This window comes from Staphylococcus argensis (assembly GCF_002902305.1).
GTDB classification, from domain to species: Bacteria; Bacillota; Bacilli; order Staphylococcales; family Staphylococcaceae; genus Staphylococcus; species Staphylococcus argensis.
Window position 1 is genome coordinate 163,421 of sequence record NZ_PPPX01000016.1, and the last position, 57,671, is coordinate 221,091.

A 57,671-nucleotide genomic window follows, 5' to 3' on the forward strand; every position below is an offset into this window, starting at 1 on the left:
AACTTCTGATCCTGGCTCAGCCTTACCTTTAATAGTGTCATCTTCACTATTCACATCATTCGCTGTTGGCGCATCTGGTGCTGTTTTATCTGCCACTGTTGTTGTTGCTTTATCTGAAGTATTACCTGCTTTATCTGTCGCAGTGACTTCAAGTTCTTCGCCACCTTGTAAGTTGACCTCGTCAGGAATTTTAACAGTGTAGTTTCCGTCCTCATCAGCAGTAGCTGTACCTGTTTTATCTCCTGGGAAGTGAACTTTAACTGTAGATCCTGGTTCTGCCTTACCAGTCACTTCTTTATCTGTGCTATTTACACCTTTAACTGATGGTTTGTCTGGCGCAGTTTTATCTGCAACTGGAAGTTTCGCTGGCGTAGACTCATTGTCATGCGCATCAGTAGCTGTAACTGTTAACTCTTCGCCACCTTTGAGATCTACTTTGCTAGGGATTTCAACTGTAAAGTTACCGTCTTTGTCTGTATCACCTGTTGCTGTCGTGCCATCTGGGAACGTGACTTTAATGTGAGAATTTGGCTCTGCTGTACCTGTAATGTGTTTATCAGCGCTTGTTACGCCATCTACTTTAGGTATTTCTGGAGCTGTTGTATCTGTTACAGTCTTAGTTTCTGCTTGAGAAGTATTACCTGCTTTATCTGTTGCTGTAACGTTTAACTCTTCCTCACCTTTAAGGTCAATGTTCTCAGGAATATCTACTGTATAACGACCGTTATCGTCTGTTTCACCTGTCGCAGTTGTACCGTCTGGGAACGTCACAGTTACCGTAGATTTCGGCTCAGCTTGACCTGTAATATGTTTGCTATCACTTGTTACATCATCCACAGATGGTTTGTCCGGCGCTGTTGTGTCAGTAACTGTTACTGTCTTCGCATCTGACGTATTACCGTCTTTGTCTGCGGCAGTCACACTGATTTCGTCGTCACCATTTAACTCGACACCTTCTGGAATGTCTACAGTATAGTTTCCGTCTTTATCTGCTGTTGCTGTGCCAGTTTTGTCGCCTGGGAAGTGAACTGTCACTGTTGAGTTTGGTTCAGCACTACCTGTCACTTTCTTACTATCTGTAGTTACGTCATTCACTTGTGGAACGTCTGGTGCTGTTTCATCTTTAACTGTAACTTCAGTTGTTTCAGAAGTATTACCATTCGCATCTTTAGCAGTAACTTGAAGTTCTTCGTCACCTTTAAGTGTCACACCTTTTGGTAAGCCTGCAGTGAAGTTACCATCTTTGTCTGCTGTCGCTTTCGTCTGTTGTCCACCTGGGAATGTAACCGTAACTTCTGAATTTGGCTCAGCAGTTCCTGTAACCTTGTCACTATTACTAGTTACTTTGTTGACTTCTGGTTTCTCTGGAGCCGTTTTATCTTCAACTGTTACATGAGTAGCTTCAGACTCGTTGTCATCTTTGTCTGTCGCTGTAACTGTGAGATCTTCGCCACCAGTTAATTCAACGTCATCTGGAATATCTACTGTGTATTTACCGTTATCATCGGCTGTTGCTGTACCAGTCTTGTTACCAGGGAATGAAACTTTCACTGTAGAACCTGGTTCCGCTTCACCTGTGACAGTCTTATCCGTACTGTTCACATCATCAACTGTTGGTGCGTCTGGTGCAGTCTTGTCTCCTACTGTGACAGAACTTGGCGCTGAAGTATTGTCGTTATCGTCCACAGCAATAACGTTCAGTTGTTCGCCACCTTTAAGATGAGCATCTTTAGGAATGTCTACACTGAAGTTACCTTGATCGTCTGCTTTACCTTCAGACTCTCCGCCATTAGGAAACGTCACTTTCACAGTTGAGCCTGGTTCAGCTGTACCAGTCACTTTATTGTCGTTACTATTCACATCTTTAACTTCAGGTGCATCTGGAGCTGTCTTATCTGATACTACAGTATGTGCTGGTTCAGAGACGTTATCTTTTTTATCTTTAGCGGTTACATCAAGATTCTCGCCGCCTTTGAGAGTAACATCGTCAGGAATCTTCACAGTGTAATTACCATTGTCGTCTGCTGTCGCTGTACCTGTTTTATTGTCAGGGAAGTGTACAGTTACTTCTGAGCCTGGTTCGGCTGTACCTGTTACTTCTTTATCTGTACTATTCACACCTACGACTGTTGGAACATCAGGTGCTGTCTTGTCTTCTACAGTAGTAGAACCTTCTTTAGATACGTTACCGTCAATGTCTTTTGCTGTAGCAGTGATTTTTTCTCCACCTTTGAGCTTCAAGTCGCTTGGGATTTCGGCGTTATAACGGCCGTCTTTGCCTGCATGTGATTCAACATCTGTACCATTTGGAAAATGCACGGTAACGATTGAGTTAGGTTCAGCTGTACCTTCTACAATTTTATCCTCACTACTCACATCGTTTACTGTAGGGGCATCAGGTGCTGTATCGTCCTTAACTACAGTTGTCGTAGCTGGTGAAGTATTACCATCTTCTGTTGCAGTGACTTTCAATGTTTCACGACCGTCTAGTTTCTTGTCACCTAGATCGATTGTGTAGTTACCTTGATCATCGGCTTGTGTATCTAGCGTTGAGCCATCTGGGAATTCAACTGTTACAGTTGTGTTGGCTTTCGCTGTACATGTAAGTGACTTATCTTCACTTGAAACGGGTTTGATTGTTGGTGCTTCAGGTGCACGTTTATTGATAACTTTCGTGCTATTTGACTCAGAAATATTACCTGCATCATCTTCAGAAGTGACTGTGATATTGTCGCCACCGTTGAGTTCAAGATCTTTTGGAAGATCTACAGAATATTCACCTTCATCATTAGCTTTTGCATTCACCGTGTCACCATTAGGTAATTTCACGTGAACAGTTGAGCCTGCTTCTGCCTTACCACTAATTGACGTGTTATTTGTAGTTACTTCGTCGATTGTTGGTTGGTTTGGCGCAGTCTTATCATCAACTGTCACTGTGTCTGAAGGATCACTTTCTTTTCCATTTTTACTAGCAGTAGAAGTCAATTCTGTACCTGCTTTCAATGGATTGTCTAAGTGAATCGTACCTGAACTTTGACCATCAGGAATATCAACTGTACCGACTGTATTACCATCTTTGTCTCTCACCGTTACAGTTGAACCACCTGTACCATTAACGATAACTTCATTGTCTTTATCGCTAACTGGATTGATTGTTGGTGCTGACACTTTAGAAGTGTCTACAATCTTGAATGTGTTTGTCTCGTCGTTATCGTAGTCAGGTGAATCAATCGCAATAGTGTACGTACCTTCTGGTGTTTTAGGAATATTTACGCTAAAGGAACCATCAGCGTTTACTGTACCTGTACCAACTGTTTCACCATCTGAATTGATAACTTTCGAAGTTTGAGTCGCTGCACCGTCTTTCAATGGCACAGAACCACTTACTACTGTGTCATCTGTAGTAATATCAGATGCTTTCGGTTGGCCTACGAGTGGAGATGTCTTGTAGTTCACTACTTCGTCGCCGTCATTCTTGCCGTCACCATCAGTGTCAGGGTTGAATGGATCAGAATGTGTATTTTGACGTTCATAGTTATCGAGTAAGCCATCTCTATCATAGTCTTGGATTGCAAGCGTTGATGTACCAAGCGTGTTATTGATGAGTTTACCTTTGTTATCAGTTAAGTAACCGTTGAAGTTGAAGAGTTCTTTTTGTTTCACGTTTCACGGATGAGATTTCCATCATCATCGTATTCTGCATCTTTAGTTAAAATGTTGTTAGGACTCTGATTGAATTTCAAGACGATACGAATACCGATTGGCTCAGGAGTTGAGTTGTTAAATTCAATCAACTTGTTCATATCTTTAGCTGTAATTGAACCTTTACCATCTTTATCTAATGAAAGATCTGCAACCTTATTTTTTGCATTGTAATCTTTATTGAAACCTGACAAACCTTCATAATCATGCAAATGGAGTTCAGCTCCTGAAATGTATGGTAAAAGGTCTTTATCAATTTGATAGTTGTATGTCCACTCTTTATTATCAGCATACAAGTTGTAGCTGAAAATGCTATTTTTCATAATGGTTTGATCTAGCAACAAACCACCATGTTCTCCAATATCTTGATTATATTGAACAGAACCTGAACTTCCTAGGAAAGATTTCTGGTTAGCATCAGATAAATCTTTTTCTTTATCAGTGAGCTCTTTATCAACATCTGTTAAGAAGTAACCACTATTTTCTGCTGTACGAATAATTTTATTTGTTTCATCATTTCGTACATAGATATGGTAGTTTAACTTATCGTTCTCTAGGTTTTCCTCTTTTAAAATATTTTCAACGGTATCATCAAGTTCAATTTTACCGTTCTCAGCTGTGTAAGTCGCTAAGATAGTCGCACCACCAAAGAGACCGCCTTCCGCACGAATATAGTTGACTTCCCAAGTGTCTGTCAATTCGCCATTTTCATTTTTAAGTCGTTTGAATTCAACGGGTGTACTTCTATTCATTGGATTAGCTGAGATTTTTGTAACGTGTTTGGCTAGACGTGGATCCAAGTTCAAATCAATTTTATATCTATCTAAAGAGTTAGATCCTGACATATAATTGTGAATCTTGAATGGAATCGTCGTTGATTTCTTAGCCTCATCACTATCTAAGCTATCTGGATCAAACATCATTTGCGCAAAAGTATAGTTATCTTCATAACCTAAAGATTTAGTGACTTTCGTATCTTTCGCTGCACGTGTCACAGCTTCCGTTGAATAAGCACTAAAGAATGCTGAACCTGGACGAATGGCTTGTGGTGAATCTTTATCTTTTTGATTTGCGAATTGGATTAAAGCAGATTTCAATACTTTATCTGAAATTGTCGCATTGGAATCTTTGTCATAATCAATGTCTGCATCTTAAAGCACAGATTTCGCTTGTTCGTCGCCAAGTTGGTCTTTCAAGTAATCATTAACTGTGTCTTCTTTACCTTTAGAATCTGTGTCGTCTAACTTAGATTGTAATTCGTCTTTTTTCTCGTCAGAATCTGAAGCTTTTGTATCTTTTGTGTCTTGGTTTTCGTTATCTGATTTGTCTTTTCCTTGTTCTACTGCTTCTGAGTCATCTTCATCTGATTCTGTTTCTTTATCAGATGATTTATCGTCAGACTTTTCGTCTGTCTGATCTTCATCTGATTTGTCATCAGCTTGCTTTTCTTCAGATTTATCTTCATCAGACTTATCTTCATTGGATTGAGATTCGCTATCAGACTCTGCTTTATCTGAACCTTTTTTAGATTGTTCTTCTTTTTGACTATTTTTATCCGAATTTTCATCAGCTGATTGTGAATCATCTTTAGCTTCATTATCAGATTTACCTTTATCATCGTCGCTAGATTGTTCTTTGTCAGACTCAGCAGCGTTGTCGTTTGAAACGTTATCGTCAGACGTGTCTTGTTTATCCGCGTCATCTTTAGTTGAATGATTGTCAGCTTGATCCTGTTTTTCAGTTTCGTTTACATGTGAATCATCATTACTTGTCTCGTCGTCAGAAGCATTTTTATCAGTTGCGTCTTCGTCAGTTGTAGCTTGTTTAGCGTCTGACTTATGTACGTCATCAGCATCTGAGGCTGGCTGATCTACGTCATCTTGTGAAGGATTACTTTGATCATCTGAAGCTTGTGATTGAGAGGAAGAAGGTTGTGAAGTTTCGTTAGAATCTTGTGATGACTGAGCAGTTTCTTCAGTATTTGATTCTTGTGGTGATTGATTATCTTGATTTGTGTCGTTATTTACTTGAGGATCATGTGCTGTCTCTTGTGATGATGTGTCGTGAGATGTAGTTGAATGATTAGAATCGTCACTCGAACTTTGGCTATCATTTGCACTCACACTACTTTGTGCATCGTTCGTTTCAGCCGCTTTCGCATCATTATTGATACCAAATACAAGTGTCGCACCAATTAAGATAGATGCTGTACCGACTGTGAAACGTCGTATAGAGTATTTGTTATTTCTGTTCGGAATGAAATCTAATTTTCCTTGTGGTTTTCTCTTTCTCAAATTAACTACCCCCGAAATTATTGGTAATGTAAAATGTTTATTCCCTAATGAAATAGAGACTATAATTTTATCTACCACAATGTACCACGAAACTAAACAGATATCTACACATTTATTTATGAATAGAATTACTTACATTTGTTAATGTTTTTCATAGTTAACTTTTTGTATAAAATCAGAAATGGTTTATGTAACTATTCTTATTTCATTTGAATTTGTTGATATGTGTAAATCAATATACTTAGGTTCACTAATTTTTCTGTCACTTAATTCAAACTCAGTAAAATTCAGGATTACGAGGAAATAAAGATTATTTTTTTACTCAAATCAATTAAATTTAACAGATTAGAGTCGTTTTGGATATGTAGACATTACTTAATTGAATACAATACAGTTTTGTAATATATAACGAAGAGACTCTTTTAAACGAACTTTGATAGCGGTCAACTACTTATCCATTTGCTTTCACTCTTACGAAAAAAAATTAAAAAAATTTATTTCGACCTTAGTTTGAGTGGGTCACTTTTCTAATTTGCGATACTGAATTGTGCATTGAAGTAAAAACTACATCTATAACAGAGCAGTCTGTTTTTTTCAAAAACGAAAAAAGAGCTACGATAATTCAACTATCGTAACTCAATAATTTAACTCGTTTCTTCTATCATTGGAAATTTCACCATCATCTTCGTCCCTTTTCCAAGTTCGCTTTCAACTTCTATACTTGCGCCAATCTGTTCAGCTAAAGATTGCGCAATATACAGGCCGAGGCCAGAACCTCCTGTTTGCAGATTTCGAGATTGTTCTACGCGATAAGTACGGTCATGTGCGATGTCATCTTCCGCAATACCTATCCCTTGATCAATGACAGAAACAGAAATTTGATGTGTATCATCTTCCTTAATTTCTACAATAATCGGTGTACCTGAATCTGAGAATTTCAATGCGTTGTCTATCAAATTTGAAATAATCCGTTCTAAAGCGACCTTGTCTTGTTGGAAACGAGGTATCTGCTTAGGCATTCTCAAATCTAACTGGCGGTGCTCTTCTTCGATACGTTGTTGGAAGGCATCAAAGATAGGAAGGAGTAACTGATCCATCTGAATGGCTGATTGGGGTCTTGAAGCATCACTTAGCGTCACCACGGCAGTTAAATCATCAAACATTTGACTCAATCGTTCGCTTTGGTCAATCAACACTTGATGTGCGTGCCTTTCCGGTTCTTCCCCTTGAATTACACCATCTTTCAACGCTTCGGAATAGGATTTAATACTAGCTAGCGGCGTCTTTAAATCATGCGCGAGATTCTGTATCATATGTACCTTTTCCGTTTGTTCCTCTTGAATTTGAGTCATCTGATCCTGTACGCGTTCGACCATATAATGAAAGGAATCGTTAAGTTCACTCAATTCTCGAGGCGTGTGAATATCAATTTTTTCTATATTAAAATACCCTTCAGACACTTTCTGAGTTTGTAGATTCAACTTTTCCAACCGATGAATCGTAGGTACAAGGAAAGTCATCGCTATCATTACAGTGATCAAACTGGATATAAGTGAAAATGCCGTTAATACAAGTGTTTGATGAACGTCGAACCACATCATTTTATAAAGCACAAGAAGAAAAAGTGTAGAAATGACGATGGAACTAATGAAAGATATGAATAACTGTTTGCGTATCGTCATCTAACCCCTCCTCTGGAACTTGTAACCCAGTCCCCAAACTGTACTAATTTCATAATCCTCATAATGATGCACATCCAATTTCTCACGAATTCTGTGAATATGGACGTTGAGAGTATTCATATCTTCATAATATTCATAGCCCCAAACTTGTTCGAGTAAATCTGTCTTTGATAGCGCCTCATCCACGTGTGTTGCGAAATACCATAACAATTCAAATTCTTTAACGCGAAAATTAATAACTTCACCATTAACCGTCGCCGTTTTCGTCACATTATTCAACGTCAGTGAACCCAACGCTAACGTTTCTTGAGAACGGGACGATTTGTTTACACGTGCCAAAAGATTTTTAGCACGAATTACAAGTTCACGGGGGCTAAATGGCTTTTTAATATAATCATCAGCCCCTAACATGAGACCATAAATCGTCTCAGATTCCGTCGTCTTGGCAGTGAGATAAATATATGGAATATCGAGCTGCATCGCTTTCATTTCTTGAACAACTGCATAGCCGTCCTTCTCCGGCATCATAATATCGAGAATGAGCAAATCGATTTCATTGGTCAACAACGCAATGGCCTCTTGACCATTCGCAGCTGTCGAAACCTGATAACCTTCAAACTCGAAGTATGTCTTACATATGTCGCGAATCGCCTCTTCATCATCAACGATTAGTATATGTTCCATCCTTATCAGTCCTTAGCTGTGATCTCTTAAAGAAGTGTGACAAACTCAGCGTCTGTAACGTCTCTTTATTCATTAACAATATTATAAAGAAAAATAGCTGTAATGGGTACGTAAATATCATATCTGCGAGAAGATAATTTAACATCACAAATACACCAAAGAAACTGGCAGAATATGATAAAATGCCCAAAATCAATCCAAGACCTATCGCAATTTCGCCCAGCGGAATCATCCAGTGAAATAGCTCTAATTGATGCGCGACGACATGACTAAAGAAGTATTTGTACCAGTCGGGTGAATCTTGGTTCGACTGAATAACAGGAACGAGTCCATCTACCGCAAATCCCCCGGTCAATTTCTCGAAACCTTGTTTTAGAATCACGATTCCAGAGCCTAAACGTATGAGTAAGACAACCACTTTCCAAATTAATTTCAACATTGATACCCTCGTCCTTTCTATTATTAAAAAATGAGATAGAACTGATTGTAGTGTCATCACATCCTATCTCATTCCTACCGCTTACTGAGGTCAAAGTTCAGTTTCTAAGAATTTAGCTGCTTTTGGGGAGCAATTTCTCATTCTTTATTTCAACATCGCATTACCAAATACGACATGTGCTTTATCGCAATAAATCGTTACGCTATCATAATCTTTCATATCGACGTCTTTAAGATCGAAAGTTTGTTCTTTCTTGTCATACATTACTTTGTCGATCTTCATACCATTTTTAACGTCGCCATTTTTCGTTAAATACACGTGTAAGTCGGGACCTTTTGAAGATTTGAAATCAGTGAGCATGAGTTTGTTGTCTTTAATCATCGCCTTACCTTCGACCATTTGTTTATTTTCGCCTTTAAACATGCCCTCTTTCATCATTTTGTTAGATTTTGAATCTTTCATGTTGTCTTTTTTATCCATTTTACTTTCCATCTTGTTGTCATCAGATTTCTTCATATCTTTGTCGTCGTCCATATTTCCGCATGCCCCAAGTAGTAGAGATGTTGCAACAGTTGTAGAGATAAGTAGTGATTTAATTTTCATTGTGAGTTCCTTCTTTCATTTAATTTTTACAATTCTTATCTTAATCTGGATGGTCACCGAATCCCATTAACTGTTTATTAATCATTCTTAACTAATTCTTAACTGTTCAATAACTCGATTTAAGCGGCTTGAAAGTGCGCTATTTCGCGTTTTAGTAAAATGATTTTAGCTATATTTAACACAGTACCTTGCAATGTATAATAGTAGGTGCTATATTAAATATGTCACTACTATACAATGTTTAATACTGAATGATGTGGAGGTCTAAATATTGAACATACAATTTAAGAAAGGTGCCTTGGAATTCATCGTCTTGTTGATTATTCAGGGCGAAGATCAATATGGATATTCCTTAGTGCAACGCATCACACCAAGAATTAGCATTTCAGAAGGCACAGTTTATCCATTATTGCGCCGCCTCGTTAAAGACGATTACCTCACAACGTATTTCAAAGCGTCTACTGAAGGTCCGGCGCGTAAATACTACAGTATTACCGAAAGCGGCCAGGCGCGTTTAGCTACGTTACTCGACGAATGGCGCAGTTTCACTGAAGCAATTGATTTATTTTTAGAGGAGAGTGAGATTAATGACTAAAAATGAATATTTGAAGCAGTTGGATAAGCATCTCAAGCACGTCACTAAAGAAGATCGCCAAGATGTGCTAGCTGAATATGAAACGCATTTCATTAGTGGTCAGAAAGACGGTAAATCTGAAGAAGAAATCGCACGCGAGCTCGGCAATCCGAAGCAACTTGCGCGCGAATTGAATGCGACGTTAGCTGTGGAAAGCGCGAAATCAGAGGGCGGTTCTAAGAACATTGGTAAAGCCATTCTTGCAGTCATGGGCTTAAGTTTACTCAACTTCTTTATTGTGCTCATTCCCGCATTCTTCTTACTAATGATTTTAATCGGACTCGTAGCAATCGGAATCACCCTACTCATGTTCCCAGTCTTTTTAATCGTCAAAGCAGTGAACCCTGAACACGGACCCGTAGAGCACGGCGACATATACATCACCATCGCAAGTATCGGCGTATTGATGATGCTCATCGTCGTATTGATTGTAGCTGTAAAATGGATTAGCAAACTATTTATCAAATATCTTAAATGGAACATTCATGTCGTGAAAGGAAGTGCTTCAGCATGAGAAAGATATTAGGTATCGTCTTTGTAGTTGGGTTTATCCTCGCTGTCGTGTTTGGATTTCTGGGACTAAAAGATATGAAAGAAGAAGCTAAGCATACTAAAAGTTCTACATTAGTAGATAAAAATATAGAAGGTGATGTTAAAAATTTAAATATCGAAAGTAGTTCCGGTGATGTGAAGATTAAAAAAGGCGAAAAGTTTCACGTGAAAATCGTCGGACCTAAAGACAAGGTAAATGCGAAAGCAGTTAACAATAAAGGTACTTTAAACATCTCAAATAGTATGAAGAAAAAAGTTATCTCTTTCAATATTTTTAATAATAACGAAAATACGATTGAAGTCACTGTGCCACATCAACTTAAAAATACAAAGTTAAACTCCTACTCCTTATACACATCAATTAATGAGTTAGATAGTGAGAATACTACACTTAATAATGATTCTGGATATATATCAGTTACAAATAGTAACTTAGGTAAACTTTCAGCAAATAACGATTCTGGAGATATAAATATAGAGAAGTCTAAGTTTAAGAAAGGTCATTTTGATAACGACTCTGGAGATATTAATGTTTCAAACACACCTATAGACATCCCAATGGATATTACAAATGATAGCGGCGATGTTAACTTTAGTTATGATAAAGCGCTCAAAGATACTAAAATAAACTCTAAAAATGATTCGGGAGATATGAATATAGAAAGAAATGAATTGAAAAATGGTAAAGTTGGAAATGGAACGCATGTCATTAATGTTGATAACGATTCTGGAGATGTTAATTTTAATTAGTTAGAAATAAGTGAGACGAATTCTAATTTTCGTCTCACTTGTTTGTTTCTATAAAGCCTAATTATGAATATCTCCGCATTAAATTATTTTTCTAAGCTTTTTTCTATATCTTCAATTTCTTTCTGTGATAAATTGATTGGTTTTTCTCCGTCTTTAGTATCCTTTTTCAACGCTTCTTGAGGCTCTTTAGAATGATATAACTTAATTAACTTTTTATATGTTTTATTATCTTTATCTTTGTCATTCAATGCCACAATATTAATATAAGGTTTTACTGAGTCTGAACTTGCTTTTTCTAAATAAATAGGGTCGTTTTTAGGATCTAATCCTGCTTTCGAAGCTACCCCATTATTTACTACAGCGAAGTCCACATCATCTAAAGCACGAGCAGTTTGTTGCGCATCAACCACTTTAATCTTTAAGTCTTTAATATTATTTTCAATATCTTTAGGAGAAGCCGTTAATCCTGCGTCTTTTTTTAATTTAATTAACCCTGCTTTTTCTAAAAGTTTTAATGAACGCGCTTGGTTAGAAACATCATTAGGGATTACTACTTCAGCACCATTTTTAACATCTTTAATATTTTTTATTTTCTTAGAGTATATACCTAATGGTGCTAAAACTGTTGTACTTGCTGCTGAAATCTTGGCATCTTTATGTGCTTTCTTGTATTCATTCAAAAATGCAAAATGTTGGAAAGCGTTCATATCAATATCTCCATCACTTAATGCTTTGTTAGGTACATTGTAATCAGAGAATTGTTTAATTTCTAAGTCAATTCCATCTTTTTTAGCTAATTCTTTAACTTTCTCCCATGCTTTAGTGTCATTTGAAGCGACACCCAATACTACTTTTTTATTATTACTACCACACGCTGAAAATACTAATAATGCTGCAATCAATAATATAATCAATTTTTTCATGTTGTTGAATCCTCCTATAATCGCTTTTAACCTTGTAACTAAAACCAGTTTATTAAACTAATTACGACGAATACGCTTAGAAAGAAAGTTCCCTAAAGATTGGATAATTTGAACTAATATCACTAGTACAATTACAGTAATGATAATGACAATCGTATCGAAACGTTGATAACCATATGCTAGAGCTAAATCACCAATACCACCGCCTCCGACTGCACCAGCCATAGCAGTTCCACCAATTAATCCAATTATCGCTGTAGTAATAGCTAATATAATTGAACCTAATGCTTCAGGTAATAAAAAATAACGAATGATTTGAATCGGGGATTCTCCCATCGCTTTCGCCGATTCAATAATACCTTCATCTACTTCTAACAATGAGTTTTCTACTAAACGCGCTATATATGGAGCTACATAAACTGTCAGTGGAACGATAGCAGCCGTTGTCCCTATAGAAGTACCAACGAGTAGCTTGGTAAAAGGAACAATAGCAATAAGTAGAATAATAAATGGTATTGACCTTAAAATATTAATAACTGGATTAAGCAAATGATATAAAAATACATTAGACCATATGCCATTTTTTCGAGTAATGACTAATAAAACACCTAAAGGAATACCAATGATTGCACCTATAATAAGTGAGACGGTAACCATGTATAATGTTTCGTATAAAGCTTGAATGAGTTGAGACGAATCAATACTTGAACCAAACATTAGGCAAGCACCTCCTCATACCGAATGTGCTGTTCATCGAAATAGCATTCAATATCTTCTATCTTAAAGTGAGGATTATGTTCAAATCTCAACCATAAATAGCACACTGTTTCTTTTTGTATCGTTGACATTGATGAAAATAATATATTGATATCCACCTGATACTTATCTGCTAATTCTCTAACTATTGGCAGTATTATCTGTTTAGAATCTAAAAATAATTTATAATCAGTATAATTACTTGATTCTACCGTATTGAACGCTTCACGTAATTCTTTCGGAGGTTCAGTGGTTATAACAGTTGAAACGAAATTTTTAGCTGTTTGTGTTTGAGGTATACTAAACACATCTTTTACAGAACCGATTTCGACTACCTCACCGTCTTCCATTACTGCTACTCGATTACATATTTCTTGAATCACACTCATTTCGTGAGTAATAAGTAATATAGTGACTCCAAATGTTTCGTTCACATTTCTTAGTAGTTTGAGAATTGAATCTGTTGTAGCAGGATCTAACGCACTTGTTGCCTCATCACATAATAGTATTTTAGGATTAGTAACTAGTGCACGTGCAATGGCTACGCGTTGCTTTTGACCTCCTGATAATTCATCTGGATATTGGTTTCTTTTATCAGATAATCCTACAAACTCCAACATCTCTATAACTTTTTCACTTATTTCTTTTTTCGATTTTTTGCTTAAAATTAACGGCACAGCTACATTCTTAAAAACTGTCGCAGAATTCAGCAAATTGAAATGTTGAAAAATCATTCCTATATCTTTTTTAACTCTTCTCAATTCTTTTTCTCTATATGTATCAAGTTCGTGTCCATCGACTGTCACTTGCCCCGATGAGACACGTTCGAGTTGATTAACCAAACGTATCAATGTACTTTTACCAGCACCACTGTATCCTATAACACCAAAGATGTCTCCCTCTTTCACAGTAAAAGATATATCCTTAAGTGCATGTATTTTTTCCTTCTTTTTATAAAAGATTTTATTTACATTCCTAAATTCAATCATCTTACCTCCTCCTTGCTGTAGTCGTAATATGTAGATAAGAGTAAGTTAATTTTATGTAAACTAAATTCATGAGTCAATAACAATTTCTAATTTTCTAAAAATTGTCTCGATTTACCTCTCTCTTTTCCCACAATTTTGCTATAACATTTCATTAAAGTTACTTATAGTTTATAAATTTAAAGTTCTTACCCCCTATAAAAAGGGAGCAAGAACTTAAATTCCTACTACACCCGCAGTCTTAAACTCCTAAAATTCACCGAGCACCTCTAATAATTCACCTGTTTCGGCACCGATTCTAGAAATTCTGTATAGTCTTCGATATTTAGACTGTCCTCAACGAAAACAATACGTCCACCTGCACGACTATTATCTTCTTTAACTTTATATAATCGATGATATCCTGAGCTTTTTGTCGCAAAGTAACCCGTAGTATAATGCAGGTCATCCGAAACGCATAGTTCTCCTTGGACGGCGTCGTGATGTGTCAGTATCGTTGCCAACGATAGAGAATCTTGAACGCGTTCTTTCAACTGAATATGTTTTTGAGTGTTTTTGAAACAAAAGCGAGTGGCACGCACGCCACGCTTACCAGTCTGATCTAAACGCTCTCCTGTTTGTGCCGATAGAATGAGCGCGCCTGTGTACCGTGTGTCGTCATGGATGTAATCCAAACCTCGTTCAAGAGCTTGCTTAGTTATGCCATTTTCTGCACATAATTTCATTAAATCCACATGTTTTTCATCAATAATTTGAAGAGCAGAAAGTTGAATTAAAGGCTCCGTCACCTGTTCAATCTTAAGATTCAGGAAATCACTTTTACCATTTTGATGATTGAACCCTTTTCTAAAAAAATGTTGTATCGCTGTCTCAATATCTTGTTCTTCGCATATCGTTTCCGCACCACTAATATGTTCATTGTCTTGGGTCGCGCGCATCTTCACACTAAACATCTGTTTCTTCATCTTCTTTCTGTTTTAAAATGATTTGAAATAATCGATCGACATCTGATTTTTGATGATAATAGGTTAACGAAAAACGTAAAGTCGGATGGCTGACAGTCGGATAGCGGAAATAACTCACCAAGATTCCAGCTCCCATTAAAGCTTGATAATAACTTTCCGCTTCATCATGATTATCAAATTCAATACTTTTAATCGGTGTCTCTAGTGCACACTTTTTACCTAAACAAGCAAATAACTGCTCATTAAAGTAACGACTCAAGTGCTTTAAATGTTGCCTTCTATTAGGTTCATCTATCATAGCTTGTATGTTTCTTAAGATAAAATATAGGTTCGTCGTAGGCATACTGCTAGAATAAATTAATGCACGGCCAGTGTTTACAAGAAGTTCTTTGAATAACTCGCTACACAGTATAACGCCACCGTGTGCACCTACACTTTTAGACAAACTGGCAGTAACTACATATATATTCTGATAATCGTCAAAGAAATCTAACCCGAGTCCATGCGAATCATCGACAATCAGCCAAGTATTCGGAAACTGACGCTTCAACTCAACCAAATATTCAATATCTGCTAAGTCACCGTTTGTTGAAAATACACTATCTGTCACGATCAATTTCGTACTATTTGGATGTGCTGCTAACCGTCGCTCTAAATCTTGATAATTCAAATGAGGATATATTTCCTTGGAAATACGGCTCAATTTCAGCCCGTCGATAATACTCGCATGATTCTCACTATCTGAGAATGCAATGACGTCTTCACCTTTAAAGGCATTGAACAGCGCCAAATTGGCATCATATCCACTATTCATAATTACCGCATCTTCGAAATTAAAGTGCTGACTCAATAATTCTTCAATTTTTGTATATAACGTTGAGTTGCCACTTACGAGGCGTGAACTCGCTAAATTATTACCAAATTCTTCTATATAAGAACTGAAATCTTTAATATTGAGCGGAAGTTGCGCTAAACCTAAGTAATCATTCGAAGTAAAGTTTATATAATCACGTTCTCCCAAACGAATCGTCTTACCTTCGATATGATGTACTTCTTTCAAGGTTCTATAGCGCTGTTGTTGCTTCAATTGACTCAACTTTTGAGTTATATCCATCCTATCAAGCTCACTTTTCTAAAATTCGTACTGCCCTAGTTCCTCAAGCAATACTTCAGTGAAGATATCCGCCATTTTCTTAACTTCTTTCTTGCTCATACTTAATATCGGAACGAAAGTAATAATATTTTCCAAATTACGGATCATTAAGCCACGCTTTTTACATTCGTGAATGATACGCTCAACAGTTGGAATATTGAGAGGTTCGCCAGTCTCTTTAGATTCCACAAGCTCTACGGCATACATTAAACCGCGGCCACGCACATCACCTACGTTAGGATGCGTACTCAATTTTCGTAATTTCTTACTCAAGATAGCTGAAGTTTGTTGAATTTGTTTTAACAGTTTTCGCTTCTCAAACAGACGAATATTCTCTAAAGCGACAGCACACACGATTTGATTTCCTGTATACGTATGGCCATGGAAAAATGTCTTTTCAGCATGTGAATTACTGAGGAAAGCATCGTAAATTTTTTGAGAAGTGAGCGTCGCAGCTAACGGTAGGTACCCTCCAGTAATCGTCTTACCTAGACACATGATATCTGGCTTCACATCTTCGTGATAGCACGCAAACATTTGTCCAGTACGACCGAAACCAACCGCGACTTCGTCTACAATTAATAAGATATTATGCTTACGACAAAGTTTCTCCACGCCTTTTAGAAAGCCAGCAGGATGAACAAACAGACCCGTCGCACCTTGAATCAACGGCTCCATCACGAACCCTACAATCTCATCTGCTCTTTCTTGGAGAATCGTATCAATATGCGTCAGAATCGATTCCACCATTTCCTCTTCGGATTCATAATCACTATGATAGAAAGATGGACAATCAACCTGGATATTTTCAAAAATCAAGTCATTGAAAATCTTATGAAATGCGTCGATACCACCCACACTTACTGAACCAATCGTGTCCCCGTGATAACCATTATGTAATGTGATGAACTTATTCTTTTTCGCATATTTGACTGGATCAAGATTTTTCCAATATTGATAAGCCATCTTAATCGCAATCTCAACAGCTGCACTTCCTGTATCTGAATAGAAGACCTTCTTCAGACTTTCCGGTGTAATTCGAACGAGTTGTTCCGCAAGCTCAATAGACGGGATATTTGAAGAACCCAACAAAGTAGAATGCGCAATATTGTCCAACTGCTTATGTATCGCTTTGTTCAATTTCTTATCATTGTGCCCGTGCACATTCACCCACAGCGAAGCATAGCCATCTAAATATTTATTCCCTTTCGTATCATAGAGGTAGCTACCTTTCCCTTTTTCAATAATGATTGGGTCGTGCTTGGAATACACCCCCATTTGCGTGAACGGATGCCACACATATTCTAAATTTTTATTCACCAAATCCTCATGCTTTTGAAGATTCATCATTTCTGACTCCTTTCAGTTGTTTTAGTATACATTTTGGAATTTCTGAGGCTGTCCCATTTTCTGGAAAAGTTTCAACGTCTTGATGCAATAAATCTTTTACTGTTAAAAGATTGTCCTGTTCTACATCAGTATTTGAATAACGATTCATGATAAGTGTGTTGGAAGGTAAATTCTGCGACTCTAAGTAACGCTGATGTACAACAATGTCACCAATTGCTCCTAGTTTAGAAGGCACGACACTAATAATGTGAGCAGCGCCAGTATCCTTAATGAGATCAGCCGTCATGTACCATTCTTTGTCACTGTTATGTATTGGAACTGCTATGCCACCCGCACCTTCGATTAGCACAATGTCATGTCTTGTGGCTAATTCTTCAGCACGGTCAATGATTACTTGTCTATCGAACATTTGATGCGGTTCTCTCTTAAATGCCAGATGTGGAGAGATTGGATCTTTAAATTTATACAGTGAGGTCGTTTCATAGCTCAATCCACACTCTGCCTTGTACATTTCCAAATCTGGATAGGTTCCATCAGGCATTTCTTCAGTTTGAAAAGGTTTGAATATCGTGACGTTGTATCCTTCATTTTTCAGAAAGTGATACAGATTCACTGTAACGTAGGTCTTACCAACATCCGTATTCGTACTTGTAATAAAAATATTCATTTTTCTCACCAGTTACTTTAAAAATTTAATAGGATATTTATATCTTAAATTGAAAATCGGCAATTGTAAACCTAGTAAAAATATAAGTTAACATTAAGGGTATAATTAATGTTAATTAGCGAGAACTCTTTAAGGACTATAAACACAGAAAAAGCGAGACAACACTCTGCCCCGCTTCTACTCAATGGCCTTTGCCACTTCTATTCAACTTCTCTGCTTTTATTTAAAAATTTTTGAAGTAATGCATTCTCATAACTTAAAATATCGATAGCCACAATCTCATCTTTATTGATAGATACCTCTGTTTGCGTGAAATCTTCAAAATTAATAGCATGCATAAAAATTTCTTTTTCAAAAACTGACTCTATATAACCAATATAAATCTCTTCATACGTATCTGTAACTATGGTGTAAATATCTTTAGAATCTCGCATCATATGAAATGCATTTTCTAAATTACTGTAGTTTTCATCATTTATTTCCAAACCTAAAGGATTATAGATGTCGTTTTCGATATGATTTCTTCTATTAAACTCCATCAATTCAAGATATTTCGATGAGCTAACGAATCCCCCTACGTTAGCTTTCGGGCGAAGTTGAATACTATCGAATTGTCCTTTCTCATCAAGCGTTTCAATAATAAATAACTCCTCAGTCTCAGCCAATATGCTTCCAAACGTAAAGTTTTCTTTATCATTTTCCAGATAAATTTCGTGTAACTTTGACATCAACATCACTTCTTTCTATTTTTCGAGCTTTGTTGTTAGTATCTAAACTTTCTTCGTTACTCACTCTTAATCTGATCTTCTGGGATTAAATCATAATCAAACATGACTTCAGAACGGTTATCCAATAAGAGTTCACGGTCAATTTCTTTAGAAGTGGTCGCATCTTCCGTAACTTTGTAGATTTTTGATTTACGATAGTATTTGCCATTTTCTTTCACGAACCGATGATTTTCTTCCTCTAAATGATATTTCCAAGGAAAGGCCGCTTCACTTCTCAATTCACCATACAATGTTTCATCAGCGACCCATAAGCAGATTTGTATTTTCTGCGAAGTTGGATTTTTAAAACGATAGTCCACGTAATTGTAAGAAACTGACGTCCCATTCTGAAATGGTTTACGCTCTCCTTGATCAGGCGCGAGCGCATCAGAATGTGCGTGGAATTCAGTGATTTGAAGTGGACTATGAATCACGAGCAAATGTAGATTATTTGCCAAGTTACAAATTCCGCCACCCATGCCGGCCTGAACTTGATTATTCACGATAACTCGGCCATCTTTATAGCCGTTTTTCTTATTAATTTTTCCTACGAGTTTCCAAAAAGAGAATTCTTCTCCAGGATTAATCACAATTCCATCAATTTTTGAAGCTGCTAAATCAATATTGTCAGCTTTATTCGTTTGTAGCACAGGGTCGATACCTGGACCTTTTTTAATCAAATATGAAGAAACGGTATGAACCACATTCGGTAATTTCAATTTTTGTCGATGTTGCGCAAACTTTTTACGCCCTTTCAAATCTTGAATATGGCGTTTCGCTGTTTCTTTTTTAACTGCTAAATCATAAAGTTTCGGATATCTTTCGCTTAAAGGCTTACGTTCTGTCATGTCTGTCTCCTTAATTTGATGTTGTAGTGGTGAGCGTTGTTGAATTTTAAATATTTTACCCACCTTTAGTAAAAGCTGTTCTACGCGACGTTTCTTACCAATCTTCGTCTCATCTTCGTGCATCAAAAATTTCACTAATATATTCGCTAAACCACATTTATTTGCGCCATCAATATCTGTAAATAATTGGTCGCCAATTACGTTGATTTGATCTTTAGGAAGGTCTAAACGCTCAACTGCTTTATGAAAATTTCTCACATCCGGCTTATCTGCCATCGGAATAAATTCTGTTTGGATATGACGGTTAAACTCACTAATACGCGCCTCACTATTATTTGATAATAATAATGTTTTAAAGCCTATATTATGTATTTCTGTGAACAAAGCATCTACTTTCTCTGTAGTGTCCGCTCCGTGTGGAACTAATGTGCCATCAATATCAAAGATGAGTCCTCTGTAACCCACATCATATAGATTTTTATAATTGATATCATAAACGCTCTCGCTCAAGGCGTCAGGCATATATCTTCGTAGTAAATTCATGTTTTTTATACCTCACTGAAAAAGATTTTTATAAAAAAATACAATAAAACTATTGTTATATTCACTCTATAAGTGTAAACTGTCCACATAAGAAAATCAATAGTCTATAAAGTGACACACAGCAAAGGGAGAGAGAAACGTGCATCACAGTAATTTAATCGTTATGCTTACATATCAAGACTTTACAGTTCAGAACGCATATCAAATCTTCGAGGAGTGCAAAGATACGGCAGCACAGTATTGGGGATTTAAAGATAAAGGCTTACCAGAAATTGAAATGAAAGAATTGTTTAATTACATGAAGTCATGTGGTAAAACCACAGTTTTGGAAGTCGTTGAATATGATGAAGCTAAAAGTTTAGAGGGCGCGGAACTTGCTAAAGCATGTGGCGCAGATATTCTCATGGGAACGACTTATTTCGACTCCGTCAACACGTTCTGTTTAGCCAATCACATCACTTATCTTCCATTCGCTGGAGAAGTTGTAGGTCGTCCATCGATACTCAAAGGTGACATCTCACAAATTGTTGAACAAGCTCAAAAGCTATCAGAGCGAGGTGTTAGTGGATTTGACCTATTAGGTTATCGACATGAGGAAACACCTGAAGCGTTAATTGAGGCTTTTGTAGAAGCAAACGATTTACCCGTATGCGTTGCGGGCAGCATCGATAGTTATGACAAACTCGATTTCATTAAACGCGTGAATCCATGGGCATTCACGATAGGGAGCGCCTTCTTCGATCACAAATTTGATGGTTCCTTTAGCGAACAAATTGATAAAGTGGTTCAGTATATCAGCCAAGAAGACGCCCTTCCTAGTTAATCAACGTTATGAGATAAAAAACGTACCCTAACCGTCTTAAACTTCAACTTTCGGTTAGGGTACATTCATATTATTCAACTTTAAGACATCCGTCCTACTGCATTTTCATAAATCCGTTACCTAAGACGTCTCGTACATCGTGGATGACTAAGAAAGCATTGGAATCGTGCGCGTTGACGATCTTTTTAATACGCGCCAGTTGGTTCTGAGGCACGACAACGTAAAGTACGTTCGTTTGTCGACGTTCGTAGCCTCCTACACCGTTAAGCAACGTAGATCCACGGCCTGTTTCATAATGAATTTGATCGCTAATTTCACCATTATACTCAGAAATGATGGTTATGGCCTTCTTAGGATTGAAACCTTCAATAACGAACGCCATGCATTTTTCCACAATAAAGAGCATAACAATGGTATAAAGTACATTCTCAATATCTATCGTAATTAAGAAAGAGAGGACAATGAGCGTATCTAGGACGAATAGCGCTTGCGCCGTCTTCACTTCCGTATATTTATCGATAATCTTCGCGATAACTGACGTACCACCGAGTGTACTGCGAGCTGAAATAACGAAACCTGTACCAATTCCGATAAACGCCCCACCGAAGATACTGTTAATAAAGTCTGACTGTAGATGCAAGTTGAAAGATTCCGTGAGCGCTAGCCAAACCGAACTCGCAATCACCGTGATCAGCGTATAAATCGCTGTCGTCTTGCTTAAGTACTTCCAACCTACTGCGATGAGGATGATGTTGATGATGAATGACGTGAGCGCTGGTGAGAGGCCGAGCGTATACTTGAGATTTAAGGAAATACCGACCGTACCGCCTTCACCGAGGTTTGCTGCGATGATAAAAGCATTGACGCCCACCGCAATGAGGAATGTACCTAGCAAGCAGAAAATAATATTTTTAGTGTGAATTTGAATAGCTTTCTTACTCATATTCACTTGTCCTCCCTTCCTACTATAGAATCAATCTCCTTTAGTAAAATTTTTATTTCTTGAATACTGGACAAAACAAAAAGAACCTTTTAGATTTTCGCTAAAAAGTCCTAAATATTCATTATTGCTATCGTTCTTGTCACACGCAATTTCTAATCATAATAAAGATTTCTTGCTTTTACAACACAAGCAGGTTAGGAAAATTTGACATTTCTATTAAGACAGATAAGGACGGGGTTGAAGATGGCTTCTACCTTAAATAAAAAGCCACCCAACTATCACTATTTCGATAATTGGGTGACATATCATTAACATTTATTAATACTTGTATGGATCGTCTTTGACTTCATCTGTGTGACGACGTGAATCATTGTCTATAAAATCTTGGTTGCTAGCGTGGATTTGTTGGTTATTATTATAATTTTGGTAATATCCGTGCTCCATCGCCTGCTTAGGCTTTCTCACTAACAGCATGATACCTGCAATAATCCAAAGTACTCCTGCTACAAAGTTAATAGAAAAGATGTTGATAATACCACAAACAAGAAGAATGATCCCCGCAGCTTTCGTCTTCTTACCAATCCAAATCGCAGCCATGATGCTTAGAATAAGAAAGATAATAGCTAAGATTAGTGACAGAATCGAAACAACTGACCAACCACTAATATAATTTTCTGCTTCGCTATTACTATAAAAACCTGTTTCAACTAACTTTTCTTTAGTACGACTAGCGAAAACAATGTAATTTAATATCCAATAGATAGTCACTAAGAAACTGAGAGCTGTAATTCCTACACCTATCCAAGAAAGCACGCGTTCTGCTGTACGTTTCATAATTATGTAATCTCCCTTCTTATTTTCTAGTGCATATTTTATCACAAAAATGCGTATAATTAATTAGTAATTTCGTGAAATTTACGTGAATTTGAATACTTTTATGATAAATTCTCGTTTTTTTAATAAAACCAGAGAATTAACACATAGAAAAAGTCACTCTCCCATCGCTTGTTTAGACTGCGGGTAGAGTGACCTATCATTACAAATTATTAATACTTGTATGGATCGTCTTTGACTTCTTTCGTATAACGACGAGCGTCATCTTCTAGAAAGTCAGAGTGTTTATCTTGCTCGTTAGTATAATCTTGTTGTCTATCATATGTACCTTGGTGGTGTCCTTGGCTAGGTTGCTCTTTACGACGTTTTCGGAAAAGATTAATACTAGCAATAATCCAAATCAGACCGATTGGCCAAAAGTTAAAGATTATTGATAGAATCCCAATAACCAATAGCATAATCGCTGCTGCTTTCGTCTTCTTGCCTATCCAAATCGAACCAATAATACCAAAAATAATTAAAATAATAGAAGAAATGAGGAATAGAACTGATACAGGTCCCCACAAACTAATAAAATTATCAGCTTCACTACTACTAAATTCACCTGAAGCTATAAGTCCTTCTTTCGTTTGATTACCCATAATTGCGAAAAAGATAGTTCCTAGAAAGCACCCTAATAATGCGAGTCCCATTAATCCGACAGCAATCCAAGATGCCACACGTTCAGATGTAAATTTCATGATTATGTAATCCCCCTAAGTCTTTTGCTAGTGCATAGTTTATCATGAAATAACGTTAATTTAATTACTTATTTAAAAAATTCTAAACATCTAAGTTGCTGTTACTAAAGATTTGTAAATTATGTGCTTCCCCTTTTTAATCAAGCCAAAAATTATATAGCAATTCCTTTAATAATAAATTAAAATATGACTATACATAAAAAACAAAGGTGGATGCTCATGCAATGTTCGAAATGTAATCAAAAAGTTAATCCCGAAGATAAATTCTGCATGTATTGCGGTAATAATTTAGAAACTGACGGTGCTACCTATTCTGAAGAAGCAAAAACCACTTCAGGCCCTCATTGTCCAAATTGTCATGCAGAAGTCAATCCAGACGATAAATTCTGTATGCAATGTGGATTCAACTTAGCAACCGCTTCAAATTCCAATTTCTCACATACTGAGTCTCTAGAAAATCAAACTAAAGAGAACGTGAGTCTCGCAGACGAAGCAAAACAGTTATTTAATAATACAACAAAATCTATCGGTAAAATGGCAGGAAATGAAGAAAGCCTGAATCTCAATTTACGCGACATGTTCTCAGAAGTATTTAAATCTCACTCACGAGAAGAAGCCGATCGCATCTTTATTGCAGGAACTAAAGAAACGACGCCTGCTCTCAAGGATGTTTCCAATGAATGGGGCCGACCGTGGCTGTTTTCTCGAGTATTTGCAGCAATGGCTATAACGTTTGTACTTTTATGGGTTATGGCTGCATCATTTGGAAATGAGAACGCAATCCCAGGTCTTATATTTATTGGAGCCTTAACTGTACCTTTATCAGGACTCTTCTTTTTCTATGAGACTAACGCTTTTAAAAATATCAGTATCTTCGAAGTTCTGAAATGGTTTTTTATTGGGGGCGTATTCTCACTTTTAGTTACACTCTTTCTCTATAACTTTGTTTCATTTAGTGAAGAGGAAGAAGTATTCGGGGGAATGACGCTCACTGATGCCATCTCAACAGGGATTGTAGAAGAACTTGGTAAAGCAATTATCATTATTATAATTGTGAATATCACTAAAACGAATAAAATTCTTAATGGATTGCTTATAGGTGCAGCGATTGGTGCTGGCTTTGCCGTCTTTGAATCAGCAGGTTATATTTTAAAATTTGCTATATATGCTCACGTTCCAGTGATGGATATGATTATCCTACGTGCTTGGACAGGCCTTGGAAGTCATCTTGTTTGGGCGGCAATTGTAGGTGCTGCAGTAGTTATTGCTAAAAGTGAAGTAAAATTCGAATTTAATAATATTGTAGATCCAAGATTTCTATTTTTCTTCTTCGCTTCTGTTATACTACACGCAATTTGGGACGTAGATATAACATTTTTAGGTAGTTATAACCTGAAAATCATTATTTTAATTGTTCTCGGTTGGCTATTAGTTTTCATCCTAATGAAAGCGGGATTAAATCAAGTTAATACACTGCAAAATACCGTTAATGAAGAAATTTATGAAAATGAGAAGTAAGTTAAATAGCGAGACTCACTATTACAGTGAATCTCGCTATTTTTTACGGTGTTAATTCTTCTCGTCGATTATTCTCATCATATTCTGGTTTTTGTCCCATTTTGTTATATAACAGAATTCCTACTATAAGTAAGAACATGCCTGCAATAATGTTAAATATTAAATTAGCACAACCAACGATAATAAATAAATTCGCTTTTAAGAAATTAACGCTTTTACTTTTAATTAAATAGATAATCAGCACTACTATCGCAATTACGGTAACTAATACTCCAGAGTATATGAAACTCGTATATAAAAATGATTTGTATATCATAGTTTGAGTATAACCATCTATGACACTTGGATCGCGATAGAATGTACGGGACGCCTCAGAATTTAGAATCATTGCAAAAGGGATAGTTGCTAACGCGTAAATGATTATACAAAGAATACTAATAGACAAACTTGCTATAAGTAATCCTAATTCAAACCCGTCCATTTTCTTAATTTTTGAAGTTTCATTCTCTCTCACTATTTCGCTTCTACCATTTCTTTTATATGTATTTATCGTTTTAATCCCAGCAATAATCCAAATTACGATAGCTGGCAAGCTTGTCACCAAACTTAGGAAAGCACAAATAAACATCAAAGTTATTGTGAGTTTTGGCCTATTTTTAAAATTTTTAGCAGCAATAAAAGCTAATATTATTGTAATAACACTCACTATCATTAGGATACATAACCAAAATAAAGTTTGATCCGATGATTCAATCGGATAACCAATCATTTGGTCAGCAACCCCTTCAAGTTTCTTATTAATATAAATATGCATGTGCGTCTTATATAACGCGTACGGCAATAATACCGATAAAGTCAACATCTGTAGTCCTATACCGATCATATTTAACATTTTCTCCGACTTATAAATCATGGTAGTCCTCCCAATTTTTTTCAATAATCTATTAATAACGTACCATAATCTAGAGTTGATTAGGAGATGAATTTTAAAATTTTAGAACTTAAAACACGAACTTTAAAGGAGTTTTGACAAAAATATCCTCTTACAAAATATGTACAGATTTCTTAATTTCGATCGATTATCGTGACAGTTTTTCATTTTCACCCTCCCACCAAAACTCAATAACCTTGACTCTGACATGTAATAACCTTACATTTAGAGTATAACTTCATACATACACTAGGGGTGTCACTGAACTGAGATGGGCCTGGCCCAAACCCTTTGAACCTGATCTAGTTTACGCTAGCGGAGGAAAGTGTAGTACCGATTTATAATAATTGATCAAACTTACTATGATTATTTATAGCTTCATTTATGTCGTTTACACAACTTTCCTCGTGAAGGTTGTGTATTTTTATTTATCAAAAAATTAAAAAAGGGAGTGTTACATATGACAAGAACAGTATTAGTAACAGGAAGCAGTAGAGGACTCGGCGCAACTATCGCCAAGACGCTACTCCAACAAGGATTCAACGTAGTAGTGAACTATCATCGAAGTAAAGAAGAGGCTGAAGCGCTGATTAAAGGGTACGAACACCAAGCCATCGCAATCCAAGCCGACGTTACTAAACGCGAAGAGGTTGAAGCAATGGTGAAACAAGCAACTGAGCATTTCGGACAAATCGACGTGGTCGTGAATAACGCACTTGTTGGTTTCAAATTCGACCCAACTACGCAGAAATCATTTAAAGACCTCACTTGGGAAGACTATCAACAACAAATTAACGGTACTTTGAAAGCTGCATTCAACGTTTCTCAAAGTGTTATTCCTCAATTTATGGAGCGTCAATCCGGCAGTATTATCAGTATTGGTACCAATTTATATCAGAATCCGGTGGTGCCTTACCACGAATACACGACTGCCAAAGCAGGTTTAATCGGCTTCACGCGCAATCTTGCTTCTGAATTGGGTCAACACGGCATTACTGCGAACGTCGTTTCTGGCGGCTTGTTGAAGACGACAGATGCAAGTGCAGCGACGACACCAGAAGTGTTTGATTTAATCGCTCAAACTACACCTACGAGACAGGTGACGACGCCTCAAGATGTGGCCAACATGGTTGCTCATTTAGCGTCAGAACATGCGACCAATATTACAGGCCAGAATATTACAGTTGATGGCGGTTTAACGATGAATTAATGAGAAATTGCTAAAGCTCGTTTCTTTAACTATAGCGGGCTTTAGCTTTTGCTTTTTTGTAAAATGGCTCCCTATGCAATTTTTAAAAATATCTAGTGAAGGCGGTTTCGTAAAATGCAAAACAAACATATACATATTGGTATCTTACTATTCGGTTGTGGTCACCATCAGGCTGCTTGGCTCATGAAGGACTCATCTATCGAACAAATCGGTTCAATTTCTTATTATCAACACCTTGCGCAACTTGCTGAAAAAGGCTATTTCGATGCAGTCTTCTTCGCTGACAACCAAGCATTCAATCCTAGTGACAATCGTTCGCTACCTGCATTCTGGTATGACCCACTCATCAATTTAACTGCAATTTCACAGGTTACCAAGCATGTAGGTCTTGTTTCAACGATTTCTAGCACGTTCAGTAATCCCTTTACCGTGGCACGTCAGCTCTTGAGTTTAGACCATATTACTGGAGGTCGCGTTGGATGGAATCTTGTTACCTCAATGACCGATCAAGAAGCGCAAAATCATAGTATGAGTCAACTTCCGGAGAGAGAAACGCGTTATGCGAAAGCAGATGAATTTGCGAAAGTAATGAATCAACTCCTCACTTCTTGGAATTCTGAGTCATTTTCACCTGATCGCAAAAACCAAGAAATTGTCGATAGTCAGAAAATCAATTCGTTCTCTCATCAAGGGAAACATTTTCAAATAAATGGACCATCCACTACACCGCAAAGTCCCCAAGGCAAGCCAGTCGCAATGCAAGCTGGAGCTTCTAAGCAAGGCATCGCATTAGCGGCGAAATATGCAGATGCAGTGTACTCCGTTTCTTGGAACTTGGATCAAGCTAAGACCTATCGTCGCAAGCTAGATCAGGCCATCGCAGAGAGTCATAGACCTGATGCCAAAATCAAAGTCTTCCCAGGCCTCGTTACATACGTCGCACCTACACATGAAGAGGCTGTAGCTAAAAAAGCTGCATTAGACGACCAATTGCCTATCGATTCGGCATTGAAACAACTAAGTTTCTTCGTCCAACAAGATTGTTCTGATTGGGAATTAGACGCGCCTGTTCCAGATCTGCCATCAGTTGAAGAATTCAAAGGTCCCGTGGGTAGATACGAAACGGTCTTAGAAATCATTAAAGATACGCAACCCACAGTGCGCGAACTCTTAGGTTATCTCAGTGCAGGTGGCGGGCATCTTACATTGATTGGTACACCTGAAGAAATTGTCGATACTATGGAAATGTGGGTTCATGAAGGCGTGGCCGACGGTTTCAACTTAATGCCACCCACACTTCCTGGCAGTTTAGAAGATTTCGTTGACCTTATCGTACCAGAAATGCAGAAACGTAATTTATACAGAAAATCATATTCTGATGAAACATTTAGAGAGATGTTGGGGGTGAACGAATAAAGACAAATTTATGAAACTTTGAATATATATTCTAAACATGAAACAATTTTTAAAAGAGTTAATTTCTAGAAAACAATTCGAATTATGATGAATTATTAAAAAGGATGCACACCTATCCTAAAATTTTGCTTTATTGTATTCGCTGCGCTTATCGGCTATTTTATAGCACTTAATGCGAAGAAAAAGAAGAAAAATTAACTAATTAAAGCTTAAGAAAAGAACTACTGAACTCCAAAAGTTGAACGCTCAAAGCTTCAATTTTTGGAGTTTTTTACTCCCATTAAATAAATCCACTATCCCTCCCCTTGATTTTCTTCGAATTTCTAGTACAATTTTAAATCGTAACTATTACGTTTTATCGAACCGAATCAAAACTAAACTTTTACCTACTACGGAGGGAATAATATGTCGAAAATACCTGTTACAGTTCTGAGTGGTTATCTAGGCTCTGGAAAGACGACGTTATTGAACCATATTTTGAATAATCGTGATGGACGCAGAATTGCAGTAATTGTAAATGATATGAGTGAAGTCAATATCGATAAAGATCTCGTGGCGGATGGCGGTGGTATTTCTCGTACCGATGAGAAGCTGGTAGAGCTTTCCAACGGCTGTATTTGCTGTACTTTGCGCGACGATTTGCTTCAAGAAGTCGAGCGCCTCGTTCAGAAAGGCAACATCGATTACATAGTCATTGAATCTACAGGGATTTCGGAGCCTGTGCCGGTTGCTCAAACTTTCTCCTACGTGGATGAGGAGCTAGGCATTGACCTCACATCAATATGTAGGCTAGACACCATGATCACAGTCGTTGATGCGAACCGCTTCACACACGACATTCATTCTGAAGATTTGCTGACGGATCGTGGTCAAGGTGCTGACGCTACAGATGAGCGCACGATTGCAGATTTGTTGATCGATCAGGTAGAATTTTGTGATGTGTTAGTTATTAATAAAATTGACCTCGTTACCCCTGAAGAATTAGAAAAACTTGAACGCGTATTGAAACAACTGCAACCTGAAGCTAAAATCATCAAAACGGTTAATGCTGAAGTTGAATTATCCGAAGTTCTGAACACGCAACGTTTCGATTTTGAGAAAGCAAGTAATTCTGCAGGTTGGATTAAAGAATTAACTGAAGGTGGACATGAAACACATACGCCAGAAACTGAAGAATATGGTATTTCTTCTTTCGTTTATTCAAGAAGACTCCCCTTCCATGCTGAAAGATTTCATAAATGGTTAGAACAGCTTGATGATACCATCGTTCGTTCTAAAGGCATCGTGTGGCTCGCCCAATATAATCATGTCGCTTGCCTATTATCTCAAGCCGGTTCTTCATGTAACATCCACCCCGTCACGTACTGGGTAGCAGGATTAGCACCAGAGAAACGGGAAGCTATCCTAGCGCAACGCCCAGACGTAGCTGAAGATTGGGACATCGAATACGGTGATCGCAAGACGCAATTTGTCATTATCGGTCAAAATCTCGATGCTAAACAAATTGAACAGGAACTCGATACTTGCTTAGTGAATAGTGATGAGCTCGAAGCTGATTGGACTGCGCTTTCTGATCCATATGGCTGGGTAATCTCTGAAGCTTAGACGAGCAAAAAAGACCTGCGTCCAACGCAGGCCTTTCTATCATAATAATGGTTAGCTAAAATTCACTTTATGTCATCACTGATGGCACAGATTTTCATTTTAAAATTGGCGCAGAAACTCACTTTCTGTCATGAATTGAGGTTGAGCTATTTTTGAAAAATGGTTAGCCGAGTCTTGATTCTCAGTAATAATATAATCTATCTTGCTCAAATTCATTTTATTCAAAATCGACTTACTTTGAACTTGAGATAAGTGAGCGCTAAGCCATACCGCAGTCTTACCTCTATCTTTTACAGCTGGAAGCAACGTCGAGCTTTCAGAAGCTACATAAGTAACCAAATAATCTATAGCTATATCTCCAAATATACGTGTTTGTTCTTCATTATTTAGACGTCGCATCTTATTTTTCATAACTTTTTTCAACTGTGATTTCTTCATAACTAAACGATCTAAGAAATTACCATTCATATTTCCTAAAGTTGGATAGAACGTCACGTTGTCCGGCATACTCATCAATTGCGGGAATTGTTCAACAGAAATCGTTTCTCTATCGAAATAAAGTATAAATTGGGCACTCGCACTTTCCAACAACTGCATTTTGCCCAGTACTTCCTCAACGTTATTGGAATCTAAATGTATGGCAATATTTGGTTTTTTGTCCTCAAGACGATAACTTTTGATATTTTTTGTAGTACTACCATCTATCATTAATTGCGCAATTTCTTTCGCACCTTCTCGATTATCGTAAGGAACCATTTTCTCCTTAATGTCAGTGTAATGCACCTCAGAATCTATATTTCTGATCGCTTCTGCTAACTCTGATAACGAATAAGCTGTAGTGAATGGATAGTCTGATGGAGACTGATATAACCCGCGCTCACGTTGATATTCCGCTAGGTCATACAAATATAGAATAATAGGCTTATCCATATTCAAATAATCAAACATCACTGAAGAATAGTCAGTAATTAAGCCATCTGTAGCAGTGAGAAACTCATAAATTTCATACGTATCCGGCACAAATTTAATATTACTGTAATTCATTTTTAGCTGACGCTTAACGAGATGATGCAATTTCACATATAGCACTGTATCTGCATCTAAATGTTGATTTAAGTACAACAACATCGTTTCCAACTGACGCGCATCACTCACATCACCAATTTGTCCACGCCACGTAGGCATGTAGCACAGCACTTTCTTATCCTCTATATCAAGGTCGCGACGTATACTTTCACGCAGCTGCTTTTCGTAAAAGACACTATTTCGTGGCATTGGTCCGACAATCATGTCACCGTTATACACGTGATTAAGATTATAGGCGCCAGCCATAATTTCTTTCGAGTAGTCGTTGCTGACGATAACCTGATCTGCCATGTAAAAGTTCCGTTGCACATTCGCCAAATCAAAAATATGAGCCGTATCTTTGCCCATTTTCTTTAAAGGCGTTCCATGCCAAATAATGAAATATTGTTGCCCCTCTCTTTTATTAAAAAATGGATAAAACGTCGTGTCATTAATGAGATATTGGGCAGTTGCTAGTAATTCGAAATATTGTAAGGACATATGCTTCACAATCTTAAAATGAGACAGTCCTCTTTTTTTCAAAAACTGTGCATCTTCTTCTGGATTTTGTGAAACCACAAATACCTTACTATTGCGAAGGATATCTTGAATTTCTGGAATTAAATAATATATCTGTCCTGTAACAGCACCCCCGTGCATCGATTCTAGGAGTACATAATCTTTCTTAATTCGTTTATGCCGACGCATATTGACATATTTATATAAACCTCGATTATTACGATAATTGGTAATCTTGCTTTTAATACTCAAAGTGAGACTCCTTTAAACTTTCTAGATTTGTAGTACATTATATCAAATAATATGAGGTCTATCGCAGTGAGATAGTTATAGTGATGAAACGCTATTTTCGAAAAATTGAGTGAGACACATACCAAAAAGTACATTATAGTTATTGTAATTTCAGAAGAAAAAATGAGGAAAGTTTGTTAAAAATCTATAAAGACGGAATGAGACGGCAAAACGCTAACGCTTTACGTCCCACTCCTTGGGGATAGTTAATTAAACACCAAACTACACTAAGTAGCTTGTAACTATATTATATTTATATCCATTGTATATGTAAAGATAAGCATTTTAATTTAAGTTACGCTTAACTAAGTTATGCACACATTAGAAAAAGTCTATTATTTATCGTTAGTCCAATATGTATTCGGGTAAAACTTAAAAAGGTCACTACATTTATAACAATACTGTGATTTACAAATGTAATTAAAATTGATTTTACAATCATTCATTTGGAAATCATATTATCTATAGTGGCCGCACATCTAGGGTGGTACATAATATTTAAGAAAGGGGCTTTGATTATGAGAAAAAACTCATCACAATTTATGAATAAAAAGCATAACTATTCCATACGTAAATTCACATTTGGAACAGCAAGCATCGTTGTAGGCGCAACGTTATTCTTTGGTGCAGGACAAGCGCATGCCGCAGAAAAAGGACAGCAGTCTGACGATACAACTGCGACAACAGAACAAGCATCACAAGATAACGAAAATCAAGATTCTGAAGATACTACAAATAGCGCAGATCAAGGTAATCAAACAGAACAAGACGCTTCAGATCAAACTTCTCAAGAATCCCCTGACGCATCAGAAACAGAAAGTCCAAATGCGCAAAATACAAATTCTGACGAGACTCAAAGTGAAGACACTCATGACAATCAAGATGCTGAAGCGCAAAGTGAAGACAATACGCAGCATAATGAAACACAAAATGAAGACAACAATCAAACATCTGACAACGCACAAGCCACTGACGCTTCTACAACTTCAGACGACAAAACTCCTTCTAACCAATCATCAAATCAAAATAATACAGACAATGACAAAGCAGCACAAGAACAACCACAACAAGCTGAAGACAACCAAAACTCAGGAAACAAATCTTCTAATTCTGAACAAACTTCTAACAATAAAGCAGCGGACACTAACGATTCTGCTAACTCAAATGCAGGAAACAATAATGACCAAAATGCAAATTCTGACTCATCTCAACCACAATCCGCTAATGACACAACATCTACAAACTCAAACATGAAACAATCTACTTCAAAAAATGACGAAAACAATTCAAATTCTACTCACAATAAAGCTGACTCATCAGCTCAACAAGCACCACAATCCTCTCACGAACAGTCACCTAAACAAACGAAAGATACCTTCGCTTCATCATCTCAAGACACAAATCAATTTACACAAGACTCAAACTCACAACAAACTTCAAAAGACGATGACGACGCTCAATCATCTCTAGACTCAGGTTTTTCTATGCCAGAAGCAAATGACGTCGCAAATTCTAAAGAAAACACTACAAAGACCAAACAGGCAACCGAATGTCAGAATCTGATCTGAACGAAATCGCGGAGAACTCCAACATTGATTTCGATAAAGACGACCAAGCCACAATCCAACAGAAATTTTTAAAAAGCGCAGCAAAAGACTACTCAGATAAGAAAAATGCGACAACATTGTTTGCCACACCAGCAAGTACAACATCTGCGTCAACTCAAAACGAATCTACAAGCTTTAGAGATGCCGAATCAACTACAGAAGAAGCTGGAAATAGTGACGGTTCTGACGTAAGTGATAACGTGCACTTCTCAAATCTCAACCTTTCTGGCGTGAACCCTAACAATCCTGACAATAAAGATACTGTAGAAATCGGTAACAACGGTTATCTCAGATTCAAAGGTAATTACAAGCTCGACAATAATGTGAAATCTGGCGACTACTTCTACGTAGATTACGGCGATTACGTACGCCCTACTGGTTTGGAAGACCCTATCGTTCCTGAAGATTTGAAATCTTATAATGACAATGGTTCACAAACTGTCGCAACTGCGAAATACGATCCAGATAACAATAAAGTGAAGTACACTTTCACAGATTTCGTTGATCAACATAAAGATGTGAAAGGTAGCTTTGACTTCGTTGCTTATCCAAATCGTAGAAATGCGACGGATTCTTTCAAAGATTATCCAATCGACATCGATGTGGCTGGTGAAAAATATTCTACAAATCTTCAATTTGATTACGTACATCAATCCGATTATGTATCTTCATTCTGGGATTCACGTAGTCAAGATCATAAGCATCAATCACGCACAACATATCTCAACGAAGGTTATCATCCAATGAATCATTCTATCGTAACCATCTCTACACAAGGTTCTAACCTTAGTAACCTTCAAATTTATAAACCTTCATCAAAAGATCAAATGGTAGACAGTTATGTGCCTAATTATGAAGATTTAGAAGATGTTACAGATCAATACGATATTCAATATAATGACGATGGTACTGAAGCAACTATTGATTTCGGTTACGATCTCGATGGACAAGGCTTTATCATCAATACGAAGAGTGATGCTTACGAAGATGCGGACAATATTACTGAAACAACAGCTATTGAGAATCAGTTAGGTAACGGCTTATCAGACTTTTACGATTATCACAACTACCTCAGTCGTTTCATGCAAGGTTCAGGTGCTGAGCCAGATGTGCCAACGAACCCTGATCAACCGGGTGAGCCGACTAACCCAGGTACACCGACAGATCCGAACCCAGGGGAACCTACGAACCCTGGCACGCCGACAGATCCAACACAACCAGTGAATCCAGGTGAGCCTACTAACCCTGGCACACCAACTGATCCAACGCAACCAGTTAACCCTGGTGAACCTACGAACCCAGGTACACCAACTGATCCAACGCAACCAGTTAACCCTGGTGAACCGACTAATCCAGGCGAACCAACAAATCCTGGCACACCAACAGATCCAACACAACCTGGTCAACCAACAGATCCTGGCACACCAGTAAATCCTAACAATCCTAACGAACCGGTTAACCCAAATAACCCTAACAATCCAGAGAATCCACAGAATCCTAATAATCCAACAAATCCAAACACCCCTCAGAATCCGCAAAATCCTAACAATCCAAATCAACCTACACCAGGAACACCTACGACACCTGAAACAACACATGGCACTCCTGGTACGCCAACGAATCCTAACAGCCCAGAGTCACCAAACAATCCAAACACGCCTAACACACCAACAGTTAATCCAGTGACGCATCACGATAATGGCGTGACAGGTCAGCACGGTACGCCGGGCAACACAATCACGGTCACTTACTCGGACGGTACGACAACTCATGCGACTGTGAACCCAGATGGCACTTGGAACGCGCCAACGCCAGAGCATGTAAACTTGAAATCAGGCGACACTATCACAGTGGTTGAGCAAGACGCTCAAGGTCATACGACGCAAGTGACAGAAGTTGCAGTAGATCAGACGCAACAGCCAGTTCGTGGTACTGCGCAAGGCCTTCCTGAGTCTGGTCAGCACGAGTCCAATAACGCTAGTATCTCAATCATGGCTGCGCTCGGTGGTATTCTCGCTTTCTTCGGTCTCCGTCGTCGCAAAGCAGATAAGTAATTTCTGAGTAAAATGATTTGAGGTATTAAAATTGAGGTTAAGCATCGTGCTTAACCTCTTTTTTAGCGTTTAGTATGAATTTATGTAAAAACTGCGTGTGATCTTTCTCATTGTTCTACAGTTATGGATAAAATGTTTCTCATTAATTTAGTTATTTCCCGCGCAATAATTGAGAAGCAGAAATTGAATTTTGATCATTCATATTCTGTGCTTAAACCGCTTCAATTCTTGTGATTATGTCATTGTAATATTGTTACTGAGACACATTACACCGTCGTTTCGCACTCACTTACTGCCTCTTCAATCCACTACTAACTCCGTCGCAATTTTACTACTAAATAATGAATTAACACTCCAATTAAAAACATTGGAACAATCATCCACCCTCCTATTCCAATGACTTGTGCTAACTTTCCGAATAAGAAAATAACAATTAAATACGGTATACAAACGACAAAAGTCGCAATTAAAATCCCAATGCAGCCTGTTTCTTCTACTCCAAAGTGCGCTTCAGCCCAATCTCTCGTTACTACATAAAAACTCATGACCAATCGAAATGGCCAATAAAAACATATAAAAGACCCCATTATTAAAATGCAAAGTAGCTCAAACGAGAAAATCACAAAATCTTTAATAACCTCAAATGTTTCCACAACTCACACCCCAGTTTATCTCTTTCTATATAAAGTTTAGGCACATTCATACGAAAACGCTGCACCTACCATTTTCAATAAAAATCATTCCAACCTTATTATTTATCTATATTATATCGCAACTTCCTATTAAAGTGTGGACTACAATAAGTAAACTTTCACCTCGGGAACCCAAGAACATTTTAAACAACTAACCTGCCCCTGCTTCCCACACAAAAAAACGACCACACAAAGAATGTGTAGCCGCCGTGTTGGGTGTGTTTATAGTGAGTGTATCGATTCTGCTAAGTTATCCGACAAACATGTGCACGATATCTTCGATGATACCGCCAGCGTTAGTGACAATATTGATCACGCCCTTAGCGATTCCAGCGCCATCAGCATTCTCAGACGCTGTAACAATATTAACAACCGCTTCACCAATGTTATTAAGGTGTTCCATGAAATTCACCCCCTCTTCCATAATTAACCATCCGGATAATTCTATTAGTTGACACGTGTCAACTAATATATTGACATAGAATTTATTTATTGTCAATTTCTATAAAAATATTTACACAAATACAACAATTCATATAAGTTAACTTAAATATTTCAACAAATTGCGTTTATTCAATAAGTCACATTTCGTCACGCATCTACTTGTTCATTTTCATTTTTAAAAATACAATAAAGTTGAGATTAAGGGAATAAGTTTCAATATTTCGTCGTAAAGGAGTTCAAATCCGTATGCAAGCGCGACATATTAAAATCATACAGTTATTATTAAATAATCAAAGTGAATTTATCAGTTCTACCGAAATCGCTAACTATGTCAATGTCTCGAATCGTACTGCAAGAAATGACATTAAACTCATTAATGCTAACAATGCTACGCCACATCTTATCGCAAGTTATAAAAGTCGTGGCTTCAAATTAAACTTCGACAACTATACCCTTGCAGAAATTGAAAATATCTTAGCACAACTAAGTACTTATCAGGATAAAGTAGTCATAACTATTGGATACCACCTGCTCATGGATCGGAAGTCGCATACAATAAAGGAAATCATGCGCGCCCACCAGCTATCTAAAACAGAAGTATCTGAAATCATTAACCAAATTCAAGCATGGAGTGCATCTTTCAATCTCCAGATTACTGTTCACAAACGTAATGGCATCCGTGTCACAGGATCAGAAACACAAATTCGCAACGCGCTTTTACACCTAGATCAACTCATCGAAGGTCATCAAGGCGTCGAACAATTAATATTGAACGAGTTACCCCATGCACATCGTCAAACTATCGCTACAATCATCGAGCGCGTACTTAACGACCATCATATCGCAACTTCTCAAGCACAATTACAACAATTATTAATTCATTTCATCATTATTTATAAACGTCGAGACCATTCAACCGATGATATTTCGACGAGTCAACAATCACTAGAAATTGCGAAGACATGTATGACACGTATCAACGCGGCTCTTGGTTATCAAATTAACGAGACGACAGCTAAGCTATTTTCGTTTTTCCTTTCACATCACTTTAATCAATTTAGTCTGTCTCTCCAACGCGAATTAGTAAAAAGCTTCATCGACACATTAATTGAAAAGATGGAACGACAAACGAACTTTGCGTTTTCTAATGATCATTTATTCAAAGAAAATATCTTAACACACTTTAGTAAAATGTATTACCGAATCATCAATCACGTGTATGTAAACAACCCACTCACTACACGTATAAAAACGCAATACCCTTACATGTTCAACACTTTATATGAAGTGCTTACGTCGATACAAAAATCAATAAATCTCACATTAAATGAAGATGAAATTGCCTTTCTGACTGTGCACTTTCAAGCTGCGTACGATAGAGAACATCAGAAACAGCACCCTATTCACACGCTCATTGCGTGTTATTACGGTATTGGGATATCTAATCTGTTGGAGACTAAAATCACACAGGACTACCCGCAAATCAAAGTCATCGATACCATTACGCTTGAACAAATCACACAGTATGACTTTACCAATATTGATTTACTTATCACGACACATCAACCTGATCAAATTGATACAAACCGAACACAAATCCTACAAGTTTCACCTTTATTAGATACAACAGATCAAGAAAAGCTCAACAAGGCTATTAAAAAAGCAACAAAATCCCAGAAATCGCAACACTCGCCAGATTCGATAAACACCCATATTATTTCCCAGGAAATCACATCAATGCAGAATGTGTTCGATACGGCCGCCAATAATTTACACACCGCAGAACCTGACTCAAAAATCATCGACACATACATCAAGAACGCCTACACACGCGAACAATCTTCATCAACTTATATCGGTAATGGCATCGCTATACCGCATGGTAATCCAAAGGCACTCAATCATTCTCAAATACTTGTCTTTACTAGCCAACGCGGTATACATTGGCGACATCATAAAGCGCATATGATATTTTTCTTAGCTATCTCTGAAAAAGATGCGCATGAAACGAAACACATCATGCAATCAATTGCTCGTCTAACCGAAACAGACGTCACCGAATTATTACAACTCGACCACGAGCAACTCAAATCACAACTCAATACACTATTTTACGAATAATTGCCTCTATTAACGGCAATTATTCTTTTTTTACCGGCAATGAATACGCTTACACTGAATATAAGGAGGTCGAACGACATGAAAATACTCGCAATCACGTCCTGTCCCAACGGCATAGCACATACTTATATGGCACAGGAGAAATTAGAACAAGCCGCAGAAGAACTCGGCGTATCAATAAAGGTCGAAACTCAAGGAGGCGTGGGTGCTGAAAATATACTAACTGCCAAAGAGATTCAAGAAGCAGATGGCATTATCGTCGCTGCAGATAGACAAGTCGATCTGTCCCGCTTCGACGGCAAACGTCTCATTAACGTGAACGTGCGTGAAGGTATTCATCACCCGCATGAACTTATTCAACGCATTATGAAAGGTGATGCAACGATTTATCGCGATCAAAATCACGCTGACACATCACAACAATCGAGCAAATCTAACGACTCGAACGAATCTAAGAAAGGCACTCAGATGGTCTACCAACATCTCATGAACGGTGTCTCTTTTATGGTTCCATTCATCGTAGTTGGCGGTTTACTCATCGCGATTGCCCTAACACTCGGGGGTCATCCTACATCTAAAGGACTTCAAATTCCTGATGATTCGTTCTGGAAATCAATCGAAAATATCGGCTCACTGTCCTTTAAATTCATGGTTCCTATACTCGCAGGCTATATCGCCGTCAGTATCGCTGATAAACCTGGTCTCGTTCCCGGTATGATTGGTGGTGCAATCGCTGCAGACGGAAGTTTCTACGGTAGTGATGCAGGTGCCGGTTTCCTAGGTGGTATCGTCGCTGGTTTCTTAGCTGGTTACATTGCTAAATGGATTAAACAGATTCCAGTTCCTAAAGCGATGGCTCCGATTATGCCAATCATCATCATTCCAATTATTTCGTCCTTAATCGTAGGACTTATCTTTATCTTCGTGATTGGTGCTCCTATCGCTCATATATTCGAAGGTCTTACATCTTGGTTAAAAGGCATGCAAGGTACCAATATTGTGATTCTCGCATTGATTATCGGCGCAATGATTGCCTTTGACATGGGTGGCCCAGTTAACAAGGTTGCTTTCCTATTCGGTTCGGCACTCATTGCTGAAGGTAACTACAGCATTATGGGTATGGTTGCTGTTTCAGTCTGTACTCCACCTATTGGTCTTGGCTTGGCGACATTTATCCGTCGTCGTAAGTTCAACCATGCTGAAATTGAAATGGGTAAAGCCTCATTTACTATGGGACTCTTCGGGATTACTGAGGGTGCAATTCCTTTTGCTGCACAAGACCCGTTACGTATTATCCCATCTAACATGATTGGTGCTATGGTAGCATCCGTTATTGCTGCAATTGGTGGCGTGGGTGACCGTGTCGCTCACGGTGGTCCGATTGTAGCTGTATTAGGCGGTATTGATAAGATTTTATGGTTCTTTATCGCTGTTCTCGTCGGTAGTTTGGTTACGATGGCGACTGTCATTCTGCTTCGCCGTAGCAATCCAGCTGCTCAAGTCGATGCGACTCAGGCTGAAAGTGGTTTAGGTGCAAGTGAAGAGGCTGAAGATTCTACTGAGGTTAAAAGCGTTGAAGGAGAACAAGCAGAATCTACTGATTTTACTGAGATGCCAAATTCTGGTACTAGCACACCGGCAAATGAGACGGGAGCTAATAATTCCAGTATAAATACTAACTCAAATATTTCTACAAACGCAGGCAGTGCTGATACTACAGCAGACAAAGCGATTGATCCTGCAAACAAGGACGTGAAATCCAACTCAGACTCTAGCATTTTCCATAAAAATCTCATCACAATTAGCCAACAAACACTCACACGTGATGAAGTCTTTGACCAGCTGATCACTAACTTAGCACAACAAGGATATGTAACTGATCAAGATCAGTTGAAACAAGATATCCTAAAGCGCGAACAAGAATCAACGACAGCCATTGGTATGAATGTCGCAATTCCACATGCGAAATCAGAAGCAGTGAATGAACCTGTCGTGTCGGTCTTGAATAACAAGCATGGTGTGCAATGGGAAAGTCTCGATGGCACTCCACCTCAAATTGTCTTTCTCATCACAGTGCCAAAAGAAAGTAGCGATGAACATCTCAAGATACTACAACGCTTGTCACGCGCACTAATGGACGATGACACACGTTCACAACTCATTGAAGCTCAAGATACAGAAACTATCTACAATTTATTACAAACTATTTAATCGAGATGACAGAAAGGAGTACAATTTATGGCACTATTTCTAGAACCCGTCTTCCAACAACGCATTTGGGGCGGACGTAACTTGGAGCAGTTCGGTTACGACATCCCTACAGACACAACTGGTGAATGTTGGGGAATATCTGCTCACCCACATGGACCGAATCGTGTAATTAACGGTCCTTATAAAGGAGAAACACTCGATCAATTGTGGAAGTCTCATCGTGAACTCTTTGGTAACGATTCACGTGACACTTTCCCCTTACTGACTAAAATACTAGATGCCAATGACAAGCTATCCGTACAAGTTCATCCTGATGATGACTACGCTCGCCAGCATGCCGGTGAAAGTGGCAAAACTGAGTGTTGGTATATCTTAGATTGCAAAGAGGATGCAGAAATTATTTACGGTGTAGATGCTGATAGTAAAAAAGAAGTTGAAGAACTTATTGATAAACAAGCATTCGATGACTTATTCCATCGCGTTAAAGTAAAGCCAGGTGACTTCTACTACGTACCTGCTGGCACTGTTCATGCGATCGGTGAAGGTATTATGATACTTGAAACCCAACAGTCATCAGATACAACTTACCGAATTTATGACTATGATCGTAAAGATAAAGATGGTAATAAACGCGACTTGCATCTTGAAGAAAGTAAAGCTGTAATTGATGTTAGCAATAAAACACCTAATACCACGCCTGAAGTTACTAAATACGGAGAAAATACTTACACAGAGTTTGTCTCAAATCATTTCTTTACAGTTGGTAAATGGGAAGTGGCGGAAAGTTTAAATTACGAGAAACCACACAGTTATTGCCTGATTTCAGTGATTGAAGGAAGTGGTATTGTCGAAGTTGATGGTGAAAACTTTGATATTGAAAAAGGCACTCATTTTATTCTGACAAGTGAGGATAAAAATATCACTTTCAAAGGTCAATTAACCTTTATCGTAAGCTATAGCTAATATATTGAGAAGCGAAACCGAAATTGATGAGATTTTGGAGTTTCGCTTCTTTTTTGTTGGGATAGCTGAGAAGATAATTGATAAAAGAGCTTAATTGTAATATTCCCTTTAAGAAACGAGCTTATCTTCGCTTCTTTCTCACTGAATCTACAACTACATGTGTAATCATCGCTAGTCCGAGACTATAACAAATCACAATAATCACATTCAATAATATACTCCATACATTGTACGTCGGTAAATATGCGAATAAGAGCAACATAGGTACTAAAAATATTAAATCATACCAACCTAGATAGGTAAGTGAATCTTTTAAGTTCATTGTGGGGCCTTCAGATTAGTTAGTCAGAATATGATTTAGATAATAGTAAATTAGAACAATCTACGAATTGAAGCGCTCACTCATGCATGATGAGTGGGCGCTGCTAATTACGTTATACCTAAAACTTTAGAGTACTAAAACACCTAAAATTACAGAGTACTGATCTCTAGCTTTATTATATAAGAACCCTCTTCATTAATAAACTAAAAGAACGACTCCTCTACAACCTCTAAATGTCCTCACCCAAACAAAAACTCCCCCTACCACTCAAACAATGTTCAAGTAATGAGGAGGAGTCCATACTTTAGAAATGATCCAAATTCAATTCACTTTATGCATTTTTGCTCTTTCTGAAATTAAGTAAGCCTAAACCTGTCATTAATAGAGCAATTGCAGTGATAGTCATTCCTGAAGTTTCTTTACCTGTATCTGGTAAAGATTCAACTTTCTGCTCACCTTGTTGTTGATTAGCGTTTTGTTGTGCAGTTCCGTCAGGCGCACCTTGTTTCACGGATTGACCTTGCTGCATATCATCAGTTGCTTGGCTATCACTATTTTGTTGATTATCAGCTGCTTGATTGCCATTACTTTCTGCAGCTCCACTTTGACCATTAGCATCTTGTTTCTCAGCCAAATCATAATGACCAATTTTTCTGAAATCCTCTACTGCACCATAACGATATTTAACATCACCGTTTTTATATACATGGTAGTCCGCAGAACCATGCATAGACTTGTTAGCTGCAGGAACTTCGATATAGTCACCTTCATCTTTAGGCTCTAGGAAATTCTTTTCACCCGCATTATGACCATTCTCTGCCCCAATTTGGATCGCGATATCTGTCGCGTTGCCCTTTGTGACCGTGTCATAATTCGCAGCGTGAGCCTCGTGTGCACCTGCACCTCCAAAGATGAGAGCTCCTGTGAGTACAGTTGCTGAAGTGATACCTAATTTCTTCATAAAATGAACCTCCATTTAGATAAATTTACACTTGCAGTATAACGAATAGAGGCGACATATTATGTCATCTGAGGTATAAATTATTAATTTCTGCAATTTATTCTTAAACATTTAGGTAAAATGTCTTATATTTTAAAACAAGAACACCAACAACATCGGCGCTATCAAACATAGATTCACAATATTAATAAACATGCTTACAAGTCCCACATCTTTCCTCGTATAGAAATAATATCCCAACGATACAACCAGCAACACAAGACTAGCCGTCATAAAATAAGTGACGATATTTAGCCCACTATAACTTAAATTATGATAATTAATCACTAAAAGAGTGACTAATATTACGTAGTTAACAACATTCACAGCGTAAAATATAGATTTCATATATTCGTCCTTTCTCATTTTCTCAAAAAATTTCCATCGCACATCTTCACTTCTCCAAACCTCTTTTTCATACTTTCCCAAATATCGCCACACACACCTCCGCATTTCAATATCCCCCCACCACTCCATCCTTCTCAATACTAAGAAAGATCACACGCATCGTGTGACCTCATTAAATCCAAAGACGTTTTTCTTTCTCCACGTGCTCTCGTGTACCTAGGCACATGTAGACAAAGAGCCATATTCCTATGATTAAACCAATAAAGTTGATGATTGTAGCGAGTACTGAACCTTCTCTTGGAAAGGATTCAACAATTCCTAAGATAAGATTTAAATATACGAGAAATCCTTTTCGATTAATATCATGTAATCGTCGCACCTGTACTGCAATTTGTGGAATAATCATCGCGATTACAAATATAAGAACAATTCCTGAGAGAATATTTACTAGCCAAACCAACTTAGAGCTTGAACTGACAAAGATCAATCCAATCAATATAGATATGATTGCTATATTAACCAGCGTTGGCACCCAATATTCCTTTCGCGTGGAATATCCTTTAAAGTCAAAGTAGCGCTGCCAGAATGAGCTATATGCATTCATGGTACTCTACCCACCTTTGCCATTAATATTTTGTTGCTACTTTATAGACCTATTGCACATCATTACCTTCTTGCTATAAGCATTACATAACTTTTATATCCTTTTCAACTTAGATATTAAATGGTAGTTAAAAACAATTCGTTCCTTATCAATCTCAGTATTTCAGTTCTATCTTCATTTTTACAGTGATTTCTTTAAATTTTCACTACACTTTTACGGATAAAATGGTAAAATAAGGGTGATTCTCAGTAAAAAAATTACAATCCCAATCAATTCAAACTGGGATATTTTTATTGCGTTTCTCAACAACTTCTTATGAAGTTAAAATTATCATCATATTTACCACAAATTATTAACAAAATTCCGCAGTAACATAATAATTCCACTATTTAAGTAGTAAAATTTAACTATACGAATAGTATTAGAGTGAAGAATTTAATTATTCGAAATTTTCCACCAAAATGATATAAAAGTGCACTAAATTTACCATATTTCATTTATACGTAAAACTGATACTAGATTTTCACCCCCAATATTGTATTATAGACTTAAGGAATCAATCGAAAGGTACCTATAAAGCGCAAAGCGTTTGATTCCTAATACATCACAGAAGGAGTTGAGGCTCCAACACCAAAGAACACAATATACTAGTAGTTTCGGACAGTTGAAGTATCCTCCAAGAGAGACTTTCTCCATAGTGGCATAGGAGAATGATTAATTGATTAAAGATGTAAAGAAGAATTGATGAGAAAGTTTAGGTGCTGCAACTCATCTTCTTAAGAATTAATCTATGTACCTCTTCTCTCTCATACTTCAACATACAAACATCTGAAGGATGATGTCACACTATCATCGAGATCCCTCTTAAATAATCTAAACTATGTGTGCTAATAAATTGTTCAAATCCTATAGATCTCGATATATATGGTGGAAATCCCCTGTTAATCCATCATGAATATTCATCCACAACTTTCCACTTTAAATTCTTCAGATGAGTAGTTTCACTTAGCAAAGAACGAAATTGTATCAATCTGTATGACTCTTATTACAACTAGAATCAACATCATTAAGGCAAGAGTTTGTTTATTCATCAAAAACCTCATTCAATTGTTTTAAGGGAAAGAATGTATCTCTCGACAATACTGGAGAGCCCCTGTAGCGTTTGTAGAAGAGATACAGGGAAAAAGTGTTTTTAATATTATCTTGTTGTATGTAATAATGTATTAATAATTTAAGTTTCATTAAATGAAATGGAGTGGATAGTCTATTACACTAGGCTATCCCCCTCCTTAAAAATTACAGTTAACGTATTTCTAAATACGCGTCATTAAATATGTACCTCATACGATGACCTGTATTTGTGAAAGTTACCTTTAAGTAATTGTTCTTAAACTCATATATTTACGGATTAGATTTGAAAAATCAATCTTCAATTTTTTTGATAACAAAAAAGGAAGGATAGCCTGCTTTAATGGGCTACTTCCTTCCTTAATAAATATAATTCAAGTATTTATCAATATTATTCTCTAAATGAAGCTCTGATACGATAATCTATCAGTGATGGTAATTCATATTAAGTCATGTTTTTAAATCAGTATATTTACTGGTTGGATTTATAGAATAATAAATGTTCAATGATTTTTTTATAACTAAAATGTGAGACAGCCCTCATGTGTGGGGCTGTCTTTTTTAACACCATGTATTTTTAGGCCCATCTTCCTTAAACGCCCCCCTTTAATAAAGATCGCTCAAGAAGAATTGGGTTAATCCTTTAAACACAATTAATCTCAATTGAGATGATCATATGAACTTTTATCTTTAAAAATGTATCGCTTAAGCGAAAAATCATTGTACAAAATCAGAAGTGAAATCTCAGTAAATGATAAAGGAGCTTATTAAAATGAAGAAAATCAAAATAGTAGATGTGGTACTAAAGTATATAAAGACAATTATTTTCGAAAAAAATGCAGTACTCAACACAAAAGATGCAGTGGATATCGTACAAAACTATCTTGGAGAACGTGACAGAGAACATCTTTCAATAATATGCTTGAATACGAGATGCGAACCCACTCATTTACAAATCGTCGCTGTAGGAGATCTATGTCATAGCACTGTCCATCCACGTGAACTAATGAAAGTCGCAATCCTTTCAAATGCGGCAAGTATTATTATTACACACAATCACCCGAGTGGTCTCGTAATCCCTTCTGTTGAGGATATAGAAATGACACATCTTATGAAGCAGGTATGTCACTTCATGCAGATTAACTTATGGGATCATATCATATATAGTGGGGAAAACTACTACTCTATATTGCAAGAATCCCCTATCTTTAACCACGACCTCTTGCCAACTGATGAAGATGAATAGAATGGTAACTGTAGCTATATTATGATTTTCCGTTCGCGTAAGGACTATAGTTCTCAAGGTCTTTCTCAGGCTACAGGGTAATAAATTCGATTGTGATGGTGTGGATTTAATTTGATTTTAACGACGTTAGCAGTTATCATTACTTCTACTTTCTTATTATGATATATTTAATGAGTTTAGCGGGTTAAAAATGGGGATAGCCTACTCAGATAGACTATCCCTTTAAATTATTGTCATTAAAAAGCTTACTGTTATTTTAAATGTAATATTTACTGCCAACTATCTAAAAGAGTAAAGTATAATAAACCAAAAGTTAAATTCAAATAGATTTTATCGATTGTATAGTTTTTGAATGACTTCTTTTTCTACTTTTGATGGAATAATCCCAAAGAAATAATCTTCGATAGTAGACCAAAATTGTTTTGTATAATTAGTGATTTTCTCACTAGGATTTTCACCTACAGAAGGTAGAGTAAATAAGTATTTAAACATTTCAATATTTCTTATAAAACTTTTATATTGATTTTCTAATAATGTGTTTCGATATTTTCCTGGATTACTTAATGCCTTATCTAGCTGAGAAATAGCATTCATTCGGATACCTACAGAAGGTGTCGCGCCACCTTTCATTTCAAAGTCGATCAACCCAAAACCTTCAGCAAATCCGAGTAATATATTTATATGATCAATTTTCTCTTTATTACTGTTTTTGAAAATATAATATCTTACAATATTACCTTCGACACACTTGCCTGTCTTATTAATTAAGTTTGAAAAAGTTTCTTTTAATTTAGAAAGTAAATCCTCATAGTTATTTGAAATTTTATAAGTTTCATTAGTCGCTACTTCAATGTCTCTTAAACCAAGAAGCGAATTAATTTGGATAAGAGTATTTATTATTAATGATGACAATCTATAACTTTCTCTTTTATTAGACAACTGCACATTCATTAATTTTTGAGATAAATCTCTTTCAGTGAAATAGCATTGTTTTGAAGCAAATTCTCTTAAAGCATCCTCAACTTTTCTAATAATATTATTTAAATTAGTTTGAAGTTCTTCTTCATTGGAAAATCCAGTAAAATTGACAATATAACTTAATGAGAAGTTAAGTTTATTTAATACTGGATCATATTTAATTTCATCACTTGCTTGTCCCACTTTGAATTTAAATTGAGGGAAAGAAATTGTCTGATAATGGTCTTGCCAATACTTCTCCGTATCAAAAATAAATATATATTTATAATGTGAGTTTTTAATCTCTTCAACAAATCTGAAATATCGACTATATTTAGAGGTCTCAAAATAATTCTTATTTGCTTCAGTAGCTAACAAATAATCCTTACTATTGAGTGAACCAGGTCTGGTAACAAATGGAGGATAATTCATTTTTTGTTTAAAATCATTCTCAATAGTTAATAAAGCTAATTTAACTTTATTTTCAATATCATCAGTATCTTCAAAGTCATTATTGAAAATATAATTAAATGATTCAACATTTATCGTTAAATAACGCTTATTCCCCGATTCTTTATAAATACTTTTAATCTTGTCCATTACAGATAAAAGTTGCCCTTTTTTTATAGAAGATAAAGCTCTTAGCCTTTTAAAATCGTTGAAATCTTTATTAGGTATATAATCTAAACGTGCCATACCACGTTCTTTTTTTCGGGCTACTCGCCCAATTTCTTGAATATAATCTAATACATTTCCTGAGATAGCATAGTGATAAACTTCTTCAATATCTGGGATATCAATTCCCATACCAAAAGCTTTAGTTGCAAGTATTATTGGTTGTTCACCTGACTTGAAATTTCTAAAATTAATATTTTTATCTTCAGAACTTAGTTGGCCATGGTAGATTGCAACGTTTTCATATGCTTTTGGGTTGTACGCTTCTAGTGTATTCTTAAATTGATTTATACTCACTACAGTTGGAAAATATATTAAAGTTTTTTTCTTGTTTTTAATATTTTTTTCTATACGAGAAATAAGAAGCTTGTCCTTAATTTGTTTAGCATCATTTCCATATTTCTTTTTAGTTTGATCATCAATAGTGTTTATATTCAAGAAAACATTTTCTTTTTTTATACTCCCGATATAACGTATCGGAGAAACTAAATTTAAAGAACGCTTTATTTCAGTATACATATCTTCTGGACCGCCTACTATAGCAGTGGCCGTAAATGTAACGACTGGAAAATTATAATTTTTTCTTAGTTTATTTATATAGCTTCCCATAAACCAATAGTCTACTCTGAATGTACGGCCCCATGTAGTTACTGTATGCGCTTCATCTACTACAAACAATCCAATTTCTCTTTCTCCAATTAAAGTTTGTATATCTCCTTTATTGATTAGCGTTTCTATCGAAACATATAAAATGTCTATTTTTCCTTCCTTAATATCTTGAGCTATATTGGCTTTTTCTGTAGGAGATATTCCAGAATTAATTGTTTTAGCATTTTTCACATTCATTTTATTCAAATTTTCTACTTGATCATTCATTAATCCGATCAACGGTGAAATAACTATAGTTAATTTTTTATTAGTTGTTTTATTATTGTTTATATAGAGAGATGGCAATTGAAACATAATTGATTTTCCAGCGCCAGTAGATGAAGTTATGAATATATCTTTCGGCGTTTCTTTATTATTTGCAATCTTCATTTGCTCAACGATTTCATCTATAATTTGTGCTTGACTAATTTTTGTAAGTTTTCTAGTATGAATATCCTCATAAATATCTAATTCCCTAAAACTATTATATCCCCAATATTTATTTAGTATTTCTAAATATTGATTTTCTCTTGCTACAATTCTTTGCTTAACGTGAGGTTGATAATAAATAAATTTATGAGAATTATATATATTAGCTAATAGTGAAAAATGATTTTTTACTTCTGATGGTAGAGTGAGTACTATTACCTTATTATCAGTTGCTTGTAAGTAATTTACTAAATTTACTATTGCTTCGGGATCTTTATTAGCATCAAATGAATAATCATAGTCATCATGAGAAATTTCTTTTAATAATTCTAAATCTCTTTTTGACGTATATAAATCTATAACATTATAATTTTCAAATAACTGCTGATTAATAGCAACATAATAGTTATCATTGATTTTCTTGATATTAGTATAAAGTTCTGTAACAGTTTCCTCTATATCACTAGTCTTAGTATCAAAACTATTTGAAGAGAATAATTTTTCGTAAAATTCGTCAATCCCCTCAAATGAATAATTAAAAGGATATAACCCTAAGTATTTATTATTATATACAAATACAATATCATCTTTACTAATAGCAGTTTCAATAAACCCTTTTAATATGAAAAACTCTTCATACGTGATCCAGCTTTTAGAATTAGTACTAAAAAACTCTCCAAATAATTCTGGGGACGGTTTTTTACTAGGGTCATAAATATATTCATTCATACCATCAATTATTGATAAGTTTAACAATTTATTAGGTGTATTTGTTAACTCATCACTAGTAAAACCAACTAATACAAAGAACTTCTCTTGTCTATCATTAATTAACTCATTTAGATTCATTATAGTTCCTCCAAATACCTTCTAATTCCATCTCTTTCTAATTTTTTTCTGAGTTTATCTAGTGATTTAGCTTCTATTTGTCTTATACGCTCTCTTGTCACGCCATAGTTATTACCAATTTCCTCCAAGGTCTTGGGTTCACCACTCCAACCTATCCGTTGCTTTAATATATCTTCTTGTTTATCAGTTAAAATAAAACTAAAATACTCCTCCATTTCTTCTCTAAAAATATTTCGAGTAACAATTTCTTCAGGAATAATACTTTCTTGTTGATATAGGTTTTGTTTATAATCAACCATCTCTCCTAAAGTTGTATCACTATTTTTACCAATTAACGATTGCAAAGAAGCTGAATTATTATTAAATATTTTATCAATTTCTAATAACTCATTAAATTTTTCTTTAGTAATATTCATTTCGCGCGTACATATACTTTCTATTTCATGATCTGGCAATCCTCCGTACTTTTTCAGTAAATTATTTAATTTATTCAAATTTTCTATTAGATGAACTGGTAATCGAATAGTAAGTTTTTTGTCTGCTATATCTCTTGTTATTTTTTGTTTGATCCACCACGTTGCATAAGTAGAAAATTGATACCCTAATGAGGGGTCAAACTTATCTATTGCTTTTAGGAGACCTAAATTTCCACTTGAAACAAGGTCATCAAAATCAAGAATTGATCCTGATATACTTTTTTGATATCTAGAAGCAATTTTATGAACAAGCTTTTGATTAGCATTTACTAATTGGGTAATTACATCAATATTATCCTCATTTTCTTGTAACCTATCAAAATATATATCATTAAATTTATATGTATCTACCTTAGTGACTAAATCAATATCTTTAATATCTGTAAACTCTTCTGACTCCGTTATATCATCGAAGAAATCATCATCTTCATCAATTAATTCTGTTATATCATTATTATCGATTGAAGCTTCATTTACTTCTTCGTTATTAGCTTCATCTTGCTTGGCTTGGTCAGGGAAATATAAACCTAATTTATTTATAAACTTAATCCCTTTTTCCTTCTCAAAAAATATCTTGCCATATAAGTAGTTATTAATGGGAGCTTTTTGATCATTAAATAGTTTAAGTAATTCTTCGAAATTTAAAGTAAGAATATTTCCATTCGAATAATCTCTTAAGAATTCAAGTAATTCTAACTCATTATTCATATTCAAACCTCTCCCTTAACTTTAAAAAAAGTCCCTCAATTTTTAATCTTACTATACCAAATTAACATTTAAATTTCCAAATAATATGTATCAACGAATTTTATTAAATAATTTAAATTGTTATAGTTATACTGTATTGTATACGCATACTAATCCCCAATAAAGTAAACATGTCTATCAATAACCTGTATCAAACTTGATTCATTTTTGGAAATCTTTACATCAAGTATTGATCGTTATATCTAGCTAAACTAAAGAACTATATTAATATAATTTCAAAAATATTTTTAGATGGTAGATTTTAATATTAAGTTAGCCACCTTAAAAAAACATACAAAAAACGCCATGTGAATTTCATGCTATTATTGAAGTCACGACACTATCAATAAAGGGATGAATTCACATGACACAGATTTGTTGTAACACGAAATCACGTAAAGGAACACATCTCTCTTATGGAGAAAGAGAACGAATCAAAGCGTTCCATGATTGTGGCCTATCAAACAGAGAAATCGCACGTCGCTTAGGCCGTGCTCCTCAAACGATTAATAATGAAATTGAACGAGGCCAAGTCTATCAGGTTAAGCAGCGCCAAAACTATAAGGACAAAGTGTATGAATACGGCTCTGTCGACTACGAACCTAAACACGCACAACTTCAATATGAACAGAATCGACTAAATTGTGGTCCTAAGGTATCCGCACACACAATCCTGGTTTATGAATGTGCTGACAAGAAGATATTAGACATCTTCAGACACACCTTGGCCTCATAAGAGTCATATATTCAAATCGATAAGGGCTGTTAACGGTTCTGAGTTTAGTTTATTAACCTTACAGCTTAAAGATCAGTTCTCGGTCTATTTTACCCATTCATTCGCCTCATGGGAAAGAGGGACGAGTGAAAATCAACATAAAATGATTTGTCGCTTTTTACCGAAAGGTATGCGATTAAGCGGTATTTCAGCTCGACAAGTTCAGATAATTCAACAGTATATGAACAATTATCCTAGAGAAAAATTAGGTGGCCAAACCCCTCTTTAGTGCTTTGAGAGAACTTAAAAAGCTTAAGCTAGATCTATGACTTTTCAGAGCTCTTTGACATGGAGACTAACGTCACAGCGTTTCTCCCCAAAGAAAACAGAATGGAAAAGCATCTGTTTACCCTTAAGGTTAACGCTGTACCTTCTCCATATAAATGTGCGACATGAATAAAAATAACGACTTCGAAATAACATGAGCCAATCAAAAATAGGTGGCTAAGTTAAACTTGAAATTTACGAATAGTATATCTTTCTGAACTAAAGTATAAATCATTAAAATCTATACATTAAATTTAATATCAAATTCTTTGTTATGAATTTTCAAATACCCTTTGCGCTTATCATCTAAAATTGCATTATCAATACTATAATTATTTTCCTTGCATGTGTTAACAAAATCATTTCTTAGTTCATTAGAAAATACCATATTTCCTCTCTGATCTATGGTATACTTATACTTATCAAAGTAATCGTCTATATCTCCTGGTTTAAGTAACAATGCATTTTTTGGATCATACGCCTCATCTATATCCCAGTTACTTAAAGCTTTGTGAGAAGCATAAATATGTGAGACTACTAAACCTCTCGACTCTTGTTTAGAAAGCCAACAAACTCGTTTACCATAAATTTGTTCACTTTCTTTCAAGACAGCTTTTCTCATTAAACCAAAACGATATGAGTCTCTTTTAGTATCTCCTGATTCTGGCAAATATTCCTTAGCGTCTTCGACTAAACTAATTTTATAATCTGCATTACTACCTATCGCTTTAAAAAGAGAGAGATTTCTCAATACACTTCTTAGATAAGCTGCTTGATTGTATTTACGCTTGACAAATTCAATACTTGTTGCCCAGTTTGTATTGGTAAGTATATCTTTTTCTTTAGCATATTCTTTATTATTTATATCTATTTGCATAATACCGATCAATTGATCAATAGTTAAAACTTTTTCCTTTTTATTTAAAAGTGTTTTAACTATAAATTTAATTTGATTACATTCTGTATCGTCATTGGTTACTGAAGAATTAAACGAAGAATATTGATAAACTATATCCGAAAACAATCTAGAGAGTTCTTCTTTATCTTTATTAGGTTTTATGTATTCTAAAGCATTTTTACAATATCCATTAAGATATGGCTTAATAAAACCTAACTTAATATATTGATTAATCTGCTTTCTTGTTGTAGCACCTGTATTATCATCATTAGGATAAACATATTTAATTTTATCAACTAATTCTTTATAATGTACTATCTCTTCTTTAACATTTTTTCTCTTAGCATCTGGATTTTTAACAAGCTCGTCTACCTTCTTATCCATTAAACGATATTTTTCTATATGATCAATAATTATCTTCAACGTTCTAATAAACTGAACATCAAAAAAAGCAGAAGTACCAAGAGTTAATTTCCAGTACTGTTCATACGATTGATCTTTAATCACACTTTTCTTTGAATTATACTTCATGAAATCACCTTTTTAAATAAACTATAATTTCTTCTACTATTAACATATTACTAATGGATTGTATATAAATATATGATATCATAATACTTACGATTAAAAGAAAGCAGTGACATTTATGTTTACTTATATAGACTTATTTAGTGGTGCCGGAGGCATGACATTAGGATTTGAACTGGAAAATTTCCAGCAAATTATGGCAGTGGAAAATGAAAAATTCAGTGCACAAACATATAAGCATAACTTCCCTAATCATACGTTACTTCTTGAAGATATTAAATCTATAGATGAAGAATGTATAAGAGATTATACCTATAACAAAAATGTAGACGTTATAATTGGCGGCCCTCCTTGCCAAGGATTTAGCCTTGCAGGAAAATTTGGGAGAAAGTTTCTTGAAGATCCTAGAAATCAACTATTTAAAGAATTTTTACGATTTGTAAATATAATTCAACCGAAAATATTTATAATTGAAAACGTAGCTCGTCTTTTAACTCACAATAAAGGAAAAACGATGCAAAATATAATTAACGAAATAGAAAAAATTGGTTATTTCATTAATTATAAAATTATGCAAGCTGCCGATTATAACATACCTCAAAAAAGACAAAGAATTATTATTGTCGGAAGTAAATTACCTTTATTCGAGTTTCCAAAAAAATCAATGAACTTTGAAACCATTCAAGAAGCTATAGATGATTTACCACCATTATTAAGCGGAGAGTCTTCAAATATCCCCAATCATTTTGCAATGAATCACAGTAATCAAATGCTAGAGAAAATGAACTATATTTCTGATGGTGGAGACAGAAGTCAAATACCTAAAGATATAAGACCTAAATCCGGAGATGCTAGAAAATATATTAGATACCACAGCGCTAGCCCTTCTATACCAATTACTGGCGATATGAGGAAAGTCTTTCATTATTCTCAAAACAGAGCATTAACTCCTAGGGAATTAGCTCGAATTCAAACATTTCCGGACTCATTTATTTTCCAAGGAAATAGTATAAGTATTCAACAACAAATTGGAAATGCTGTACCACCTAAATTGGCTCAATTATTAGCTATCCAGGTTAAAAAATATCTCAAAATAGAGAAAGGAGTAAATTATGACAACTACCTATCCTAAAGTTAATTATATAGGTAATAAATTAAAACTTAGTAATTGGATTTGTGACAATATTCCTTTAGATAATTCTCACTGTATTTTAGATTTATTTTCAGGTGGAACATCAGTTTCTTACGCTTTAAAAAAAGAGGGGTATACCATTATTGCTAATGACTCATTATACGCTTCTTATGTGTTAGCAAAAGCACTTATAGAGAATGAAAACGTTACTTTGGATTTATCTCATGTTATCAACGCATCAAACATTGAAGTTCCTCAAGTATATATAGATAAAATGGATTGGTTATCCTATAAATTATATTATCCATATGAAGTCAAAGAGTTAGCTCAACTTTCTTATTATGCAATGAATTTAGAGGGTTATGAAAAATACTTATTTCTTTCCTTATTACGCAGGGCTATGATTAGAAAACTTCCGTATTCAAGGATGAATCTTGATTGGAAAAATATAGTTAAATTAAGAGACGAAGAATACTCTTATAGGAAATATGGACGAAGAAGAGCATATCATAATCTACCATTTATCGAGCATATAAAAAACGATATAGAAAATTATAATAATGCAATATTTAGCAATGGAAAAAATAATAAAGCTGTACAAATGGATGCTTTTGATGCTATTAAAAAATACGGACCAATCGCTGATATAGTTTATATAGATCCTCCTTATCCAGGAACGATGAATAATTATTTTCAGTTTTATGGAATCTTTGATCAAATATTCGAAAAAAATATAGACTATACTAACTTTACTCAAAAAAAAGATTTCATAAATACTTTTGAAAACTTAATCTACCAATCCCATTTTCATTTTACTTATGCTGTTATCAGTTTAAATAGTAATATCAAGCCTGATATTACCGAAGTTTTATCATTATTAAGTAAATATGGAAATTATGAAATTTTTGATACTAAACATAACTATCAAGTAAGTGGCAAAATAAATAAACATAAAAACAAAGAAATTCTGGTTATACTAAAATTTAACCAAAAAATTATTAGTAAGAATTAATTTGAATTAAACTTTTAAGATATTATAGATTTTTTTCTGTATAATTCATACAGACTTCTTCATTAAATATAACAATAAATTGCATCATAATTATGCGAACTGACCTCATATAGTGGATACTTTACAAAACACTTTCGTTGAATTCAGTACAAAATGAATCATAGGAAGGTGGTTTTTATGCGACGGATTGTAATATTAAGTACAACACCCAAAAAATTTCATAAAATATGCCCATAATTGGCACTTTGTTGTAAGATGTTAAGTAACCAACAAAACCACTTACAAAGGAGTGCCAATATGAGCTACTTACATCTTACTATATATGAGCGTTCACGTATAGAGACGCTAAGAAAAGAAAACTATTCTATAAAAGCTATCGCTAAGCATTTAAACCGTTCAGTGTCTACGATATCTCGTGAGATTAAGCGTAATATGATGGAAGAAGGCTATTCCGCACCTACAGCACAAACGCAATATAAAGCGAATAAAAGACGTTGTGATCGTCCTTTGAAACTGAACGAAACGCTATCGCAGTTCATTCAATATTATTTGAATTTACACTGGTCCTAGAACAGATTGTGGGTCGCCTACTTTCAAATCATGTTTCTTTCAAATCCATCTATAGATGGATTAACTCTAACTTACTGAAGGTGAATATGTTTCCTTATCTCAGACAGAAAGGAAAGAGACAACGTCCAAAAGAAACGAGAGGTCGATTTAATGTAGGTAAGACCATCTCACAACCGCCGAAAGAGAAAGAATCAAAGCGTTCTATGATTGCGGCTTATCAAACAGAGAAATTGTACGTCGGTTAGATCGTGCACCTCAAACGATTAATAATGAAATTGAACGAGGACGTACCTATCAGATCAAGCAACGTCAAAAATATAAAGATAGAATTTATGAATACGGTGCTTTCGACTACGAACCTGAACGCGCACAACTTCAATATGAAGAGAATCGATTAAATTGTGGGCCTAAAGGTATCCGTGCACACAATCCTGAATTTTTTGAAGGGGCTGACGAAAAAATGTTAGGCGATCACTGGTCTCCTGAACCTGAAGCGCTTATTTTAGACGCGAAGCGTCGCGATACTTACGAGGATAAGCCGCTTCCTTGTACGACTATGTTATACGCTTGGATTGATAAAGGGCAGTTAAAGACACGTAATATTCATCTTCAAGAGAAGTGTCGTCGACGTCCTAAAAATAAGTTATATCATCGTTCTCATCAGCGTGTATTAGGTATGAGTATTAATGAACGACCTCCAGAAGTTGCAACGCGTGAAGAATTTGGTCATTGGGAAATTGATACGGTGATTGGGTCGAAAGATAAATCAGAACCT

The 57,671-nt window shown here is 35.9% G+C and carries 49 protein-coding genes and 1 riboswitch (1 of these 50 cut by a window edge); of the genes, 20 read left to right on the forward strand and 29 right to left on the reverse strand.

Annotated features, from left to right (window positions below):
• The 7 genes from CD039_RS09680 to CD039_RS09710 form a co-directional block, all read right to left on the reverse strand.
• On the reverse strand, positions 1-3,663 hold a 3,663-nt coding region (locus tag CD039_RS09680), incomplete at its 3' end, for an Ig-like domain-containing protein (RefSeq protein WP_240595137.1).
• Entirely contained in the window at positions 3,660-4,799 is a 1,140-nt protein-coding gene (locus CD039_RS09685) for a hypothetical protein (RefSeq protein ID WP_103372135.1), read from the reverse strand. The genes CD039_RS09685 and CD039_RS09680, both read right to left, overlap by 4 nt.
• Before the next feature lie 54 nt (positions 4,800-4,853).
• Positions 4,854-5,996: a YSIRK-type signal peptide-containing protein gene (locus tag CD039_RS09690; protein WP_167386258.1), complete on the reverse strand. Its 1,143-nt coding sequence runs from the start codon at positions 5,994-5,996 to the stop codon at positions 4,854-4,856.
• A gap of 644 nt (positions 5,997-6,640) precedes the next feature.
• Complete coding sequence (locus tag CD039_RS09695) at positions 6,641-7,678, reverse strand: sensor histidine kinase (RefSeq protein WP_103372137.1); 1,038 nt, start codon at positions 7,676-7,678, stop codon at positions 6,641-6,643.
• Complete coding sequence (locus CD039_RS09700; protein ID WP_103372138.1) at positions 7,679-8,362, reverse strand: response regulator transcription factor; 684 nt, start codon at positions 8,360-8,362, stop codon at positions 7,679-7,681.
• A complete protein-coding gene (locus CD039_RS09705; RefSeq protein WP_390612096.1) occupies positions 8,340-8,798 on the reverse strand; it encodes a DoxX family membrane protein in 459 nt (152 codons plus the stop codon). The genes CD039_RS09700 and CD039_RS09705 overlap by 23 nt, the downstream gene beginning before the upstream one ends.
• 147 nt (positions 8,799-8,945) lie before the next feature.
• Positions 8,946-9,404, reverse strand: a complete 459-nt coding sequence (locus CD039_RS09710) for a DM13 domain-containing protein (protein ID WP_049407432.1) — start codon at positions 9,402-9,404, stop codon at positions 8,946-8,948.
• A gap of 271 nt (positions 9,405-9,675) precedes the next feature.
• Here CD039_RS09710 and CD039_RS09715 point away from each other — a divergent pair, with 271 nt between their 5' ends.
• The 3 genes from CD039_RS09715 to CD039_RS09725 are packed head-to-tail and all read left to right on the forward strand — an operon-like array spanning position 9,676 to position 11,340.
• On the forward strand, positions 9,676-9,999 hold the full coding sequence (locus CD039_RS09715) for a PadR family transcriptional regulator (RefSeq protein WP_049411610.1): 324 nt from the start codon (positions 9,676-9,678) through the stop codon (positions 9,997-9,999).
• Positions 9,992-10,552 carry a DUF1129 family protein gene (locus CD039_RS09720; protein ID WP_103372140.1) on the forward strand — a complete coding sequence of 187 codons (561 nt, stop codon included), beginning with the start codon at positions 9,992-9,994 and terminating at the stop codon, positions 10,550-10,552. The genes CD039_RS09715 and CD039_RS09720 overlap by 8 nt, the downstream gene beginning before the upstream one ends.
• Positions 10,549-11,340: a DUF4097 family beta strand repeat-containing protein gene (locus CD039_RS09725; RefSeq protein WP_167386259.1), complete on the forward strand. Its 792-nt coding sequence runs from the start codon at positions 10,549-10,551 to the stop codon at positions 11,338-11,340. The genes CD039_RS09720 and CD039_RS09725 overlap by 4 nt, the downstream gene beginning before the upstream one ends.
• Positions 11,341-11,423: 83 nt before the next feature.
• Here CD039_RS09725 and gmpC read toward each other — a convergent pair whose 3' ends face one another.
• From gmpC to CD039_RS09770, 9 genes are all read right to left on the reverse strand, one after another.
• On the reverse strand, positions 11,424-12,263 hold the full coding sequence (gene gmpC, locus CD039_RS09730) for a dipeptide ABC transporter glycylmethionine-binding lipoprotein (protein WP_103372142.1): 840 nt from the start codon (positions 12,261-12,263) through the stop codon (positions 11,424-11,426).
• Positions 12,264-12,320: 57 nt separating this feature from the next.
• Positions 12,321-12,980, reverse strand: coding sequence for a methionine ABC transporter permease (locus CD039_RS09735; protein ID WP_103372143.1), 660 nt, complete (start codon positions 12,978-12,980; stop codon positions 12,321-12,323).
• On the reverse strand, positions 12,980-14,008 hold the full coding sequence (locus tag CD039_RS09740; protein WP_103372144.1) for a methionine ABC transporter ATP-binding protein: 1,029 nt from the start codon (positions 14,006-14,008) through the stop codon (positions 12,980-12,982). The genes CD039_RS09735 and CD039_RS09740 overlap by 1 nt, the downstream gene beginning before the upstream one ends.
• A 266-nt stretch (positions 14,009-14,274) precedes the next feature.
• Positions 14,275-14,958, reverse strand: coding sequence for a 6-carboxyhexanoate--CoA ligase (locus tag CD039_RS09745; RefSeq protein ID WP_103372145.1), 684 nt, complete (start codon positions 14,956-14,958; stop codon positions 14,275-14,277).
• A complete protein-coding gene (locus CD039_RS09750) occupies positions 14,951-16,084 on the reverse strand; it encodes an aminotransferase class I/II-fold pyridoxal phosphate-dependent enzyme (RefSeq protein ID WP_103372146.1) in 1,134 nt (377 codons plus the stop codon). The genes CD039_RS09745 and CD039_RS09750 overlap by 8 nt, the downstream gene beginning before the upstream one ends.
• An 18-nt stretch (positions 16,085-16,102) precedes the next feature.
• Positions 16,103-17,470 carry an adenosylmethionine--8-amino-7-oxononanoate transaminase gene (gene bioA, locus CD039_RS09755; RefSeq protein WP_103372147.1) on the reverse strand — a complete coding sequence of 456 codons (1,368 nt, stop codon included), beginning with the start codon at positions 17,468-17,470 and terminating at the stop codon, positions 16,103-16,105.
• Positions 17,451-18,140 carry a dethiobiotin synthase gene (gene bioD, locus CD039_RS09760; protein WP_103372148.1) on the reverse strand — a complete coding sequence of 230 codons (690 nt, stop codon included), beginning with the start codon at positions 18,138-18,140 and terminating at the stop codon, positions 17,451-17,453. The genes bioA and bioD overlap by 20 nt, the downstream gene beginning before the upstream one ends.
• A 200-nt stretch (positions 18,141-18,340) precedes the next feature.
• A complete protein-coding gene (locus CD039_RS09765) occupies positions 18,341-18,868 on the reverse strand; it encodes a hypothetical protein (protein ID WP_103372149.1) in 528 nt (175 codons plus the stop codon).
• A 56-nt stretch (positions 18,869-18,924) separates the two neighbouring features.
• Entirely contained in the window at positions 18,925-20,298 is a 1,374-nt protein-coding gene (locus CD039_RS09770) for a YqeG family HAD IIIA-type phosphatase (protein WP_240595139.1), read from the reverse strand.
• A 139-nt stretch (positions 20,299-20,437) separates the two neighbouring features.
• Here CD039_RS09770 and CD039_RS09775 point away from each other — a divergent pair, with 139 nt between their 5' ends.
• Entirely contained in the window at positions 20,438-21,121 is a 684-nt protein-coding gene (locus CD039_RS09775) for a hypothetical protein (RefSeq protein ID WP_103372150.1), read from the forward strand.
• 94 nt (positions 21,122-21,215) lie between these two features.
• Here CD039_RS09775 and CD039_RS09780 read toward each other — a convergent pair whose 3' ends face one another.
• The 3 genes from CD039_RS09780 to CD039_RS09790 all read right to left on the reverse strand — a co-directional run bounded on the left by CD039_RS09780 (position 21,216) and on the right by CD039_RS09790 (position 23,638).
• On the reverse strand, positions 21,216-22,064 hold the full coding sequence (locus CD039_RS09780) for a YitT family protein (protein ID WP_103372151.1): 849 nt from the start codon (positions 22,062-22,064) through the stop codon (positions 21,216-21,218).
• 318 nt (positions 22,065-22,382) lie between these two features.
• Positions 22,383-22,898, reverse strand: a complete 516-nt coding sequence (locus CD039_RS09785; RefSeq protein ID WP_103372152.1) for a DUF4064 domain-containing protein — start codon at positions 22,896-22,898, stop codon at positions 22,383-22,385.
• A gap of 212 nt (positions 22,899-23,110) precedes the next feature.
• The gene (locus tag CD039_RS09790) at positions 23,111-23,638 is read right to left on the reverse strand and encodes a DUF4064 domain-containing protein (protein ID WP_103372153.1); all 528 of its coding nucleotides are present in this window, start codon (positions 23,636-23,638) and stop codon (positions 23,111-23,113) included.
• 219 nt (positions 23,639-23,857) lie between these two features.
• On the opposite strand from CD039_RS09790, the gene CD039_RS09795 reads away from it, so the two are divergent.
• The gene (locus tag CD039_RS09795) at positions 23,858-25,156 is read left to right on the forward strand and encodes a PrsW family glutamic-type intramembrane protease (RefSeq protein WP_103372154.1); all 1,299 of its coding nucleotides are present in this window, start codon (positions 23,858-23,860) and stop codon (positions 25,154-25,156) included.
• A gap of 43 nt (positions 25,157-25,199) precedes the next feature.
• Here the strand turns inward: CD039_RS09795 and CD039_RS09800 are convergent, their stop codons facing one another.
• On the reverse strand, positions 25,200-26,069 hold the full coding sequence (locus tag CD039_RS09800; RefSeq protein ID WP_103372155.1) for a DUF4064 domain-containing protein: 870 nt from the start codon (positions 26,067-26,069) through the stop codon (positions 25,200-25,202).
• Between the two features lie 259 nt (positions 26,070-26,328).
• Positions 26,329-26,428: riboswitch (TPP riboswitch) on the forward strand.
• Between the two features lie 119 nt (positions 26,429-26,547).
• On the opposite strand from CD039_RS09800, the gene CD039_RS09805 reads away from it, so the two are divergent.
• From CD039_RS09805 to CD039_RS09815, 3 genes are all read left to right on the forward strand, one after another.
• A complete protein-coding gene (locus CD039_RS09805) occupies positions 26,548-27,297 on the forward strand; it encodes a 3-oxoacyl-ACP reductase (RefSeq protein ID WP_103372156.1) in 750 nt (249 codons plus the stop codon).
• Positions 27,298-27,411: 114 nt separating this feature from the next.
• The gene (locus CD039_RS09810; RefSeq protein WP_103372157.1) at positions 27,412-28,713 is read left to right on the forward strand and encodes an NtaA/DmoA family FMN-dependent monooxygenase; all 1,302 of its coding nucleotides are present in this window, start codon (positions 27,412-27,414) and stop codon (positions 28,711-28,713) included.
• A 405-nt stretch (positions 28,714-29,118) separates the two neighbouring features.
• Positions 29,119-30,318, forward strand: a complete 1,200-nt coding sequence (locus CD039_RS09815; RefSeq protein WP_103372158.1) for a GTP-binding protein — start codon at positions 29,119-29,121, stop codon at positions 30,316-30,318.
• A 99-nt stretch (positions 30,319-30,417) separates the two neighbouring features.
• On the opposite strand, the gene CD039_RS09820 is transcribed toward CD039_RS09815, so the two are convergent.
• A complete protein-coding gene (locus tag CD039_RS09820) occupies positions 30,418-32,154 on the reverse strand; it encodes a CDP-glycerol glycerophosphotransferase family protein (protein WP_103372159.1) in 1,737 nt (578 codons plus the stop codon).
• Between the two features lie 557 nt (positions 32,155-32,711).
• On the opposite strand from CD039_RS09820, the gene CD039_RS09825 reads away from it, so the two are divergent.
• Both CD039_RS09825 and CD039_RS11905 read left to right on the forward strand, forming a co-directional pair.
• Positions 32,712-33,761: a YSIRK-type signal peptide-containing protein gene (locus CD039_RS09825; protein ID WP_103372160.1), complete on the forward strand. Its 1,050-nt coding sequence runs from the start codon at positions 32,712-32,714 to the stop codon at positions 33,759-33,761.
• Positions 33,743-35,854, forward strand: coding sequence for an Ig-like domain-containing protein (locus CD039_RS11905; protein WP_167386260.1), 2,112 nt, complete (start codon positions 33,743-33,745; stop codon positions 35,852-35,854). The genes CD039_RS09825 and CD039_RS11905 overlap by 19 nt, the downstream gene beginning before the upstream one ends.
• A 311-nt stretch (positions 35,855-36,165) precedes the next feature.
• Here the strand turns inward: CD039_RS11905 and CD039_RS09840 are convergent, their stop codons facing one another.
• Together CD039_RS09840 and CD039_RS09845 are read right to left on the reverse strand one after the other, a co-directional pair.
• Complete coding sequence (locus CD039_RS09840) at positions 36,166-36,507, reverse strand: hypothetical protein (RefSeq protein ID WP_103372163.1); 342 nt, start codon at positions 36,505-36,507, stop codon at positions 36,166-36,168.
• A gap of 289 nt (positions 36,508-36,796) precedes the next feature.
• Positions 36,797-36,949 (reverse strand): beta-class phenol-soluble modulin, encoded by a 153-nt coding sequence (locus tag CD039_RS09845; RefSeq protein WP_002472077.1) that lies wholly within the window; start codon positions 36,947-36,949, stop codon positions 36,797-36,799.
• Positions 36,950-37,236: 287 nt separating this feature from the next.
• On the opposite strand from CD039_RS09845, the gene CD039_RS09850 reads away from it, so the two are divergent.
• The 3 genes from CD039_RS09850 to manA all read left to right on the forward strand — a co-directional run bounded on the left by CD039_RS09850 (position 37,237) and on the right by manA (position 42,285).
• Positions 37,237-39,111 carry a BglG family transcription antiterminator gene (locus CD039_RS09850; protein ID WP_103372164.1) on the forward strand — a complete coding sequence of 625 codons (1,875 nt, stop codon included), beginning with the start codon at positions 37,237-37,239 and terminating at the stop codon, positions 39,109-39,111.
• A gap of 78 nt (positions 39,112-39,189) precedes the next feature.
• Positions 39,190-41,322 (forward strand): PTS fructose transporter subunit IIABC, encoded by a 2,133-nt coding sequence (locus tag CD039_RS09855; protein WP_103372165.1) that lies wholly within the window; start codon positions 39,190-39,192, stop codon positions 41,320-41,322.
• A 27-nt stretch (positions 41,323-41,349) separates the two neighbouring features.
• Positions 41,350-42,285 carry a mannose-6-phosphate isomerase, class I gene (gene manA, locus CD039_RS09860; protein ID WP_103372166.1) on the forward strand — a complete coding sequence of 312 codons (936 nt, stop codon included), beginning with the start codon at positions 41,350-41,352 and terminating at the stop codon, positions 42,283-42,285.
• A gap of 121 nt (positions 42,286-42,406) precedes the next feature.
• Here the strand turns inward: manA and CD039_RS09865 are convergent, their stop codons facing one another.
• From CD039_RS09865 to CD039_RS09880, 3 genes are all read right to left on the reverse strand, one after another.
• Positions 42,407-42,607 carry a DUF6007 family protein gene (locus tag CD039_RS09865; protein WP_103372167.1) on the reverse strand — a complete coding sequence of 67 codons (201 nt, stop codon included), beginning with the start codon at positions 42,605-42,607 and terminating at the stop codon, positions 42,407-42,409.
• A 331-nt stretch (positions 42,608-42,938) separates the two neighbouring features.
• Positions 42,939-43,568 carry an LPXTG cell wall anchor domain-containing protein gene (locus CD039_RS09870; RefSeq protein WP_167386261.1) on the reverse strand — a complete coding sequence of 210 codons (630 nt, stop codon included), beginning with the start codon at positions 43,566-43,568 and terminating at the stop codon, positions 42,939-42,941.
• A 559-nt stretch (positions 43,569-44,127) separates the two neighbouring features.
• Positions 44,128-44,559 carry a DUF805 domain-containing protein gene (locus CD039_RS09880; RefSeq protein WP_103372170.1) on the reverse strand — a complete coding sequence of 144 codons (432 nt, stop codon included), beginning with the start codon at positions 44,557-44,559 and terminating at the stop codon, positions 44,128-44,130.
• A gap of 1,900 nt (positions 44,560-46,459) precedes the next feature.
• Between CD039_RS09880 and CD039_RS09885 the strand changes: the two genes are divergently transcribed.
• Positions 46,460-46,933, forward strand: coding sequence for a JAB domain-containing protein (locus CD039_RS09885; protein ID WP_103372171.1), 474 nt, complete (start codon positions 46,460-46,462; stop codon positions 46,931-46,933).
• A 330-nt stretch (positions 46,934-47,263) separates the two neighbouring features.
• On the opposite strand, the gene CD039_RS09890 is transcribed toward CD039_RS09885, so the two are convergent.
• Both CD039_RS09890 and CD039_RS09895 read right to left on the reverse strand, forming a co-directional pair.
• Positions 47,264-50,491: a DEAD/DEAH box helicase gene (locus CD039_RS09890; protein WP_103372172.1), complete on the reverse strand. Its 3,228-nt coding sequence runs from the start codon at positions 50,489-50,491 to the stop codon at positions 47,264-47,266.
• The gene (locus tag CD039_RS09895) at positions 50,491-51,675 is read right to left on the reverse strand and encodes a sigma-70 family RNA polymerase sigma factor (protein WP_103372173.1); all 1,185 of its coding nucleotides are present in this window, start codon (positions 51,673-51,675) and stop codon (positions 50,491-50,493) included. The genes CD039_RS09890 and CD039_RS09895 overlap by 1 nt, the downstream gene beginning before the upstream one ends.
• A 403-nt stretch (positions 51,676-52,078) precedes the next feature.
• On the opposite strand from CD039_RS09895, the gene CD039_RS12270 reads away from it, so the two are divergent.
• On the forward strand, positions 52,079-52,450 hold the full coding sequence (locus tag CD039_RS12270) for a helix-turn-helix domain-containing protein (protein ID WP_412072760.1): 372 nt from the start codon (positions 52,079-52,081) through the stop codon (positions 52,448-52,450).
• A 547-nt stretch (positions 52,451-52,997) separates the two neighbouring features.
• Here CD039_RS12270 and CD039_RS09905 read toward each other — a convergent pair.
• Complete coding sequence (locus CD039_RS09905) at positions 52,998-54,185, reverse strand: hypothetical protein (protein ID WP_103372174.1); 1,188 nt, start codon at positions 54,183-54,185, stop codon at positions 52,998-53,000.
• Positions 54,186-54,300: 115 nt separating this feature from the next.
• Between CD039_RS09905 and CD039_RS09910 the strand changes: the two genes are divergently transcribed.
• From CD039_RS09910 to CD039_RS12105, 5 genes are all read left to right on the forward strand, one after another.
• A complete protein-coding gene (locus CD039_RS09910) occupies positions 54,301-55,314 on the forward strand; it encodes a DNA cytosine methyltransferase (protein ID WP_103372175.1) in 1,014 nt (337 codons plus the stop codon).
• On the forward strand, positions 55,295-56,326 hold the full coding sequence (locus CD039_RS09915) for a DNA adenine methylase (protein WP_103372176.1): 1,032 nt from the start codon (positions 55,295-55,297) through the stop codon (positions 56,324-56,326). Before CD039_RS09910 ends, CD039_RS09915 begins: the two co-directional genes overlap by 20 nt.
• A 297-nt stretch (positions 56,327-56,623) precedes the next feature.
• Complete coding sequence (locus CD039_RS09920; RefSeq protein ID WP_167386262.1) at positions 56,624-56,896, forward strand: helix-turn-helix domain-containing protein; 273 nt, start codon at positions 56,624-56,626, stop codon at positions 56,894-56,896.
• A gap of 86 nt (positions 56,897-56,982) precedes the next feature.
• A complete protein-coding gene (locus CD039_RS11910) occupies positions 56,983-57,141 on the forward strand; it encodes a hypothetical protein (protein ID WP_167386263.1) in 159 nt (52 codons plus the stop codon).
• On the forward strand, positions 57,087-57,671 hold the 5' portion of the coding sequence (locus tag CD039_RS12105) for an IS30 family transposase (protein WP_103372405.1). 150 nt of this gene lie beyond the right edge of the window; 585 of the gene's 735 nt are visible here — the first part of the coding sequence; the start codon lies at positions 57,087-57,089; its stop codon lies beyond the right edge, outside the window. Before CD039_RS11910 ends, CD039_RS12105 begins: the two co-directional genes overlap by 55 nt.

Excerpts from the sequence above, each read along its gene's own strand:
- CD039_RS09695 (WP_103372137.1), bottom strand. The coding sequence starts at position 7,678 with ATGACGATACGCAAACAGTTATTCATATCTTTCATTAGTTCCATCGTC.
- CD039_RS09700 (WP_103372138.1), bottom strand. The coding sequence starts at position 8,362 with ATGGAACATATACTAATCGTTGATGATGAAGAGGCGATTCGCGACATA.
- CD039_RS09710 (WP_049407432.1), bottom strand. The coding sequence starts at position 9,404 with ATGAAAATTAAATCACTACTTATCTCTACAACTGTTGCAACATCTCTA.
- CD039_RS09720 (WP_103372140.1), top strand. The coding sequence starts at position 9,992 with ATGACTAAAAATGAATATTTGAAGCAGTTGGATAAGCATCTCAAGCAC.
- CD039_RS09725 (WP_167386259.1), top strand. The coding sequence starts at position 10,549 with ATGAGAAAGATATTAGGTATCGTCTTTGTAGTTGGGTTTATCCTCGCT.
- gmpC (WP_103372142.1), bottom strand. The coding sequence starts at position 12,263 with ATGAAAAAATTGATTATATTATTGATTGCAGCATTATTAGTATTTTCA.
- CD039_RS09735 (WP_103372143.1), bottom strand. The coding sequence starts at position 12,980 with ATGTTTGGTTCAAGTATTGATTCGTCTCAACTCATTCAAGCTTTATAC.
- CD039_RS09740 (WP_103372144.1), bottom strand. The coding sequence starts at position 14,008 with ATGATTGAATTTAGGAATGTAAATAAAATCTTTTATAAAAAGAAGGAA.
- CD039_RS09745 (WP_103372145.1), bottom strand. The coding sequence starts at position 14,958 with ATGTTTAGTGTGAAGATGCGCGCGACCCAAGACAATGAACATATTAGT.
- CD039_RS09750 (WP_103372146.1), bottom strand. The coding sequence starts at position 16,084 with ATGGATATAACTCAAAAGTTGAGTCAATTGAAGCAACAACAGCGCTAT.
- bioA (WP_103372147.1), bottom strand. The coding sequence starts at position 17,470 with ATGAATCTTCAAAAGCATGAGGATTTGGTGAATAAAAATTTAGAATAT.
- bioD (WP_103372148.1), bottom strand. The coding sequence starts at position 18,140 with ATGAATATTTTTATTACAAGTACGAATACGGATGTTGGTAAGACCTAC.
- CD039_RS09765 (WP_103372149.1), bottom strand. The coding sequence starts at position 18,868 with ATGTCAAAGTTACACGAAATTTATCTGGAAAATGATAAAGAAAACTTT.
- CD039_RS09770 (WP_240595139.1), bottom strand. The coding sequence starts at position 20,298 with ATGAATTTACTACGAAGATATATGCCTGACGCCTTGAGCGAGAGCGTT.
- CD039_RS09780 (WP_103372151.1), bottom strand. The coding sequence starts at position 22,064 with ATGAGTAAGAAAGCTATTCAAATTCACACTAAAAATATTATTTTCTGC.
- CD039_RS09785 (WP_103372152.1), bottom strand. The coding sequence starts at position 22,898 with ATGAAACGTACAGCAGAACGCGTGCTTTCTTGGATAGGTGTAGGAATT.
- CD039_RS09790 (WP_103372153.1), bottom strand. The coding sequence starts at position 23,638 with ATGAAATTTACATCTGAACGTGTGGCATCTTGGATTGCTGTCGGATTA.
- CD039_RS09795 (WP_103372154.1), top strand. The coding sequence starts at position 23,858 with ATGCAATGTTCGAAATGTAATCAAAAAGTTAATCCCGAAGATAAATTC.
- CD039_RS09800 (WP_103372155.1), bottom strand. The coding sequence starts at position 26,069 with ATGATTTATAAGTCGGAGAAAATGTTAAATATGATCGGTATAGGACTA.
- CD039_RS09805 (WP_103372156.1), top strand. The coding sequence starts at position 26,548 with ATGACAAGAACAGTATTAGTAACAGGAAGCAGTAGAGGACTCGGCGCA.
- CD039_RS09810 (WP_103372157.1), top strand. The coding sequence starts at position 27,412 with ATGCAAAACAAACATATACATATTGGTATCTTACTATTCGGTTGTGGT.
- CD039_RS09815 (WP_103372158.1), top strand. The coding sequence starts at position 29,119 with ATGTCGAAAATACCTGTTACAGTTCTGAGTGGTTATCTAGGCTCTGGA.
- CD039_RS09825 (WP_103372160.1), top strand. The coding sequence starts at position 32,712 with ATGAGAAAAAACTCATCACAATTTATGAATAAAAAGCATAACTATTCC.
- CD039_RS11905 (WP_167386260.1), top strand. The coding sequence starts at position 33,743 with ATGTCAGAATCTGATCTGAACGAAATCGCGGAGAACTCCAACATTGAT.
- CD039_RS09845 (WP_002472077.1), bottom strand. The coding sequence starts at position 36,949 with ATGGAACACCTTAATAACATTGGTGAAGCGGTTGTTAATATTGTTACA.
- CD039_RS09850 (WP_103372164.1), top strand. The coding sequence starts at position 37,237 with ATGCAAGCGCGACATATTAAAATCATACAGTTATTATTAAATAATCAA.
- CD039_RS09855 (WP_103372165.1), top strand. The coding sequence starts at position 39,190 with ATGAAAATACTCGCAATCACGTCCTGTCCCAACGGCATAGCACATACT.
- manA (WP_103372166.1), top strand. The coding sequence starts at position 41,350 with ATGGCACTATTTCTAGAACCCGTCTTCCAACAACGCATTTGGGGCGGA.
- CD039_RS09865 (WP_103372167.1), bottom strand. The coding sequence starts at position 42,607 with ATGAACTTAAAAGATTCACTTACCTATCTAGGTTGGTATGATTTAATA.
- CD039_RS09870 (WP_167386261.1), bottom strand. The coding sequence starts at position 43,568 with ATGAAGAAATTAGGTATCACTTCAGCAACTGTACTCACAGGAGCTCTC.
- CD039_RS09880 (WP_103372170.1), bottom strand. The coding sequence starts at position 44,559 with ATGAATGCATATAGCTCATTCTGGCAGCGCTACTTTGACTTTAAAGGA.
- CD039_RS09885 (WP_103372171.1), top strand. The coding sequence starts at position 46,460 with ATGAAGAAAATCAAAATAGTAGATGTGGTACTAAAGTATATAAAGACA.
- CD039_RS09890 (WP_103372172.1), bottom strand. The coding sequence starts at position 50,491 with ATGAATCTAAATGAGTTAATTAATGATAGACAAGAGAAGTTCTTTGTA.
- CD039_RS09895 (WP_103372173.1), bottom strand. The coding sequence starts at position 51,675 with ATGAATAATGAGTTAGAATTACTTGAATTCTTAAGAGATTATTCGAAT.
- CD039_RS12270 (WP_412072760.1), top strand. The coding sequence starts at position 52,079 with ATGACACAGATTTGTTGTAACACGAAATCACGTAAAGGAACACATCTC.
- CD039_RS09905 (WP_103372174.1), bottom strand. The coding sequence starts at position 54,185 with ATGAAGTATAATTCAAAGAAAAGTGTGATTAAAGATCAATCGTATGAA.
- CD039_RS09910 (WP_103372175.1), top strand. The coding sequence starts at position 54,301 with ATGTTTACTTATATAGACTTATTTAGTGGTGCCGGAGGCATGACATTA.
- CD039_RS09915 (WP_103372176.1), top strand. The coding sequence starts at position 55,295 with ATGACAACTACCTATCCTAAAGTTAATTATATAGGTAATAAATTAAAA.
- CD039_RS09920 (WP_167386262.1), top strand. The coding sequence starts at position 56,624 with ATGAGCTACTTACATCTTACTATATATGAGCGTTCACGTATAGAGACG.
- CD039_RS11910 (WP_167386263.1), top strand. The coding sequence starts at position 56,983 with ATGTTTCCTTATCTCAGACAGAAAGGAAAGAGACAACGTCCAAAAGAA.